Raw genomic sequence first — 57,468 nt, 5'->3', positions numbered from 1 at the left:
ATGATAGCCACTATAAAAGTCGCGAAAAGCTCGCCTGGGAATTCGCCAAAATTCTTAATCAGGAAGCCAGAGAATTAGAGGCTGCGGGTGTTGATATTATCCAGTTCGATGAGCCTGCATTTAACGTTTTCTTTGATGAGGTGAATGACTGGGGCATTGCCGCTTTAGAAAGGGCCATTGAAGGACTCAAATGCGAAACGGCTGTACATATTTGTTATGGCTATGGCATCAAAGCCAATACCGACTGGAAAAAGACGTTGGGAACAGAGTGGCGACAATATGAAGAAGTCTTCCCAAAACTGCAAAAGTCAAATATCGATATAATCTCACTGGAATGCCACAACTCTCGTGTTCCAATGGATTTAATTGAACTTATTCGTGGCAAAAAAGTGATGGTTGGAGCCATTGATGTGGCAACCAATACCATTGAGACAGCAGAAGACGTCGCCAATACAATCCGCCAGGCACTTCAGTTTGTCGATGCGGATAAGCTCTATCCTTCTACCAACTGCGGCATGACGCCTTTATCTCGTCAGGTAGCAAGAGGCAAGCTGAATGCGTTAAGCGCAGGCGCAGAAATTGTCCGCAGAGAAATTCTGGCTAAATAACCTCGATAAATAGCCGATCTCCTGAAGGAAACTCAGTCCGGGTTGAGCGATCAGAACAATCGCCAACTATCTCAGAGCACCAACCGGACTGAGTGATGACGAGCAGGGCACAATCGCTGATTAAGCATCGTCTTTTTTAGTCATCTGAAAATAAAAGTATCTTTCCTCTGAAGCGCAGACTGCTACCCCCACGTTCACAAACTCTTCAGTTCCCGGCGAAGCAGAAAATCTCACATTGCTGTATAAGCCAATCTGCTCTCATATGCTGCTGCTCCAAAAATCATCGTCTGTTGCCACCGGAAGGCGTTTTTACAGTAACTCGTGTCGCTGACAGCGGATTTCCGTGGTCAAATTTACGACGAGAAATTTCACCATCAAACTGCTTTTCATCAAATCAAAAGAGGAGCAATATAGCACCTGGTGCTACACTATAACCTGACAGGATGTCGACATAATGCGTGTGTTCAAGACAAAATGGTTTACCAGGGCGGCAAAATCGCATGCCATCAGAGATAGCGAACTATGTCAGGCCATAATGAATGTGATTGAAGGCAAAGGAGATGATCTCGGTGGCGGGGTATACAAAAAGCGCCTTAACCATAATCGGGACCGCTCAATCATTCTGGCGAAAGGCGGGACACGCTGGATATACGCTTTTCTGTTTGTCAAACAGGACATGGCGAACATTGATTCTCAGGAACTCTCTGGATTCCGTGAACTGGCAAAGCATTACGCTGCTCTCTCAGATCAGAACATTGCAGCACTCATGAAGATTAAAGAACTGGTGGAGATTTGCCATGACTGCAAAAACTAAATTCAAAAGTCCTGCATTTGAAGCTATCCATAGTGCAGCTTCCGGGATGTTTAAAGCGGGTGTTATCCCTCAGGAAACCATGCGGAACTTCGATGCAACCTGCATCGAAAATGTGGAGGAGCTACAACCATCTGAAATAAAAAAATTACGAGAAAAATTCAACGTGAGTCAGCCGGTTTTTGCCCGTTATCTGAATACCAGTGTTTCGACAATTCAGAAATGGGAAACGGGGATGAAGCGCCCCAGTGGGATGTCTTTGAAACTGCTCTCTGTGGTGCAAAAACATGGGCTGGAAGTACTCATTTAAGCAGGCAAGTATGCATGGACCAGATCCATCCGATAAGCATCCAGTGGGGCGATAGCTTCTATCGCGCAAAACAATTGGAGTAAGTTCCGGGAGGCATTCAGCATAAATATAAAAGGGTCTATTATGATTATTATTTGTTGTTTCACCTGCAGAATCAATCTGGCCAGAATGAGTCTGCTGTTAGTTTAAGTAAATGGCGTAAACGTTGCGCTTCCTTCGGCGGTGAATGTCCAAAGAAACGTTTAAACTCCCGATTAAACTTTAATCAGCCTTAGCAAGGTCTCACCCAGCTCATCTTTAAGCGCTGCGGATTGTAATGTTACTGAGCGGGTCACTTTTTCCTCTTCCTCCGATAAAGAATCCCGGCAATTATCGTCAGGTTGAGCGATATGGAAAGCGCCAGCAAAGGGTTTTCCGGAGACGCAATGGTATTGCTGGTAAGCAGATCCATCCACTGCTTTTAAAACTGGGTGAGAATAAGTTTGATGTGATCTTTCTGGTCGCAGGGATATTTGGCCCCTTACATCAGTCGGTCCAGCACGCCACTGATGACGAGTTCCAGCAGATAATGTTGACTAATACCTTTGGGCCGGTGCGCGTGGCGCGCAGTTTGCTGCCTTTGCTGAAGCCAGAAGCCACGCTGGCGTTTATCACGTCACATCGGGCCAGTATTGCCTTCATACCCAGCAGGGAATTTTTCTGGATATAGCGAGTGCAGGCCACACGGTATTGTCTATTCATCGGGATGGGTTGCAACTGCGATGGGGACGCTGGACGGCACCGTGGCTGCTACCTGAACTCTTCTTTCAATAACCCAAAAACCCAGTCATCTTGCCAACTGCCATGCAGGAAATAGTTTTGCCTTAGCGTGCCCTCCTGCTGAAATCCGACCTTGAGTAATGTCCTGCGGGAGGCTTCATTTCCTGCAGTAACGGTTGCTGTTAACTTGCGATACCCCAGGGTATGGAAAGCGAAACGGGCAATATCTTTCAGCGATTCACTGCCAAAACCCTTCCCATGAAATTCGGCAGCGAGGATAAAACCTACTTCTGCGATGCCGTCACCACGATCAATAAAGCCGGTTACACCAATCGGTAAATCAGTGTCCTTCTGGCTCATCACCAGGCACAGCCAGTGTTCGCTGCCTTTATGCCAGGGTTGCAAACGTTTCTCGAAAGACTGGGTTCTGATCTCCTCATCCGTGCGTGAATCACTAATAAAATGCATTACATCACGGTCCTGGTTTAATACCCGGAAAAATGACCAGTCAGTATGTTCGAGGCAACGATAATCAAGCCTGACAGAAGAAATATGCTGCATGAGTTATTTCCTTATTTCACTTTAACTTCCGTTAAGACGAACGGTTGGTACCGAACGGAATTTCATCAATACTAATTAATACGTCGCAATGTTTGCAACGTCTGCTTCTGGCACAGGGCTGTTGTAGCAACCCTGGCGGCCTCAGACTTCAATGGACTTGAATCATCTACTTTGATACGTGCTTTCCAGGGTATCTATGAAAAATACGGTTGTACCGCCTGGTCGATAGCTGTTGAGATGAACCGATGCGGGACTGGAACAGATAGTCGGAATCGCGAAAATGAGTAATTTTTATCCATGATATAAAACACGTTGATACTTTCAAGATAATGACCGTTACCTATTTACCTTTAAAGTTTTAATTGGTTTATGTTCCGGATAAATAAAAAACATTGTCAATACTAATGCCAATACATATAGGGGAAGGGTAATTTCCATAGCAACGTGCATACCCTGTATGGAGAATGCTTGGTTACCTACCAAACTGCCCAGGATTGCAACCCCCATAACACTCCCACTTTGACGGGCAGCACTGATCATCCCTGAAACAATACCCTCATGGCCAGGTGGCGCGGATGACATACCTGTTGCAACAGTCGCAGGTGCTGTAGAGGAGTTGCCAAATCCTATCAGTAGCATTGGGATTATTACCGCTATGTATGTGCTGGCAGAGTTTGTAAACCCTAACCAGGTCAGACCTATTAACGATATACCTAACCCAACCGCAATCGGTATAACAGGTCCCGTCCTGGCCGTAATTCTCCCACAATAAAATGCGGTTAATGCCATAACGATTGCCTGCGGTAGTAAGGCAAAGCCTGTTGCTATTGTTGAGTACTGTTTAAATTGCTGGAAGTACAAGCTAATAACAAATAGTTGCCCATAAAAGCCAAAGTTTATTATCAAACCAATAATTGTTACAGCAGTAAACTTTCGAATACGAAAAATGCCCTTAGGGATCATTGGCGATTTTGAAACATGCTCAATAAGTAAAAATATCACCAATACGATAAAAAACAAAATGGCAGATAACTCCACTTGTGTCGATGCCCAACCAGTTGACCCGGCAGCTATAAAGGTGTACGCAATTGAACCGAGAGCGATGGCGATAAAAATCTGTGAAATAGGATTCATTTTACGATGTACTAATTTCATCTCTGGAACATATCGCTTTGCCATAAACAGCCCTACGGCTCCAAACGGAATATTCAAATAAAATGCCGATGGCCAGCCAAAATTTGCAATCAGAATGGCCCCTATGACAGGGCCGGCTGCAATCGCTACCCCCCCGACGCCAGCCCAAACACCATATGCTTTTGCTCGTTCTGAGGGGTCGATATATATTCCCTGCAATAGGGTTAATGAGTTAGCGACCAAAAGAGCAGCACCGATACCCTGGAGTATTCGTGAAAAGACCAAAAAGGGTAATGATCCTGCTTCTCCGCATAAAAAAGAAGAAATTGTAAACAGAAACAAGCCAAAGCAAAAAATCTTCCTGGGACCCATTCGATCCCCAAAAGATCCGGAGCTTAGCAAAAATGCTGCGAAGGAAACCGTATATGCCGCGATTGTTAATTGAAGCCCACTTAATCCTATACCCAGATCAGACTTCAAGCTAACCAGTGCCACATTCACAACGGTTGCATCTAAAGTAACCAAAAAGAATCCCATTGAAACTATTATTAATACAAAAATACGGTTTGAACTCTCTCTCATAATTTCCCTTTCTTTTATGCAGTGATTTATTGCAAGACTGGGTTGCTTATATTTTTATTCACATCAAGATCCACTCATCATGCTGTTCGAGATAGCGGGCAGCAAATACTGTGCGTTTCCGCCAGGCAAGAGTGAAATCGGTCAATGTCATAGCCCCCATGCCATGACACTATCTTTTGATCTCTGGTCTGAAAAATGATTTTTTGACACGGTAGCTTGATCAAATGTTATTGTTGTCTTCTTGCTCTCCCCTTTACTGGAATAGTTTTCATGAGAAGGATACTCCCAGGTACCTCTGCACTTATTGCATTTGAAGCCAGTGCCCGACATAACAGTTTTTCCCGGGCAGCATCGGAACTTTTTGTCTCAGAAGGGGCTGTAAGTCGCCAGATTTCGCGATTAGAGGCACAACTCGGAAAGACACTCTTCCTGCGTCTCGGAAACCGTGTTGAATTATCCAGACAGGGTTTACGCTACGCGTCCGAGGTGCGAGAGCTTCTTGGAAGGCTTGAACAGGAAAGCCTGCGCGTGATAGCACAGCCTGAGGATGGTGGCATTTTGGAGTTAGCTGTCGTCCCAACTTTTGCCAGCCGTTGGCTGATTCCTCGTCTGGAACGATTTCAAAAACTGAACCCTAATATCATTCTGAATCTTTCAGAGAGAACAAAACCATTCCCCATGTCCGGTAGTGGATTCGATGCTGTTGTGCATTTCAATCACGCTGCCTGGGTTGGACATGATGTACGGCCATTATTCGAAGAAATTTTAATTCCAGTCTGTCGGCCGGGGCTTATTGACAGGCAAGCAAATGACCTTTCTACATTGGTACTACTCCACAAACGTAATACTCCGAATGCCTGGCGTGATTATGCAAGCTCCAGCAATCTTGCCATCGAAAACGCCGTTGCTGGCCCCAGATTTGATCTTTATTCAATGCTAATAGATGCTGCTATTGCAGGTCTGGGGGTAGCCCTGGTACCTAAGGTGTATGTGGAAGCAGAACTGTCCTCCGGATCATTGCTCATGCCCTGGTCTCATCATGAGACAGGGAACACCGTTGTCGTTGTGACAATGAATGATGCAGGCGATGATCCTAACCGGGAAGCCCTTGTCCAGTGGTTGGTGGCTGAAGCTGAATCATTTTCAAGTATAGATAGCACTGACTTGCTCCCGACTGACTAACATAGCAATGTCGGGTTCTGGTATGACGTTGCCTTGCAGGATCCTGATACCTCTATGAGAGAAAAGCTGAAGTTTTGCCTGCGTGAAAAGTACGTGCAGGCAAGGCGCAACAACGCAGACTGAGTAATTTTTTCTATCCGGTGGTAAGGTAAAAATTCCTTAAATCATCCGGATAAGTAAAAAATGACCCACTTAGCCATACAGGAATGGAATAAGCATGACTATCTGATAAGCACAGACGCAGAAAAGCTAAATGTGCAGGCTGTTCATCAGTATTTAACCCGGTCAACGTGGGCTAAAGGCATCGATCTTGAAACCGTCACGGCTTCAATCCAGAACAGCCTTAACTTTGGTCTTTATCATAAAAATTCCCAGATTGGTTTTGCCCGTCTGATAACGGATTACGCGACTTTCGCTTATCTTTGCGATGTATACGTGCTGGAAGAGTACCAGGGCGATGGGCTGGGAAAATGGGTTATGGAATGTATTCATAACCATCCGCTTTTTGTAAAGCTACGCAGGATCATGTTGTTCACAACCACAGCGCCCTGGCTGTATGAAAAGTTTGGCTATGAACCGGTCAATCGGGAAAATTATGCGTGGGCAATTACCCGGCCAGACATTTACAGCCATAAAAAAAATCATAACTGACCAGCGTTGTCAGTCTGATGTGGATAGCGTGGCTTTGCTGGCGCACCGGTTGCAAATACGCTTCACTCTGCGCTATTCGATTATGCCAACCCGGATGCATAAAAATCACCATATAACCGGCATTCCAGCCGGGCTGCATCCACTTCAAGACAGAGAGAAACGTCTTCGTCAAACCCGCGCTGACGAAGCTCGCGCGCTGATGAACACTCGCGAAGCAGCAGCAGATTTTGCTTCTGGTGAAATTGCCAGGCAGCGACCGCCGCTTGTGCTTCTGGTGAACAATTACCGTCCCCCATCGCAGCGATAATGCCGCCAGCGGCTACGTAATCCTCAATCGAGGGTCGCAGGCTGCCATCAGGCCACTGCTCTCCACAGGGAATGACCAGGACACGTTTAAAGCGACGACATGCTTTCGCCGTTGCAGACAGATTCCTGAAACAACCGCTAAAAACCGCAACCCCTGCATCCCGCGCCCGGAATGAAACTGCCGAGCCGTTAGGGGACGGAAGTACCAGCCTTTCGCCATCGCTGATGTTTCGGATCGACGCTGGCGACAGGCTGTAACCTTTACCGCTGAATCTCCGGTCCGGGCTGGCTGTCATCGCCCCGATTTTCTTACCATATTCAATCGCGGATGCGTCTTTCCACGGATACGGCCAGATACGGGCGCCATTATCAATTGCCAGACTGACACAGGTAGAGAATGACATAACGTCAACGATGACAGCGCAGTCGGCTTCCCCGGCCAGATAATTTACGGCAGCTAAGCCCCACTCAAGGCGAATCTCAAATCAGTCCTGACTGCACCATTGCATGACGTTTCTCCGTTACAGGTTGCCGTTGGCGCAAATTTAACATGGCTGTGTACCGACGCATCTTTGAGATCCCAAAAAAACCATGCCTGCTTAGGGTATCTGGCCGTCCATGATCGGGTTTCCAGCGAGCGCGATGAGCGGGAAACGGACGTAACGGTGACAGATCCGGCCAGGAAATGTTAAAGGTGTTGAATCAGGCTATCCCGCCAGGTAATCCTGCATCGTCAGAGTTAATTTACATTTACGTAAGGGGAAAGCATGAAGTTTTATTGCAGCAAGGAATTTACTGGCTCTAAAGCCTGGGAATCTTTACCTGTTGCCAGTTTCGATAATATCAGCGTAAAACTTCACTGGACTGATCAACCGTACAAATGGCATATCAACGATGGACATGAAGTTTTTGCTGTTATGGATGGTTGCGTAGAGATGCTCTATAAAGAAAATGGACAGGTTAAAAGCAAGATTCTGAATACAGGTGATATTTTCTATGCCAGTGAAGGGACAGAACACGTTGCCCATCCACAAGGAGCCGCTCGCGTCCTGGTTATCGAAAAAGAGGGATCTGTTTAGATTCATTTATCACACCATCCGGGCTGAAAGAATGGGGTTCCTGTTTGCATTCGCGGCGCACATGGCGCGGATCGGCTTCTGCAATGATGGCATCATCTGCCAGAATTCCACCTTTGCCGTAATTAACGGCAAAGTAATAGCATCAGCTTATAAAAATGCCGACGTGACTGTCGGCAAAAATCATGTTTTCAAATAAACTCATCACGAATCAGTGATAATGCCAAAATCAGGCAGATGTATCTTCAGACTATGTTGTTACTTCTTATTGACCCTGGTGATGGCCGTTATTTCCTTATGTCGCTACCAGTTCCGCTGGATAAATTCGGTTAGCCAATGGAGGGTTTTTATCCTGATGGGCAAAATGCCTTTAAATTTCGCAGTCATTTATATGTCTGACAAAAAACAAAGTAAATCGAATTAAAAATAACCCCTATGAATTCTCATAGGGGTTAAGAGTAATAATTATCGGTGATAAGAAATAAAATACTATAGAACAATATGATAGGGCATAAATTCATGGAATCCATTTTGGTAGCAGAAAAAAACGAGCTGATCACGAGTGTCAACTCCGAATTTTTCTTTAAGATTCTTTAAGTGAAAATCATGGGAAGATGTGGAAATACCAGCAAGCTCAGATATCTTCTGACGCGAAAATCCCTTAAGCAGGAAAAACAATACCTTTGATTCCGTGATAGTCAGGTCGAAACCGGAATAGTTACAAACTTTCATGTTAGAAGCGGTTCCTGCCAGGTTGCCAAACTCAACTGAGCCATTAAAGACGAGTGCTGTCGCGATCGTGCCTGCGGGTATACCACTTTTTGAGTAAATGACTTTTTTACTTGTGAATAAACATGTTTTAACAACCCCGCACAGCGGTTCAATAACATTATATTCTAAGCCGGCCAGGATATCTTTTTCATGGTTGATGTAAATTTTTTTGTTTTCAGCCCATGGCATTTCTTCGTCGCTCAGGCCGGGGAGGGATTTCGGTGCATATCCTGAGTAGTTGCTGAATACCAAATTAGAAGCAATGAATTCATGGTTTGAATTTTTCACCAGCATGATACCGGCATTCCAGTGAATGATCGGGTGATCACAAAACCATTCAAAAAAGAGTTCATTGACTTGAGGTTTCAACGAATGATCTCTACTATTAATATTAGTCACATCGAACCTCCTAAATTCAGAAAAGGATTTTCTGATAAATATTCTCTTTGGAAATATTTTCAGGATTTCAGCTACAATGGACGGTAAATTTCATGAAGAACAAAGAGAAAAAACTGAAAACATTCCATCTCCCCCAACAAAAAGGAAAATTGTCTGACTACTGGGTCGCTATTTGTGAGGGCGACGTGGAAGGCGCAGAAACAGAGAAGGAAGCCATAAAGAAAATCCTCAATAAGCGAAAAGACTTACACTGAATATTGTGATGGAAAACTATTTCTGGCAGTTAACAGGAAGTTGGCCATTATATAACAGAAGAATACGGACAGGTTTACTGGCCAATGACCAATATGGTAATTCTGGCGTGTTAGTGGCTTCCTTCCTGGAAATGACTAGTTTTGCTGCTTTGTTGGCGCAATTTTCAGGTCCCGAACACAGACTGACTGAGGGAGTTCATATGAAAATATGATGCTATCAATAACATCTTTAGCGGAAATCACACCGCCTATGCTCTCTTTCCAGTCAATATAATCCTTTTTTACAACGTCATCACTGATATGGCTGATAAGCTCAGTTTCGGCAGCACCCGGAGAAATAGTGATAACCCTGACATTATCAGGGGCCACTTCCCAGCGCACACTGTCTGATAAACCATGCACGGCGAACTTAGTCGCACAATATGCCGCATGATATTGGTAGGTCTTCTGCCCCGCCAGAGAGGATATGTTGATTATTGTACCGGTTTTTCGTTTCCGCATTGAGGGTAATACGGCCTGCATACCATTTATTACGCCTTTAATATTTGTATCGATCATTTTTTCCCATTCGTTATGATCCTGAAATTCCAGTTCTCCCAGCAGCATAACTCCTGCATTATTTATAATGCAGTCTACATACCCAAACATCTCTTCAGCTTCACGGACAGCCCGAAAAACCTGGTCACGGCAGGTGACATCGACTTCAAAGCACAGAGCATTTTTAAGATTCATTGCGTGCAATTTGTCTATTCTGCGGGCTAATAAAGCGAGAAAATAACCTCTGTTGCTGAGTTCTCTGGCAACCTCAGCCCCAAATCCGGAACTGGCACCCGTTATAACAACCAGCTTATTCCTCATATAATATGACTCCATTTTCCATAATATTTCTCCGCAACATCAGGATGAGATCGGAGTCTTCCTTTCATATAGTTAAGGCCAACATCTCTGAGAAGCGGGTTGTCTGGATCGGTTTCTATAAAAGATGAATCTGAGGCCAACTCATTCGGCAGGTTAAAAACGGGCACCACAGAATCAAGGCTGGCACCTAAGAAATAGGCAACTGAAAGACGGTCATTTTTTCCTTCCGGAGCCAGAACCCGATGCACCGTTGCTTTCAGATACCCATTGGTCGCTAATTCCAGCAATTCTCCCAGATTGACAACAAAGATGTTTTCAACAGGTAAAACATCAACCCACTGACCATCGTTAGTCTTCACCTGCAAACCTTTATTCTCATCCTGTAAAATTAATGTCAGGAGACCGGAATCTTTATGTGCGCCAACGCCCTGAGTATTTTCTGCTGATTCACAACGTGGGTATCTGATGAGTTTAATATGTTCGTTTGGCGTCTCACCATAGATATCATCAAAGGAAGTTTCCGGTAAGCCCAAACCTGATGCGAGGCTTCTGAGCAATTTTAACGATATGCTGGTCATGATACTGTTATAGGCGAGAAGCGTTTTTTTCATCTCCGGTAGCGATTCCGGCCATTGGTTATAACCATGCAGACCCATCCAGATGGGGTCTTCTTCCGTCAGTTTGTGTGGTTCTCTTTCAGCGCCTATATCAAATTGTTCTCGCCAGTCTGCTTTCCCGTTGGTCTTTTCATTTCCTGCTCTGTTATATCCTCTGAAATGAGGGGAGTTAATCATGGAAATCGAGAGTTTTTCATGTTCCGGTAACAGGAAAAACTGCCTGGATAATTCCTGAACTTCTTTCAGAAAAGCAGGAGATACACCATGTTCATCGAGGTAGAAAAAGCCGACTTCATGCGCAGCTTGCTTCAGTTCGCAAATAAAAGTTTCTCTGTCACTCGTGCTTCCGTCTAACAGGGATAATTTTAAGAGGGGTATTGCTGCCATTGTGAATCTCTCCGTTTTGATATTCATCACTCAGCCAGAAAATCTTTTGCTTATCGCGTATAGCCGAGTCAGCAGAGATTTAAGATCTTATTTCCACAATTACCACAAGGTAACTATCTGGACCAAAGTATAGTTTAGTGATTGTGAGATTGATCTCATTTTGAGTGGGGACCGCTGTAATGTTTATCACGGCCAGAGGGGGCGGAAAACCCGCAGGTGTGTTCCGGCTCATTTCGCTTCTGAGCCTGACTAAAGGCTTGCAAATGTCATCGGGTCACAATGTGGGAAAGAGTAATATGCCATGAGGTACGGGACGTCTTATCAGGCACGGGTCGAGATGTGAAAAACCGCCTGATGGCGGCTGAGCTATGTTTTGGTAAGGACGATAATTATATGGCTTTAACTATCGCCATGACGAAAACATCCCATCCTTTTTCACCGACAGTTTGTATGGCTGTAGCTTCAAGGCGCTCGTCTTCTGAAATCATCTGAATAAACTCTCTCAGACCCCGCACGTTAGGATCGTTACTATCAGAATCAATTACACGGCCGCCGCGCACCGAGTTATCCCCCACGATTACAGTACCTTGCTTCGAGAGTTTGATTGCCCACTCCAGATAGCGTGGGTTATTCACTTTGTCGGCATCGATAAAAATGAGGTCAAAGGGGGACGAAAGCGTGGGTAAGACATCAAGTGCGGCACCAACATAAAGCTCAACCCGATCAGCCAGTCCGGAATTGTTAATATTCTGGCGGGCAACCTCTGCATGGAGCGCATTAAATTCAATGGTGGTTATATTTCCAAGTGGGGGCAAAGCTTCAGCCATCCAGATTGTGCTGTAACCTCCAAGCGTTCCTATTTCAAGAACACGGACAGCGCGTGTCATTTGCACGAAGAGCGCCAGCATTTTTCCCTGTAATGCAGAGACATCGTGCGTGGGTAATCCTCGCTCTGCGTTATTATCGAGTGCGAATTGCAACGCTGGTCCTTCAGGGGCGAGCTTTTCGGCGAACCAGGCATCGACCTGCGCCCATTTATCAGCGTCTCGGGAAGGATAATCAGGGGTTCGCATACGGGTCTACTCTCCTTTAGTGGTCTTATAAGCAGTTTAGATCCCATTTGTTACAGCCGCTGGCACGTTAATTCCTGCCTGAAGATTAAAGAATGTCCATTTTGACAGGCAGCCACCCGTAAAACGTCAGAGTCCTTCCTCAATGAGCATCAGGATCATGAATCCCGCAAAGAACATCGCGGTTCCAAGTGGTGTATCCCGGTCGCCCTGGTGCGCTTCAACCAGCAGCTCTTCCGTTACCAGATAAAGCAGAGCCACCAGACCAAATGAAAGGAAATAGGTCAACCAGAACTCGCCCAGATGAGCAACGGGCGTACCCACCATGGCTCCAATCGGCAAAAGCAGCGCGATACCTGCCACGGCAAGAAGCACCTTGATCTTGCTGCCAAGCATCGAACTCAAATCACCCACTATCGACAGACCCAGAAAGAGGATTTCAAGCGTCAGTGCCAGAGTCAGCATTATGCCGGTTTTCACACCTGCCGCGAAACTTATCCCCAATACCAAGCCGTCAATAAAGATGTCGATACTGATGGCTACCAACATGCCTGACTTACTCGCTGCCTTCTCACCGTAATGCTGAATAAGCATCATCAGAATAACACCGGTCACACCACCTGCCAGCACTGCCATCATCGAGTGCTGTTTAAGGCCTGGGAGCACTTCGGTAGCCGCTGCGGAGAAGATAACACCAGCGGTAAAATGGTGTATCAGGCTCATGGTTTTTTCGCCGGGCTGACGGAGAAGTGCAGCACCGGCACCTGTTATCGCGGCGCTGACAGGGAGGAGGGTGTAAAGCAGCGTTAAAAACATGTGGCGATCCTTTGTATAAGAGTAAATTGCCTGACAGGAAAGGAAGATCACGATGTCAGTTAGCAAAAGAAAGGCGCAGATTAATCGCGCCTGACATCAATTCCTCTCAGGCACCTGGCGTCCTGAAAGAGGTGCTGGGATGATGCTTAGTTAAGCAAGCCCAGATGCTCAACGAGGATCGCGCTGCCAATCCCGATCAGCACCACGCCGCCGAGAATCTCCGCCCATTTGCCGATCTTCGCGCCAAGGAACCGACCAAGCAGCATACCGCTGGACGCCATCAGAGTCGTAGCCGCGCCGATCGCCAGCGCAGTTACCACGATGTTTACCTGCAGGAATGCGAGTCCTACGCCCACGGCCATGGCATCGAGGCTGGTCGCAACGGCGGTTGTGACCAGGAGCCAGAAACCATGGCGGCGCGGAGCCGCTTCCTGTCCGTCAGACTCTTTGCGGATGCCCTCAACGATCATACGACCACCCAGCACGAACAGGAGAGTGAACGCGACCCAGTGATCCCAGTTCATGATGAACTGGCTGGCCGCAAGCCCGATGCCCCAGCCGATAACGGGAGTAATGGCTTCGATTACGCCGAAGATCAGGCCTGTGCGCACTACCTCTTTAAAAGATGGGCGCTGTAATGAGGCACCTTTACCCATGGCGGCGGCAAAGGCGTCCATCGACATGCCAAAGGCCAGAATGATCACAGCATAGAAGCTCATAACTGATTCCCGGATAGGCTCTCGAAGCGGGGAGGAGAGCGTTGCGTTTTTAAGAGGCCGCTATCCTGCCATAAATAATTAAATAAAAAACCTTAAAATTCAACAAGGTATAGTAATGGCTAAGTTTGATAGCCAGGGCTATAGATGCCGATAAATTAACCTGAATGGAGTGTTTGCATTGGCAGATGAAAGGTGGATGCAGGCAATCTCTTAATATTCACATAGTAATTGGCTGGTAAGGTGAGCGAAAACATCCCAATGGGATCAAGTCAATGTTAAATACGCGTGATCACAAATATATTAAACGTCCGCTTCTGGCACAAAGCCGCCTGTTGAAAGGGGAGAAGTCCGCTATGAGCGAACAGCGGAAGTTATACCATTATCGTTGAGTTGCTTGTCTAATGACATGTATGCTTTCTGCCCACTCCAATTTTGAGGGACACATATGCTACCTGAGTGAGGCCTTCGACATGAGTAAAATGATCTCAAGACTGAATAACGAGAGGGCCTGAGGGATAAAATTCACAGGCAATCTCTGCTTCAGGCAAAAAATTCACCTGAACCCTTAATTAGCTATGAGCGAACAGTTGAAGTAGGAAATTCTTAATTTGACAGGATATTTGTTGAGTAAAATGTTGCATTGCCTTTACCCAGCTTTGATTTTTAAGCAAAACAATCAGAATTAAAACTATCGTTAAACAAACCATTTTAATGAACCCTCATCCTTTTTTATAAACCACAAATGCACGATTGAATATTAGTAACTTGCTTTTTAGCTGAAAAATTCATATTGCAAGCTCATGTACCGCACGCAACAGGGGCCTGTTCTTTTCAAAACTTCGTTGGATGTACTATTTTGAACAGACCCAACACTGGCTTGTTTCAGTTATATTTAACTCTGTATCAGCGTTACTTTCATTCAAGGTAATCAATTTACTAACAAAATAAGCATGAATATTCATCAAGTTATCCTGATGAAATTAAAATTAGCGATTTAATTCAACCGTAGGTTTGGTTTTCTAATGTATCAATACTTTTTTCCGCCTTCCCCGGCGTTACCGATATCCATTTTTTTAAAGCAGTTGCGTATTCATTGCAGGCATTGCTCAACTCTTCATAGCTCAACTTCCCTGCACGGTATGTGATAAATGGTTCATGCAGGATCAGACCGCATCGATTTGCCGTAGCACGCAATGGAGCAAGTAACTCAATCATAGTAAACAGGTTACGCCCACCTGATGTATAAGCATCCGCGGTATTTCCAGCGGTTGCTGCAATCATCAACGGCGTTCCTTCCAGAAGCTTCCCTTCCTTTTCGTATTCCATGTAAAACATGCGGGTAAACACCACGTCCTGCCAGAATTTCATCAGTGACGGCGTTGAATACCATTGCAGCGGAAATTGAAGCACTATTCGGTCTGCGGCAAGGAGTCGCTGGGCTTCATGTGCGCTACTTGCGGAAAAGTCGAGGCCGTTAGGATAGAGCTTATACATATCAACAATCTCTACACCGGGAATCGTTGCGGCAGCCTGAATGAGTGGCAGATTCGTCGTTGAGCGTTCAAGTTGAGAATGAAAAATGAGAATTACTGTTCGTGTCATGGGCTACTCCTCTGGTTGATTGCTAAACGATGCCTTTTACTGATAAATTACTCCAATCTATTTTTCATCTTATCTATTATTCGTTTTATGAATATAAGAAATGTTGATCTCAATCTTCTCGTTGTGCTCGATGCCTTGCTTGATGAAATGCATGTAAGCCGCGCTGCCACACGACTATGCCTCTCACAACCCGCAGTTTCCGCAGCGTTGCAGCGATGCCGCCTGCTTTTCAATGATGATTTATTGTTGAGAGGAAGAGGAACTATGCGGCTCACACCCAAAGCGCAGTCTCTACGCGCACCGCTCAAATCAGCATTAAATAGCGTTTCAAAACTGATAAACCCTCCTGAGCTTAAGCTTGAGGAAATTAGTCAGGTCGTGCGGATCATTATGGCTGATTATCCCGCTTTTTTTATTGTCGCGCGCTTACAGTGTGAATTACAGGTCAGCGCCCCCGGAATAAGTCTGGTTATTCAGCAGTGGAATGGACCCGATCAAACGAAAGCTGCTTTACTGAACGGCTCAACAGATTTGGCCGTTGCAGTCATTCCCGGTAGCTCGGATGAAATCATCAGGAAAGAACTGCTGAACGAGCATTACGTTATCGTTATGCGTAATAAACACCCGGCCATTAGTGGTTTCGATCTCAATAAATGGTTAGCTTACCCTCATATACTTGTATCGGGTCGGGGAGAAACGCATAGCTCCGTGGATGATGAACTTCGTGCATTAGGTATGCGCCGCAAGATTGGTCTTGTTGTTCCTGGCTTCAGCTTAATCCCCGATGTTTTAGCTGGTTCCGATATGGTTGCGCTTGTACCATCCCGCGTAGCGCATGAGTTCAGGAATATCACTGTACTTCCTCTCCCATTGACATTTGCAGGTTTTAATCTACAGCTTGCAATTCATCAGCGCCGGGAAAGTGATATCGCCTTAAAGCATATAAGTTATCAGATTGAAAATATGCTTAGTTAATTACTCGTTTACGAAAAGGCCTTTAAAAGCAAGGTCGATTGGCTTTGTATTTTCGATTTATTTTCACCTGACCTTTTTAAATAATCTCTTTCATCTGATTATAAATCTCAAAGCTTAATAATCCTGACTTTAGCAAAAAAAAGTAAAAATGGAGGGAGTTACCTTATTCTGCTCGAATCATACTAACAACGTCCGCTTCTGGCACATAGCTGCCGTAGTAATGTCCTAAAGAGCACTTTCGCGCAACCAGCAGGCAGTCGGGATTCATTGTGCCAACTGAACTCGTTGTAGCGATCTAATACCGCCTTAGGTTGTTAAGGATATATTGCTCAATTCCTGATGCATGAAATCAATGAGTGCTCTTGTTTTAGCGGGCAAGTAACGCCGGTCTGAATAAAGTGCGAACAATTGCAATGGGGCTGCCGATTGTTCAAACCCCACCTCGATTAACCGTCCATCGCTGATGTAGGGCTGGCAGGCTTGTCTCGACAGAATGGCAAAACCGACACCGGCTACCGCGGCTCGTCCTGCCATCTCTCCGCTGTTTACCCGATAATGCCCTTTAACCTTAATCGTCTCGAATGCCCCTTTTTTATTGACAAACTGCCACGCAGCACCTTTCAAAGCACTTACCGTTGTAATACAGGGTAAATCTTCAAATTGCTGGATATGAGAAGGGGTGCCATAACGCTGAATGACGGAGGGGGCTGCAACAATGGTGCAAGGGATAGTCACCAGATGACGGGCGATGTAGTCACTGTCATCCATCTGACCACGGGTAACGATAACCGCTAAATCCAGGTCATCTCGCAGGGATTCTAAACCTGACAAATTGGTGACACAGCTGATCTCCAGATCCGGATACTGACAGGCGAAATCGGCAATAACAGAGCCCAGCAATGCAGGACCTATTTCATTGGGAATACAGATACGTAATGGGCCATTCAGTTGCATTTGCCGCAACGTTAATTCTGTTTCCGTTTGCTCAAGCGCCTCCAGTAATGGTTTCGCTCGGGTATAGAGTAGGTGCCCTGCCTGGGTGAGTTTCATATGTCGGGTGCTTCGCTCAATGAGCTGAAGATTCAGTTTTTCTTCTAACTGAGAAATACACCGACTGACATTTGATGTCGGCATTTCAAGGCGTTTCGCTGCCCCAACAAAACTTTCTCGTTCAACCACAGCAATGAAGACTTTCAGCGTATTAAAATCAAGAGCCGGACGCATCAACTATCCCATATATGATAATAATTAATGCCATTTTTACCATATAATTAACACCATTGATATCAGTTAAGATCAGGATATCTTTCATCCATAGGTTGCTTGCTATGTCACTGGTCTCACAGACGTTTAATCACAAAGCCCTTATACGGATAGCGATTGTAATGGCTTTTATCCAGTTCACTAATGCGCTGGAGTATATGGCGTTAACGCCTGTTTTTGCTTTTATGGCCGACGGGTTTTCGGTTCCGGTATCATTTTCCGGCTATGTCTCAGGCATGTACACGCTGGGTGCGGTCCTTTCTGGAATTGCTGCTTTTTACTGGATAGGTCGGTTTAATAAAAAACAATTCTTGAACAGGAATATGGTGTTGCTGGGAGCACTCACATTTTTGTGCACAATCACTACTCATTTTGGCACTCTTCTGGCACTACGATTTTGCGCTGGATTGGTTGGTGGCACGACAATGGGTGTGGGGATGAGTATTTTGATAAATTATGCCCCGGCAAACCTGCGTGGAAAAATGCTGGCAACGGTGATTGCGTCATTTTCTATGGTCAGTATATTCGGAATTCCCACGATATTATTTTTTTGCACACACTATGGTTGGCATATTGCGCTGTGGTTAATCAGTTTACTTTGCCTGGTATCTTTACCGTTGATAGTCTTTATCGTTCCCAAAGATACGGCCCCATCAGGCGCGCAGGCTAACCTGTCTATTGATACTCAAACCTTACTTTTCGCTTCCAGCACTGCACTGGTACAATTTAGTCCAATGCTGATAATTCCCATTTTGACGCCATTAATGACGCAGTATATGGGAGCACACCAAAACCTATTGCCCCTGTTGTTCTTAAGTGGAGGGGTTGCAGGTTATTTGTCTACAAAAATAACAGGTGTGCTGACATCACGTTTATCTGCTCTGATGTTGGCAACCGTTTCAACGCTGTTCTTTGTAGCAAGCCTGCTGATTCCTGCGCTGGGCTATCATAATGCAGTTCTGTTTGTGACCTTATTTCTTGCAGCCTCATACAGCCGACTTGTTTCCGCTTCGTCGGTTGCTGTCCAGTATCCTGAGGATGAACAACGAGCCAGTTTTTCTTCACTACAGACAGCAATGATGTACCTGATAACAACTCTCGCATTCTTTCTGTCGTCCTTATTACTCCCTGACCAGGGAATGACAGCACAAAATATACACAGACTGTTGATTGTCAGTGCATTAGCCGCATCGGCATTTCCCGTAATGGTGATAATACTCCAAAAGAAACTGGCTAAACGTACCAGCCAGTCTGCGCACCTTATCATTGATTAGCATCACCTGAGGGATATCGGCCGACGTGTTAATACCGGGAAAATCTGACTGATGACGGCCGGTTCTGCACGAAGATGAATGAACGCGACTTACTGTTCATCAGACCTGAATTTTGGTTCTGGTAATACTGGCGGGGTCGAATCCTGATAGCGAAGCCAGTTTTTCCAGAGATCATGTATTTGAAGCTGGGTAAGCTCAAGGGTACGGGATAGTGCGCCCACGCCAGCACCTGAACCGCCATCAAAAGCGATTACAGTAGACTCTGATGATTTATTGATCAGTGTATCCCAGGCCCCGTTTTCTGCCTGAAATGCTGCCAGTAATTTTTGTGAGTAGGCCGGGTTATCTTTATTTGAAGTCTTAATAAAGTCTTCTGCTGCTGTCAGATATTTGTTTTTGACCCACTTAACCTCAGCAAGTTTTTTGCCAAAACATTCACTGATGTCGATCGTCGTTTCCTGTGGCATACCGGCACAGGTGATGTTGAAAGTCTCAGTACCTTCAGCCAAATCACTTCCGGGCTGGTTCATATCATCTGCTGAGTAAGCCAGAAGCGGCATTGCTGAAAAAATGCATATAATCAATGATTTAATAGTTCTATGTTTCATTTTAAAGACCAGTGACCCCTTGTTGTCAGAGTCAGCAGAATACACCGGGCAACGATGAGTCAGGAATTAACTTCTGCATTCGCTATGGAGATGGCGGCCTGAAAGCTGCAATATCGCATCCCCGTGACGGGCTGGCTCTGCCTCAACGGAACGTTTCATTTCACTGCAAAACGCTTCCAAATGTTACACTGCGTCGTTAGGATTAATTTGAAAAATTATTTTCCGGGATAGGGATAGTTATGAAAAAAGCGGCGCTGATTATCGCGATGGCTCTGTTATTAAGCGGATGCGATAAACCAAAAATTGATACCTCCAGTGATGAGAGTATGAAGACATCTATACAGAAGGTCAGGGAGTCACTGCCTGAAAACAGGCGTGCGGAGTTTGATGATGCGCTTAAGGTCGTGGTGTTCAGCCATCTCAACATGCGAGACCTGATGCAGGCAGGGATGACACAGAATACCGCCTCCATTGAAGATCAGATGAAAACAGATCTCTCCGGCAAAACGGGTGAGGATATTATCTCTTACGCAGATACCATTAAAAAGGAACGGATCGTCAAAGAGAAAGAGCAGGCGCTCCAGGAAATCAGCGAGTTAGAGGCCAGGCAGAAAGCGGCAGAAGCCAGCCTCAGGCAGCTTGAGGCATTTAAGGTGACGCGGTCGCGTTTCTACTTCGAGAAGCAGAAGTATGGGCAGGACAAGCCAATCATCGACCTGAGTGTTGAGAATGGCACGACAAGAGCCGTCTCCCGCGCCTATTTCAAAGGGGTTATCGCCAGTCCGGGCAGGGAAGTGCCGTGGTTCTCCGGCACCTTCAACTACCAGATAGCCGGTGGCCTTGAGCCGGGTGAAAAGGCGGACTGGAGCCTTGCCCCCAATATGTTCTCTGACTGGGGTAAGGTGAACGCTCCGGCGGACGCCGTGTTCACCGTGACCGTGGTGCGTATTGACGACGCTCAGGGAAATCCAATCTTTGGTGATGCAACGTTCTCGGATCGCGATGCAGGACGGCTCGCTGAACTCAAATCGAAATATCCCGCCGGTTCCGGGCAGTGACCTGCCACTCAGCCTGCCTGTTGCGGGCTGAGTTACCGTATAAGGAGATACTACAGATGATCGATAGCCATCATTATTTAGCGCAGCTTCAGTCTTTATCAAATAAAACCCTTAAAACAAAGAAAATAAGCAATAAAAATATTTCTGAAATGCGCGATCTTATTACTGCGGTTATAAATAATCCGACTTCACTCAAGTCATTCTATCGCACGGAGCAAATTCACTGTGTCATTAACAGTGCAAACTATATTGCATGTTTCGGTAAATATAAAAATAAGGCCATTAAAATAAGGAGAATAAACGAGCTTTACGAATTGATTAATGAAAGTGTTCGACAGGGGAAACTTCCGGATAGAGCGTCAGATTATCCTGATTATAGAGAGAAGGATATATCATCAAAAACAAAGATAATATCGAGGGGAATTGGGGAGAAAACAGCGTTAAATGAAGAGATAATGAGGTCGCTTTTGCAGGCTTTCGGTGCTGTTACGGATGCAATCGAAATGATTAATGTCAACAGGGACCACGCAATTCACATTATCGAACATATCGTTGGTTTCAGGCTAAACAAGATTTATAAAGAAAATGAATTAATTTTGGATGTGCTTGATAAATTCATGCAGTTAAAGAAATTAATGGCTGGCTCCATTGAAAGGAAAGGGAGGAATATAACCATTTATGAAAATAACGATAAAGTAAAAGCGCTGGCGTGTGTTATGAATAACGATTTTTACAGGAGGGTTTTTATTGGAACTAAATTTTGTTCATTAACGAGTGTGATGAAAATAGATACTATCTTACATGAGTTCACTCATTTGCTTGGGAGCTGTGATTTTTTGTATTTACCCACTCCGGATAGTTCTTTTACAGACGGGGTAATGGCCATGAGGATATTAACTCACCACTCAGAGAGCGCGTTTAATAACCTCACCGTTGATTATTTGCATGAACGAGAACGCCCGATATTCAGAATATGGTCAGGAATGGCAACGATTGAGGAGGCTGTTGAAAAATTCCGTTCGGATGATGATTTCAGAGCGACAATCACGTTTAACAATGCTGATACCTTAGCGTTAATGGTTATAGCATTACATTATGAGTTTATAAACTTTAAGGAAAAAACTTTTGCAGTTGTCAGTCCGACAAACAGCGCCGTCTCGACCGCTATAAACTCCAGAGTATCTGGAACGCCCGTCCAGTCATCTTCTTAAGGATAGATCCGTCGGGGTTTGCGAAACCCTGCCAGTGCGCCCGGCACAACCAGGGTTAAGTACGGTGTTGAAGATATAATTACTTTTTTCTTTTCCACGGGTTAATCCCGGAAGGGGATGCTGGCGGGGTATATTTATCATTTTTTTCCGGCCGATTACCCATTGCCCACGTATAGAGCTTTTCGATTGACGAAAACTCTTTGCCCGTTAATGCATAATCATTGGATGTCGCATAAACCGATGCTCTGAAGTCACCTTTTTCGCCATCCTTTTTTCTCTCGCCAAAAAGCCACGTCAGATATCGGCGGAAAGTGGCGATATCCACGCCAGCAGAATTGCTACCCGCTTCATCTGCTAATATTTCGTAATTAAGATCTAAAGCCTGTCCATTTATTTCTTTCGCACCGTCACACTGGGGCAGGGTTTCCGGGTTACAGACTGCATTGGCGTAAACATCAAATCTGGCATATAAATCATCGTTCTTACGTCCCCACATGATAAAATGACAGTTTTCATGGATCGCCATCATATTGGTATCCTGATTGAGTCCGCAGCATAAGGTGCAGGCTGACGCTTTCTTTATTTCATCTTTTATACTTGATTTTTGAGATTTAAATTCAATGATAAAGAATTTATCAAAGGTCGAAAACATCGTGTCTGCATTAACGAACTGATCCTGTCCATTTAATGAGAACTTAATATCGGGGTTGGTATAATTAACGCAGGCACTTCTGAATTTCTTATCGAAAATATCTTTAACACTATCCTCTCTGCCAGCCATGAATCCATCCTTTTATATAATCTTCGTCTGCCAATACCATCGTGAAGCACATAATATTGACCTCCCTGCAAGAGGTTGTTGTTACATTTCAACGTGCTGATGGATTACTTTATCGCGATTTTCCTTCTTTGCAAGATAGCGTGCAACCCCGCGAAGAACTGAATCGGCCATCGTTTTCGTCGTCAGCCTCTTATTGCGGAGCCTGTGCATTCAGGCACAGGCTCCCTGAGCTTAGGTTGTCAGTTTGCAGAGCGCAGTACAGACCTGTCTGCGCACTCAGAAGCCAATATTCACCCGTACCATAATCATCTGGGAACGGGTCTGTTGTTCATCCAGACCCAGCGTGCCCTGATACGCAATACCTGGCGTGATGTCGTGCGGCAGCAGGAAATCGATACCCACTCCCAGCGCCAGCGTCTGTTTGCTCTGCTCATACAACGACATACTCCAGGTATCGTTGCCCACATCCGCATAGCCCACCCGCGCGCTACCGTTTTCGTTCATCAGCTGTGAATACTCCAGACGGCTTTGCAGCTTCACAAAACCCCAGCTGGTCGGCAGGCTGCGCTCGCCGCGCAGACCGGCGGTGGTGACCACCTGCGCGAACGTCTGCGGGGCAAACGCCAGGTTAAACGCTCCCGCGTCCGATTCCGCGTAGCTATCCAGCCAGGTGCGGTAATACTGCACGCGCGCATACGGAGAGATCAGAGTGTCGACCGTGCGGAACTCGTAGCCGGAGGTCAGCGAGCTGAACACCTGGCGCCCGGAACGGCTGCCGCGGGCAAAGGCGTCTGATTCGCTGACGTAACGCTTGCTGTCGAAATCGAGGCGGCTGTAACCCAGCAGGCCGTCGATAAAGAACGCGTCCGGGTGCCAGCTGCCATACAGGGCGCTGCTGAGCGAGCGGCCATTGTCACGGGTACCTGAATCGCCCACGTCGCTGACATCGCGGCCAAAGCCAAGTCCCATCCCGGCGGTCAAGGTCGGGGTGAAGCGATAATCGGCACCGGTGGTGATGCCGACCAGCGTATGGCTGAAGCGCACGCTGTCGTCTTTGTCGCTGCCAAAATCGATATAGCCGCCGGTCCAGTACGACAGACGATCGCCCGCATTGCGGCTGGCGAACGGCGAAGCCGGAGGAGGCTGCTGCTGATCGTGATCCTGCTGATATTTACGCTGCTGCTGCCAGGCGCTGGCCCACAGATCTTTATCCGCGTCGCGCTCTGGGCGGCCGGACGGCATGGTGAAGTGGATGCCGTTGTGATCGGAAGGCAGGTTCGCCCCGCTGTGCAGCTGCTCCAGACGGTCATTGAAGTTACGTATCTGGGCACGGGCAAAGTTCTGCGCTGCCTGCACCTGCGCGCTGATCAGGCCAATCACGTCCGCATCCGTGGCAGGATTCGGGCGGGCGGCGATGGTCAGCGTGACCTGCGCGGGCTGGGTGGTGCCGGATGCGCTGGTCAGCGCATAACGCAGGACAACGGTGCCGCTTGCCTGCGTGGCAGCGGTGAACAGCAGCTGATACGTGGATCCGGATGAGGTGATGGAGGCGGTGCCGACGCTGCCCGCCGGTTGATCCAGCAGATGCGCGTCGGTGAAGGGGCCACCGCTCGCGCCTGCCACCAGATTCACCTTCACCGACTGTCCGGCGTACAGCGAGGCGCTGTGGTCAGCGGCTACCGGTGCGGCGGCGTTGATCATCAGCGAATAGGCGGTCTGCATGGTCACGCCACTGGCGTCGGTCGCCGTCAGGGTAAATGAAGCGGCACCTGCCGCCACCGGCGTACCGCGCAGTTCACCGCTGGCGAACGTCAGCCCCTGCGGCAGTGCGCCGCTCAGCTGCCAGCGGTAAGGCGAGGTACCGCCTGACACGCTGAAGTTCTGATCGTAAACCTGGCCAGCCGTGCCCTCCGGCAGCGCGCCGCTGGCCGGGGCCATCACCAGCGTGGGGGCCGTCACCGTCAGAGAGACGGTCGCCTCCTGCGAAGTACCAAAGGCGTTGGTGGCGCTGTAGGTAAAGCTGTCGGTTCCGGCGTAACCGCTCACCGGGGTGTAGCGGATGCTGGTGCCTGTCACCAGCGCGGTGCCATGTCTGGCCTGACGGATCACCGCCACGCTGGTGGCAGAACCCGCAATGGCGAGGGTGATGGTGTTGTCGGTACTGCCCGCATTGATATTTGCCGTGACGGCAGCGGCAACCGGCGCGCTGCCGCCCGCCGCCACATTCAGGCTATAGCTGACCGTTCCGCTGGCATGGTTGCTGTCGGTCGCCGTCACCTGGAAGCTATAGCTGCCTGCGAGGGTAGGTGTGCCCGATAACACCCCGCTGCCACTGTTGAGCGTAATGCCCGCAGGCAGGCTGCTGGCGCTGTAGCTGTAGGGTGAGGTGCCGCCAGACGCGGTTACTGTCTGAGTCCAGGCGCTGCCCGTCGTCGCGGCAGGCAGTGCGCCCCCCGCAGGTGAGAATGTCAGTGCGGTTGCGTTAATGGTCAGCGAGACCGTGGCGCTGGCCGAGCTTCCTGTGCTGTTTGTCGCATGGTAGGTGAAGCTGTCGCTGCCGGCATAGCCGGGCGTCGGGGTATAGGTAATCGCCGTGCCGGAGGCGGTGGCGGTACCGTGCGCAGGTGCGCTGGCGACGCTGACCGAGGTGGCGGTGCCGCCCGAGAGTGCCAGCGGAATAGCGTTATTGCTGCTGTTGGCGCTGACGGTGGCCGTGACAGCACCGGCCACCGGCAACGGTTCGTCGACGTTCAGCGAGTAGCTCACGGTTCCGGTGGTGCTGTTGCTGTCCGTCGCGGTGATCTGAAAGCTAAAGCTGCCTGTCGTGGCAGGCGTTCCTGATAGCTGACCGGTAACACTGTTGAGCGTAATGCCCGCAGGCAGAGCACTGGCAATGTAACTGTAAGGCGACGTGCCGCCAGACGCGGTTACCGTCTGAGTCCAGGCGCTGCCCGTCGTGGCGTCAGGCAGTGCGCCCCCCGCAGGCGAGAATGTCAGTGCGGTTGGGCTAATGGTCAGCGCGACCGTAGCACTGGCAGAGTTTCCTGCGCTGTTTGTCGCATAGTAGGTGAAGCTGTCGCTGCCGACATAGCCGGGAATTGGCGTATAGGTAATAGTCGTGCCGGAGGCGGTGGCGGTTCCGTGCGCAGGTGCGCTGGCGACGCTGACCGAGGTAGCGGCGCCGCCAGAGAGTACCAGCGGAATAGCGTTATTGCTGCTGTTGGCGCTGACGATGGCGGTGACAGCACCGGCCACCGGCGCGGGTTCGGTCACAATTAGCGTGTAGCCAACGGTACTGGCGGCATGATTGCTGTCTGTCGCGGTGACCTGAAAAGTAAAGCTGCCTGTCGTGACAGGTATTCCTGACAGCACACCCGTGGTGGTGTTGAGTGTGATACCTGCGGGCAGACCGGTCGCGCCCCATGTGTAGGGCGCGGTGCCGCCGGAAGCGGTCAGCGGCTGTGACCAGGGGTTATTGCGTGTCGCGCCGGGAAGCGCGCCGGCTGCCGGGGCGAAGGTCAATACTGGCGCGGTGACGGATAACGTGACCGTGGCATTTCCAGAGGCTCCCGCGCTGTTTGTCGCATTGTAGGTAAAGCTATCGCTCCCGGAATAGCCGGCAGTCGGCGTATAGGTAATCGTGGTACCTGAAGCCGTTGCGGTGCCATGTGTCGGCTGGGATGCCACCGCAACCGATGTGGCTGCACCACCCGTGATTGACAGCGCGATCGCATTGTTCGAGCTGTTCGCGGCAACCGTGGCGGTGGCATCGTTCGCGACCGGAAGATCCTGCGCACGCGTTACGGTGATTGTGTAAGACTTGGTGGTGGTACCGTCCTGGGCGATCACCACCACCGGAATGCTCGTTGCCGCACCTGAAGCCAGGCTGACCGGGGAGGACGCGGAGCCAGAAGTCACCGATGCGCCGTTAACGGTGACAGTCGCGCCGGTATCCGTAGTAAAGGGGGTAACGGTGGTCGAGGACACGTTGCTCGCAACCGAGGCGGTATAATTCGTCGTCCCTGAGTTGAACAGCGGTGAGAGCGATCCAGCTGAGAGTGACAGGCTGCTGAGCGTTGCATCACTGGATGCGCTCGTAGCGCCGGTGCAGCTAAAAACAACGTTACTGATTTCACCATATGTCGTGGCCAGGCGAAGACGAAGCCCATTGCTGGCCAGGCTGCCTGCCGCCAGGCTCATGGTGACGGTATGCGGTGAGGTACTGGTGGATTGGGCCGCATTATAGGTCTGGGTATTGGCGTAGCTGTAAGCTGTCATACTGAAGGCATCAGCGTACATCACATCGCCACCCGATCCGCTGCCGCTGTCGGTAAAGCTGACGCTCAGGGCGTCGCTGGCATCAAAGTTGGTTCCGGGATACACATTCGACGTGTATGACAGTGATGTCGAACCTGAAAGCGCATTGACTGCCGAACACCCGCTCGACAATGCATACGCGGATGTGACAGAGATTGTGAACAGAACGAGAAAAGTAAAAACGAAACTGGCCGCGCGCTGCAGCCTGAAGTCGTAACGCACCATCATCCACCCAGATTGGTTTAGTATTATTAAATAAGATTTATCCGAATTGTGGACGTTAGCATGACTGTGCGGTGAGCGATAGCGAGATTTGCAGCGGAATTTGCTTCTTTTTCATGCCATTGCAGGGCATTGATAACCGCCTGTAAAGACATAAACCAGGCTGATTTTATAAATTATTTTTACTGATGTTTTAACGACTTAAAAAAATTCTCGATAAGCACACCTATGGTATCAAGTGCCAGGGCGCGCGGCTGGTGTGCCGGATTCATATCAGGGCGATGAGGTCAGCGTCCGGGTTTATGTGCTGTTGATCCTCGTTATCTTTCCTGCCTGCGGGTCTCTTCACTACGCAGAAACAGGCGTGAGCGGTGATTTGCCGGGCACCTAAGCCTGATAATTCTCTTTCAGTTTTTTTGAATTCTTTCAGCAAAACGATCAGCTTTTACTCGCCGGTCGGCAGGTCTATTCTCTCTCACATCGGGGCACAACGCTCCACCACTTAAAAAAATCTCTGAGGAAATGACCATGAAATCTATCAAAACTTTCGTTGCAGTTGCGGCTCTGTCACTGGTTTCTTTCGGCAGCTTTGCACAAAGCATTAGCGCTTCCGCCTCTACGCTGGACGGAGCAGAAGCCAAAATCGCGGCTCAGGCAAAACAGGCTGGCGCATCCTACAAAATCACCGGTGCACGCGTAGATAACGGCGCTTATCTGTCAGCTGAACTGACCAAATAAGTATGGTCGCATAAGGAAGTGCCAAATCAGGCTGCCCATCGGGTGGCCTTTTTTGTTGGTGGGTTCCGCGCTTAATGTCTGAGATCTGGCATGAAGGTGAAAGCGATTACTGCTCGTACAGTGAAGAGTGGGTTTTCAGCTGGAAGAGAGAAGGGTGGTTCGCATCCGGGCAGGCATCTGTCAGCCAGCCGCATCGGTTAAATACGGCTTCAAGACCGGCAATATTACCGGTGAGTTTTGCCATCAGCGGGGCAATCTGCATACCGTCATCATTAAATGACGCATTCAGCGAAGAGTGTGAAAAGTAGATTGCGTCTAAATGGGTGTTTATATCGATCGCATTGCGCCCGGACCATTCCCTGTCATTCAGCCGTCGGAATACCCAGCGCATTTCTTTGGCGGTTTCAACGGCGAAGGTCAGCCTGAACAGATCGTTTTGATCAGCCAGTTTCCCGGTACAGGAGAGCCAGAGATAATCGAGCTTATGTCGCAGTTTCGCGTTTGTCCCGAATGTCCGTCCCTGCTTTAGCAGCCAGTTGATATCCGTTGCCACTTCACGGGAAAAGCGGTGCTGTTTTAACGCGGTGGCGAGCCAGCGTGTCAGGAAGATATTCTCCTGTGATTCCGAGTTTACCAATCCGTCCTGTCTGGCAAGGCCCAGCGCAATCAGAGCACACCATGCCAGATGGCCGGTTTTATCTGTCAGTACTGAAGTGTCCATCTTTTACGTCTCCATGTAATAGGCCGCTGCTCCGTCTGGTCTTAGTGAAGTATATTGTCGCAAAAATGTAAACAGAATGTTTAATTGTATTTTTGGCGATGCGCGAAATAAAATAATTTCCTGCTAACGAAGGGTGTTAAAGAAAATTCTTAAATTCTGATTATAAATTATAAATATAATAATAAGTTGGATTTTAATTATTAACAATATTTAATAGTCAAAAAATAATGATCGAAACTGTTTAAATTGATCGCCTGAAATCAAAAAATGAATAATTTTTAACGATGGCGAATGGGGTAACAGGCATATAAGCCAGTGGCTGACTCGTTCGAAGCCCGGTGCCGCCTGAACGAATTTGTCGGGAGTGAGATGACTGATTTGGCGGTAATCGTCGGAACCAGGCCAGACTGGTTACTGGCAGCGGGTTGGTGTTGATCACATTCCACCAAAAGTCAAAACAGCCGGTGAATGGTGGCAGTGAAGCACAGGCTAAAGCGGGTGTAACATTGCTCGAAGTTTATGGGATACCGCATATGTCAGGCCCGGTGAGATATTGTCACTCTGCATTAGACATACCGATCAACGCACCGGCGGATCTGGGTCGCCCCCAGAGAACCGCACGGGCGTTTTCTGTATTGTGACCAGGCACTGAATGATTCTATGTGGTTGACGTTTCTTCGTCAGCCATTATTCCTCCAGTTGCATCCCCAACCCCTCTTTTTTTCTTGCTTTTATCCGTGCATGAGATTCATTGATAAATTTATTCACTTCGCTATTAGAGGGAGGGTTGAGATGCATATGAAGTAATCTCTCCTGAATGACATAGGCGTCTCTGATCACCTGGGCCTTATTATGACCTTCGTACCAGTCGGCACTTTCAATCCCCGGCCATCCCCGGTCTATACGTTCACTTACCTGACCAATTAAAAATCCTGTGGTGATTGGATTATCCGATTTTGCCGCGTTACATCCACGGCATACTGCCAGTAAATTGGCATCCGAATTATTTATTTCGTAGTTTTGTCCTTTCAACCTGGCGTCTATATGATCTATCTGAAATGCCATGTCTTGGTAAACGCCAAGGCAATAAAAACAGACTTTCCCTGTCCATCTGCCCACCTCAGTCATGACCTGATGTGTTGCCAGGGTATCGATTACCTGAAAAGCTCTGAATGGTGCATTGGCGCCCGGTGCCCTCCAGCTACGGATTTGTTTTTCACCGTCATTCAATAGCGGATTTACTAAGATCCCCTGAGACAATGGCTTATGCATCCATCTGGCAAGATAGTCGAAGAGGACTGCGTCGCCATGTGGTAAGTATACTGACATGATCTCACGGGCTAACCGTGTCTTTCTCTCGAAGTCAGAAAAATTTGTCAGGTAGCGGCGATGGAAGTTATCTGCCTCTTCCATTTTCAGCATTTCCGGGAAATCATCGCCCTTGGCATTATTGCAATCATTGCAGCAAATCAATAGGTTATCCGTATGGTGTAAATACTCTTCAAGCTTTGAATAGATGATGGTATTTAGAGGCAGATTGTCTTTGTCCTTATAAAGCTGGTAGCGCATATAAATTTGCTTGGGAATAATATGATCAACCTGCGTTGCATGACGCCCGGTATATTCAAGGCACCATGGGCAGACAATAACGCTCACTTCTGCCTTAATGGTCACCTCGGGTAACGTACTTAAGAAAAAATCCCTTACTGAGTTCACAAAACCATTCGTTTTTCTGTCTCTCATGCAATCTGCTGGAAAGGGTTGCAGGTCTGCCTGTTCATACTTATATCTGTCAGTGTTTTGTTCGTATCGCATATTACTCCCGGATTACGATAGTCGATCAGCGCCAGCGCGTTACATTCCGCGCTGGCTCTCGAAGAGAAATGACGCTTTAGCGCCAGACAGGTAACGGGCGAACGTTATCCGGTAATCCGGCGTAAAATTTTTGGTCTGAGCGTTCTCGCCGCAACGTCATAATCCAGGGCGATCCCTCGAATCTTGGTCTTATACACCGCCTCCGAATCCGTGCCTGAGGGGACTTTGATTTCATTTATATCCAGTACCCGTGCGCTTTCGCTGACGCCGGAAAGTCCAATCCAGGGGCCGTTATTAACCAGCTGGTATTCAAAGGCGAGGTGTTTCTGCGGGCTATCGTGAACCCGCAGCCTGACAGCATAGATAGGTTCCTCGGGCAGGATCAGGAAACGGTCGTCTACGCGGACCTCACCCTCGTCCCGCAGATAGTCCCGATCCACCTTCGGGTCATTAGGTTCGTCATCCCAGACTTCTGTCGCGCTACCGTTCTGTCTCTGTACGGTTATCTTCATTTTCAGACGGTGATATTCACCATCAACAAACGTACGACCTTTTCCACGTTCTTCGAGTACAAACTCAATCCCGGTCAGGTAGCCGTCGACTTTCAGTTCCCGTTTATCCACGGTTTTCAACTTCTTGCAAATCTGCGCCTTGCCTGTAGGTATGCTTGTGCCGAAGCCCGCGGGCAGGGTCCCTGCCGCCACTTCCTGATACCTGAGGAACTTCGCGTTCTCGGCGTTCAGGCCAACGGGCTGGCCTGACTCACCTGGATTAGTGGCGGCGAAGATATAAAACTTATTAGCCGGCACATCGCCCGTATAGAACATGTCATCCGTATCGCATCTCAGCACTTCTGCTGACAGGCTGTTGCCTTGCGCGATGATGCGCTTTTGCGCATTCAGGGTCAGATAGACATCGGAAGATTGCGAAGGGTTGCTGCTACCAATACGGAGCGCAGAGGTGATTGTTCCGTCCTTTTTTCGATTCCACAGCTGGTGACGCCCACCGATGTCGGGTTGCAGGAGCACTCTGCGTTGTTCCGATCGCCCAAAGCTGTAATCAGCGTCTTCACATCCCTCCACCGACAGTACCAGACCGCCTGGATGGACCAATTTGCCATAGCACTCATAAGCGTCGATGCTTGCCAGGTCTTCCGGCGTCGCTTCATCAATACGCCACAGACAGGCTCCTGACTGAACGCTCTGCCGCAGACGAAACTCAGGTTTCCCATTTAACGGCAGGGTGAGTACGTAATCATTGCCGTACGCAGCATTGTGTAGCTCACCACGACCGGTGAAAGCCCATTTCTGGTAAGGGGAAGAACCCAGCTCACAAAGGCCAAGTGGTAATGACTCTTTTGCTGGCAGGCTTTTCTCTTTCGGAGGTTCGCTGGCACCTTTTGCCGTTTCGCTCTTTTCTGCCGCAACCGGTGACGGTTCAAGGACTGTCAGGGCAAATTCCACCGATTTTTTTTGTCCCGGAAATCCGCTCTTTACCGAAACAGCGCTGACAAGATGCCCTTCCGGCGTGACGCGCCAGAGGAGCTGACGCGTCCAGTCGAACAGCCTGGCTGACAGTTCCGGGGACTGTGGTGTCTCTCCTCGGATTGAGAGGCAATGCTGGCTGGCAGCATTTTTAATCACCACATAATCAGGTCTTGCGAGGTGACCGACTTCGGTGACATAGGCACCATAGAAGAGGAAATAGGCGTTGCACTCGCCCGTCAGATGCGATGTCGTGTTCCTGGCCGCATATTTCTTTAACGTATCCCATACCCGTGTTTTCAGACCTTTACTCAGTACATCAATACTTGGAATAAGTTTTTCACGTTGCACTGCTGCCCATCGCTGGTATTCATATAGCGATTCCGCCCAGCGTCCGGCCTGTTCCACAACGGTGCCCTCGCCGCCAACGGCATGAATGGTGTACGTCTGTGTTTCATCGACAGTTTTGTTACGTGAATCGGTCTGTTTTCCATAATCAGCAGCCACACCGGCTTCAACTGATGCTGTCCATGTTTCCACACCGACCTTGATTTTGGCCGCGAAGCTTGTTGTCATCGAGGCGTCCTGTTCGGTGCCGGTCAGCACCTTCACATCGGTGGCGAACAAGCGGCCACCCACCAGCGTCTGGGTCGAGACAAAATGACCAAAACTTCCCAGCACCGCTACCAATGCCGAAAAGCAGGCTTCGATGCTGCCGTTTGTCAGGGCCTGCTCACAGGCATATTCAAATTCATCGCTGGCGCAGGGCTCAGATTCATCAAACGAGAGTTCAACTTTGGGCAGGAAAAAGTTAGCTGTTGTGTAGATGGTTTGTCCCTTGACGCCGCCATTCTCTGATTCTGCATTGTGATAGGCGCCAGAGACGCCGACGCCGACAGTGGCTGCGGTACCCGCCACCACGTTCAGAGATGTTGAGATATTGGTTACGCCGTTTTTTTGCACCTGATGAAGGGATTCAGATGAGGTGTAGTAATTCTCGAAATAGCCTGAGAAGTTTGGCTTGCGATAAAGAAGGGTGGCAATTTTGCACGACCCGGGTTTTGCGGAGTCATGTCGCTTCAGGACTTCCCTGAATCCACTTTCGACCGGATTAGAGAGACTGTGGTCTATGATCAGGCCTTTATAGAATCCAATCCTGTCGAGCAGGTCTTCCCGCTGTGCGAGGTTAAGGTCAAAGAAATCCGTGGCGCTCTGTAGTTGCGCGTCGTTTTTGAATAACCGGACGAGTTCCTTCTGGGCAAATTGTTGTTTTTCCAGACTAAGACGCTCAAACGTTTCGACCAGCGGTTTGTTGATCTCCGGTGCAGAAACCCGGACGGCATTAAGCAGCTGTGAACGCCTGTCTTTAGCTTCTTTTTCGCGCTGCTCAACAGACTGCTTTTTACTGGCAATTTCTGTTTTCAGCTCTCTTTTCGACAATTCAATGGCTTCGTCTTCCGGCGATTTCTCCTTAGCAGGAGCAGCACGCGCCACGGGAGTCTCCTTCAGTCCAAGCTCTTCCTTCATACGTAACAAACCCTCTCGGGCCTCCTGCTGATCTTTCTCAATCTGTGTCAGGGGTTGCTTGCTATCCTGGGTCATAAGCCCGGCTTCTCCATGGTTGGGTAAATATTCCCCGGAGCCTGTGCGCTAAGGCAAAGACGTCCGTGGTGCTGTGAGTGTTCTGAAACGGCCAGGGGGCGGCGGCCGGGAATTTTATTCACCAGAGGCACGATACAGGGAGGCGCGCACCGTGCAGCTTGCCCGCCGTACATCCATTCGCAAACGCAGAGATGGATGAAACAGAGATTGCGGATAGAACGAGAAAAGTAAGAACGAAACTGGCGGCTCTTCGCTGCCTGAAGTCGTAACGTACCATCATTCACCTGAGGGATTGTGAAATAAAACTAATCATATCTGAAGAGGTTAACATGGGTGTATTGGGGGTGATAAGAAGATTTACGCCACGATTTACCGCTATTTCAGGTTATTGAGGAATCGGGATGTCAGTTTACCGGACAATGGGTTCCATTTTTTATTAATTGTATTTACTTATTTTTTTGGCCAGTGACAGCTTTTGGCACTGCTGCAAATCACCCGAACATCCGGATAGCAGTGATGGGATAAAAAGCAGCGGGGGAGAAAATGGCGTTGTATATGGATACGGGGTTATCCGCTGGAGAGTACAGAGAATCTGGACGAATGGGTGGCCATAGTTATGAATGCCGGAGCATCGGGCGCCTCTCTGAAGGTTCCTGTTTACTTCCGCTTCCTGGACCAGACAGACTCGCCGTTTCCCGGCTGTGCCGCGCGATAAATGACGCTATTTTTATATTCAAATATTTTGAATTTTTTCAGCAAAACGATCAGCTTTTAATCGCCGGTCGACAGGTCTATTCTTTCTCACATCGGGGCAAAACGCTCCACCACTTAAAAAAATCTCTGAGGAAATGACCATGAAATCTATCAAAACTTTCGTTGCAGTTGCGGCTCTGTCACTGGTTTCATTCGGCAGCTTTGCACAAAGCATTAGCGCTTCCGCCTCTACGCTGGACGGTGCAGAAGCCAAAATTGCGGCTCAGGCAAAACAGGCTGGCGCATCCTACAAAATCACCGGTGCGCGTGTAGATAACGGTGCTTATCTGTCAGCTGAACTGACCAAATAAGTATGGTCGCATAAGGAAGTGCCAAATCAGGCTGCCCATCGGGTGGCCTTTTTTGTTGGTGTGTCCCGCGCGGGTAATCTCTGAGATCTGACATAAAGGTGAAAGGTATTACTGATTGTTAAGGGGATATCGCATATGTCAGCCCGAGTGAGATTGTCACTCAGCATCAGACATACCGTTCAGGGCGTTTATAGATAGCGTTTTTTGCGGATCTACGCTTCATTTGCAGACACTGAATACTCACTCTTCTGAAGACGCTCCCAAAGTCTGTCGAGCAATACGGAAGCACCCTCAGCAGTATTCAGAGTAAAACATCCCGTCTGATGCTGTTGCCACCAGGATTCACACTCCAGTCTTTCAAGTTCCGCATTGCGCGGGACCAGTAGCAAAGAAAGTATCGGCCGCTTTTGCTGTAATCGCAGGCTATCGTGATAGATATGCGCGGATGTCATCTCTTCAAGAATACGTTTCCCCCGGGAGGTGTATTTACTGTCCAGGCAGATAAACTGTGTTATGCCCGCTCGCGTCACTTCCAGAACAAGGTCAGGCCTGCGCATCGAGCTGACAGAGTAGGGCATGTCGTCATTCTTTAATTGTCGCCTTAACACCGCAGGGAAGGCCTTTTGGCTATGCAGTTTGATAGCCAGGCCATTCTGATTGGCCCGAAGTGTGAGTCTTCCTGAATGTTGCGATAGTTGCCAATGCAGACCCGGAAATTTTCGTTTTAATCCTTCTGCTAACGCGACAAAACACCAGGCCTCATAAACATCCCAGCTGGGTATCAGATAATGATTTTCATCGCTGGCCAGGCCGGATATGCCCTCGCGAAGTATTCTTACGCCCATGCGCCAGGTCAGCTGATAGTGAGGATGTCCTGCAATAGCGTCAAAATCCAGGCCATATGATTGGTCTGAACGCGTAGCTGAAAAAGGCATCTGTTCGACGGTGTTACGCAGTAACCTTCTCACACTGTGCAGATAGTCAATTCTCCTGCCCAGCCGGTCAGCCACGCTGGTGCGGGTATCCGATGTCTCGTTGATTTCATCTCGGTTAATGTGCTTCAGCGCCGTAAGGACCTGCGTTACCCGGCGATCAATCAGCTGTAGCTGGTACTTCAGTTGGCGGTTAGCCGGGGTGTCCCAGGTGATATCAGCATGTGTTGCCTGTACCTGGAATTGATGAATATCGGTAATGCAGTGCCGTGGCTGCGCAGAGCCTCCGGCCAGTAGATCAGCATATCGACCAAGCTGCTGTACTACGGATGGTGTCAGTTGTTTCAGCCTGCCGAGGGGGGACTGTTTTGTCTGCTGCTGGTATCCGTAAACCGGCTGATGAAGAACCGCTTTCAGCCCCTGTTGGTATCGCTGGAAAAACTGCTTTATTCGCGCGTACCGCAGCCAGACGCTTGCATAGCGTGAAATGCCTCCCAGCTGATGTTGCGCGGGTTCACTGCCTGCAAGCCTTGAGCTGTCAAACGCAATGATATCCCGGAGGAATTGCTGATAGGCCTCTTTGCCACTTTTCAACGGGTCATTACTGACGTCTGCTCGCCAGCTAACAGTAGTAACCTTATCGTCCAGCACAAGCTCGAGGTCAACTTCACCGGCATAGAAGCCAGGTTGCCAGAGCCAGTAACCCGCCACTTTTTGCAGACAGGCATCATCAGCATAAAGCTGAGCACCCTGCAATTCCGGGGGGCATTCGATCAGATATCTGCGCAACTCCGAGAATCCTGTCACTGGCTGATTGACCTGATCCAGAACCGCACAGTGTTCTGAGTACCTGTTTTCTTCCGGCCAGACCCTTAGCTTCATATCAGCGCCAGAACCTCATCATGCCTGCGTTTTCTAAATCGGCGGCTAACGAGGCTAATTTGCTCATGCAGCGCTTCAGGCCGAATTGCTCACAGGCCGAATGGCTTGCTCTAAGCAGGTTTCGCAGGCGCTCGCTGTCTGAACCGCGCAGCTTGGGCAGAATGCGCGCGTAGATAACATCGTCCAGGGCATTATCCATTTTGAAAGACGCAGACTGACGCGCGAGAGAAAGATAACTCAGAACGTCCTCAATGGTACGCCAGCCAAAGTGCAACCGTTCAGGCTGCAGGTGCCTCATCAATGTATCTAAAACGTTGCGGACATGGGTCTGTTCATCATCGCTCAAACCACAGGTTTTCCAGCCAGGGAAGGCGCTCAGGTCGATATCCCAGAACTCCATCGTCCATGCTCTGTCCAGAACTTTATCGGACAGGCCGTGGGTGGTCTCATCCATGTTCAGTGTTCCGATGAAAGCCACATTGGCGGGATAACGCATTCTCGCTGGAACACCGTCGAACATGTCATCTTCACTGTGAAGCATTAATGGTGCTCCTGACTCCATTGCAGACAGGAAAGGCGCAAAGTAATGCTCCGGATGCGAGAGATTCATCTCATCGAGAATGACCACAAACGGTCTGTCTGGTGTATTTGCCGCTTCAAGCAGAAAGTTTAACAACGGGGTACGAGTGTAGCTCTCAGGGCGCAGGGGATTGATATAGCCTAAAAGGGCCGAGGGATCGTACCAGCCGGGCAGCACGGGCTGTATGAAATAGGACTTCTCATCCTCGGCAAAGGAGGAGCCAGCATGATGCGAAGTCAGTGCCTGCGCGTACCGCAGCGCAAGCTGTGTTTTGCCTGATCCCGAGAGACCGGCAAGTATTGCAAAGTGTCGTTGTTTGTTCGCCCACAACCCAAGGTGAAGCTGCTCTACCTGGTCTCTCTGAAAAGCGCTGTCCCTGACGACAGCGTTAATGACTGCATTCATATCCAGCGCATGAGCGTTAAATTCAGCAGCAATCCCTTCAGCTTCCAGGTCTGTTTCAATAACCGGCGCCTGTGGCAGAAACTCGGGTTGCCAGGTAATCCGGCTGGACCACACTTTGCCTTCATCGGTCAGGCTATATGCTTTCCGGTCATCCTTCTCCACTAAACCCAGCTGAATCAGCCAGCTGAGTATCGAACGCGGTACCGTCTCAGATGTCCACCCCGCATGAACCTGCCGGAGTAGTGCCAGCAGTTGCGAAAAGCTTTTACTCTCGTCATGCATCGCGCGTAAAACATGATCCACGCCGAGAATATGGGTGATCATGACAGGAATAAGCTCCTGCGGGTCCTGCGTTCGGAGAAAAGCTGCTCCGCGTGAGGACAGGGAGAACAAATCCCGGTCTTTTTCAATGACGAAAAATTCATTGCTGAGGATGCTGATGATTGTGCTCAGGGTGCTGTTTTTTGAGTCGGGAAATTCTTCCTGAAGGAAATCGATCAAATCATTGCGAGTTTTTGGCGTTTCCAGAAAATAAAGCACGCTTTTTATTGTGCTGATACCGCCTGTTAATGATGTCAGCCCCTTACGACGCTGCTCTGCCGGTCTGTGCTGCAAAGTAATGTCACCGGATTCGCCTAACTCTTCTGATTGTTCCTGGTTTTCACTCTGCTGTATTTTTCTCAAGGCTAACCAGGGCAAGGTCATGCGCGTTGCCACAGCCCTCATCTCATCGCCCACTTCCCCCAGCAGGCTGTTCATCCGGTCTGTTATCGATAGCTGCAATCTGACAGCGGTGTAGTCAGTCGTACCAAACCAAATCCGGGCAATGTCATAGGCTGGGGTAAAACTACTCAGACTGGTTATCCTGCGCGGCCAGAGAGCAGCCAAAACGCGCATGGTCTTTAAGTAGGGCGTTGCCGTCGTAAACGGCCTGATGCGCTGTAGTAACTCCTGGTAAAAATTCTCCAGCCAGAACGCACAGGCTTCGGGGTCTTTGTTATCCAGGGATTCCAGGGATTGTTCCGCCACCCAGCGGCGGAACGAGTCATCAGCAATGGCATTGCTGACATCAATCGCCCCCTGCGCAGCGTTGCTGATCGGGTTTAAGTTCCAAAGACGTTGCTGAAACTCGACAGACGAACGCGTCTCAAGATCAGCCTTACTGACATCAACAATAAACTGGTGGAGATTGGTCAGCCACACCGGGCTTTCAGCCCAGGGGTCAATGGTATTGAGGAGTTTTTTTAAGTTATCGGGATTGGTGTAATCAGTGCGCATGATGATGTCCTTGCTGTGAGCAATCAATGCGTGTCAGCCATCGGCTCTAAAATACAAAAACATGTTTATATCATTGCGTGCGGAATAATGCAGGCCTGAGGAGACGATATGGCACGACAGAATGAGATCGACAGGGTTTGAATGAGGATCAAGCCCGAAAAATCGGCCTGTACTGATATTGAAAAGCCACAGGTATCGCGCGTGGTCAATCCGGGCGGCATTCTCTCAGGCGGCATGTATCCGGCCGAAACGGCTGATTCCGCTTAATTTACCACCACCAGGGGGAAGCATAAGCGGTAGCTCAGCCTTCAACACCGGGTGTGGCTGAAGGGCCGGTGGTTTTCTGCATTCAAACAAAAGCAGCTGCCGCATTGCGTAAACTGCGGGGGTTGACTCCGGTCACAGTAACGGGGCCAGGCCCAGTGAATTAATGTAGGGTCCCAGCTTATCTCTTGTGAGGCTGCGCGCTAACGCCAGATAAGGGGCTGATTTGTCCAGCATAATAAGCAGGTCATTAAGATCATCAGCAGGATCTTTTCCTTCCTCAATATCCCGGATAATACGTCTGATGGTTGATTTGATAAATATAGCTCTCTCCGCACGGGACTTAAGAAGTTCCACGCGTGTCAATCCGCATATTTCTATCGTTGACTCTCCCTGCAGGCTGGGGAGACCATTTATCTGAACCGGCTCGATGCTGCCGTTTTCCAGTAATCTGATGTGCTGCTCTGGGTCTGTTAAACAGGGATTAATTAAAAGTGGTTGTTCAGACTTAATACTGCGCGGGCCTTTTGCGCGTGACGCTTCATTTTCCAGTGGGAAGAAGCAGCCTTTGCCGGTCAGACTCCATGTCACACCATCTTCAGCCAGCTGATTTCTGAGTTGATTACAGTCAACACAGGAGATGAGGAGGTTGTTCCAGCTCGCTGCCAGCCAGTAATAGCCCTCAATTTTATGTACGGCTTTACCGACTTTGATATGCACTTTACCTTTAGGCCGGTAGTGTTCAACGTCTCCGGCTCCATTTAGTCTGGAATCACAAAAGGCACACTTTAGATTAAATATGTCATTAAGCGCTTTTTTGACATACAGGTTTGAATAGACTTTGAAACTGAGTGTTTCACCGTTTCGGTATTTTACGCGATTGCGACGTAGCTCCTTCGCCGCATCTTTTCGTAATTCAGCGGGTTCGGAACCATCCGGGCGGTTTATTTTAATCATGATGCTTCTCCACCCTGTTATCTATTTCATTCATGATGCGACGAAGTTTAGAAATTGTTCCTTCCGATAACTCTCTGGCGCTCACTGATGACTGATAAGGGATGGCGGTTGCTGATTCCATGTCTATCAGCTTGAGTGCCAAACGTTCACGCCGTGTCTCGCCGAGATAATCTTCATCTGTCAGTTCGCGGATCAGTTCATCCAGGCGAGTTTCCTGTTCTGCATCTCGTGATGTAACGGACAGCAGATCTTCATATTCCTTAATTCTCTCTTCCTGAGAAGGATCGACCGTACTGCGCAGGCCAAAATGTTCAGATTTGAGTAGTTGCTCAACGTGGAATCTGTCGACCGGAGGTAGGTCTTCTAAGGCGTAAACTCGCCTGGACTTGTCGCGTCGCAGCACCGCAACTTCCCCTTCCTGCAACCCTCTGAGGCAGAGAGGGTCGTGCGTGCTGTAGATAAATTGAATGTTCGGGAAGGCATTGCGTAAGGCGGTAACATGCTGAAGGCGCCAGGCAGGATGGAAGTGATTTCCTAACTCATCAATCAATACAATTCCCTGGGCAGATTCCATGGAATCATAGACATCATAGAGGATCTTCATCATGTCAACGGCGATGCCGAGCATACCCTGATAGCCATCACTCAGTTCGCTGAATTCGCGATAGGGATCGTTGCATATTGAGATCCTGACCTCATTATCACGGCCAATTTGCAATTCAAGCTGTTGATCTGCTGGCAGCAGGTTGTTCAGAACCGAATTGATGTCAGCAACCCGGCTCTCATCCTGTTCAAGTAACCACGCCTTAGGGTCTGTCAGTGGCAGGAAAGGGTCAAAAAGGTTATCTATTTTGGCAAACGCTTCCCCGGACTTGCTTTTCCGGTTTTTTGACGGCAGAAGACGGGTGGCGCCATAGGCCAGAAGAAGCGATTGAGGCCTCTCATGGCTGAGTGCAATGGGTTTGTTTCTGGTTAAGGTCATCACATATTCTGACCTGTCAGCACAGGTCACCTTAACCTCTCCGCTATAGGCGCGTTCCGGGAGAAAACGGTTACTGGTAAGTTTTAACTTACGCAGATAATTTTTACCGCTGAGAGTCATGGCGATCGCGCGAAGGACGGTACTTTTCCCAACCCCATTTTCACCCAGCAGGGCAAAACAGGGAATTCTGCTGGCATTGGGCGCGCTCAGATCCAGGCTCAGTTTCTCAACAGGACCGAAATTGATGATGGAAATCTTTTCTATATAGCGAGCCTGCGCGCGATATTTTTCTTTATCCTCTTCACTGGCGCTTTCAGTTGAAAAATCGGAAAGCGAAGTTTCATAACTTTCCTGCTGCCTGATCAGTTGTTCATTATCAGCCGGCATACGTTCAGTCAGAGATTTGCCAGAAAGTAACTGTCGCCAGACGAGAGAATAGGGCGATCTGCCCGCCGCATTCTCAGCCCGGGTTATGGATGTGGTTTCCTGAAATTTTTGAATTTCCAGTTGGCGGGCGAGGACCAGCGCTTCTCTGTTCAGGATCAGCGTCTCAATTGTTGTGAGTCCTCGCTCGGTCAATCCAATCAGTCTGCCATCGGGCGCTATGGCAAGATGTTCATCCGGATCATCATGGCAGGGGTCAAGTAGCAGCGGTTGTTCAAAAGCCATGACCCTGTCATAGCCCCAGCCTTCCGGAGCAGACTCTCCCTTTAACGGGAAGCGCGCGCTTTTATTCCGGTTGCATACCGGGCAGGCTAAATAGAGGTTTCTCCAGTCGGCAGATAAATACCATTAACGATGAGAATGTCTTCCTTCTCTATCCAATACCGTGCCTTTGGGCCTGAATTGTTCAATCTCACCTTCACTTGATAATCCGAGCTGTGATTCACAATAGCAACATTTGTATTCAAATAGCCGCCTCAGTAGGTCAACTAAATGAGGATAATCGTGTCTGCCCAATAATTTTGAATACGGCATGAGGGGAGACTGCCGAAGTCGGACGATTTCCCTGGTCTGATTTGTCTCAGCATCCTCAAGTGCCAGGTAGGGGAGTAAGAATGAAGGACACGCAGGGCGGAGGACCAGTCTCATTAAAAATCCTTTTTAAGTTGCTGCCGTCATATTCAGGCGGACTACTGAAGTAGATGCGAATGCGAATTGATGATTTCTATCGCAGCCTGAGATGAGCGTCCAGAAATTCTTCATTCTCACAGCAAAAAACGCACTAACCGAATGACGCAGAATGGCTTCCTTTGCCTGAAATTTTCACCCCGCGCACCTTGATTGACGGCGTTGAAGTTCTGCCTACCGTTGCATGCTGAAACAGATGACGGTCAGTAGGGTTATGGGTAAGGTTAAAGGCCATTAAACCGTCAGAGGGATTTTTCATGGGTAGATTTCACGGAAAACGGGTACTGATTACCGGCGGCACCAGTGGAATGGGACTGTCCGGCGCGCTGCGAATTGCAAGAGAAGGTGGCCAGGTCGCCATTACAGGGCTGAATGAAGAACGGCTTGAGCGCGCCCGTAACATGTTACCGGCATCGACCCTTATCCTGCAAAACGATGCCGCGAGTGAAGCGGACATTGTCGGGCTTGAGGCAGCCATCCGCCGCTGGGGCGCCATTGACGGATTATGGCTGAATGCCGGCTATGCCGAGGTAGGTGCACCGGAGTCCGTTACCGCAGACGCATTCAATCGCATCATGAACGCCAACGTTCGCGGCCCCATGCTGCAACTGGCGGCGCTCGAAAAATTCCTTAATCCCGGCGCTTCAGTTCTCGTCACCTCCTCATCCTCCGTGTATGAAGGTGCCGCAATGACCAGTCTGTATGCGGCAAGCAAGGGTGCGGTTATCGCCATGGTAAAAAGCTGGGCCTCTGCACTTGCCGCACGTCAAATCCGCGCCAACACACTGGTACCCGGCCCGATAAATACCAACTTCAGACACTTTATGCCGGATGAGGCGCGGCAGGCATTTGAGGATTTTGTGGTCAGTCAGGTTCCACTCGGCCGGGCCGGTACGGCAGAAGAAGCTGCGGCCGTTGCGCTTTTCCTGCTTTCCGATGAGGCAACCTACGTCACCGGCAGCCAGTATGCTGTTGATGGTGGGCTGGTGCATTACTGATCCTGTTGTATCTCGATGCCGCTTTGCGACGCTGACTGGCGCGGATTCCCGCCAGGCAAATTTATGCGGGAGCCAGAAGCGAAAAAGGCCGCCCCTGAGGGCGACCTTTTCCGGCACTTCCTTTTGCGACCATCCGTTATTTATACAGTTCTGCGGTCATGTGAACACGGTTATTGGTGTTCGCTTCGGTAATTTTGTACTGATCGCCCTGCTGTGCTGCCTGAGCGGCGATTTTCGCTTCCGCACCGTCCAGCGTTGAAGAGGTCACGGAGATGCTCTGAGCGAAGCTGCCGAATGACATCAGGGAAAGAGCGGCAACAGCGGCGATAGACATAGCTTTGATAGTTTTCATGGTCTTAATCCTTAATTTGTATGGTTAGAAGGTTGTGCGCCTTCGATGGAAGTAATAATAACCATAGTTATCGTTTCTTAATTGATAATTAGTGCGATAACTGTGATCGTGCTAATTATTACTTCATTTAGTCAGTTCAGCCGACAGGTAAGCGCCGTTATCTACGCGTGCGCCGGTAATTTTGTAAGATGCACCTGCCTGTTTGGCCTGCGCCGCGATTTTGGCTTCGGCGCCATCCAGCGTTGAGGCGGAAGCGGTGATGCTTTGTGCGAAGCTGCCGAAAGAAACCAGGGTCAGAGCCGCAACTGCAACGAAAGTTTTGATAGATTTCATGGTCATTTCCTCAGAGATTTTTTTAAGTGGTGAGGCGTTCTGCCTCGATAGGAAAGAGAATAGACCTGTCGGCGGATGAGTAAAAGCTGAGCGTTTTGCTGTAATAAGTCAAAATATTTGAATATGAAGATAGCGCGATTTATCGCGCTGCGACGGATGCCTGCGCTGGCTGACTGTGGGTGCCTGCGTACAGCCAGTAATATCAATATACTGTCAGGGGTGTAATTCTCCGTATTTATAGGAAGCCGTTGCGCCGCCATCAATCAGAAAATCGCTACCAGTAATATAAGTACCATTAGGGCCAAACAGAAATTCTGCCATTGCGCCAATTTCATCTGGCGTACCACCGCGACCCGCCGGAGATTTATCAAGCATATTTCGGTAAAATGCGCCTCTTTCTGCACTGTTAAGTTCGTCATAGGCTAGGGGTGTAAAGATAATACCGGCGCTGATGCAGTTAATTCGGGCACCTCGTTTCCCCCACTTCACCGCTTCAGACATAACGCGAAGTGCATTACAACGCTTGGATATCTGATAAGCATATAAGCTGTCGTCAATTCCTTTCACTAAAGGTATTTCAAGCAACTCTTCAGGTGGTAACGTTGCCAGATCATCCGCCTGAGCCTGAGTCAGGGCGTCTACGGCTAAACGATGGCTGGATTGCGAACCTATCATCACGCAAGAACCTCCAGGCGCGACAACTTTGCCAAATTCTTCAAAAAGCACGGCGCTGCCAAATAAATCAACGCGGATAAGATCCTGTGCTTTTGCCTGTGAAGGCGACAGTCCTGCTGTATGAATAATTCCTTTAACTTCGCCTAATTCACAAGCTAATTTCACCAGCTGCTGTATAGACTGGCGTGAACTGACATCAACGGTTGTGGTGCTAACCTCAAAACCAGCACGAGAAAGCGCTTTTTCAGCGATTAGCGCATTTTCTGCTTTAATATCGGCCAGAAGAATATGTTTTCCGATACTAACCCGTCGCACAATTGCCTGTGCAATTGAACCGCTGCCAATGGCAACAATAATGTCTTTCATAAATTACCTCATGCATTATTTATAACCCTGACCATAATGGTCTGTTTTCAATTTATGCAGGGTAGCATATAAGGAAGAGGCGCATTAATAAGGTATAACACTGGCCCTTATGAATTACATTCATAAAATGTGATTATGGCTTTCTTCCCCTGGCATCGCATGGGGCCAGGGAATCGTGCATCAGTGAGATTTATCTCCTAAGGTACGTTCTCGTTCCATTGGCCCTCAAACCCCGACGATGTTTCTGATAGGTTAAGTTATAAAGTATTTAGTTAGTTACAACAAACAAATCACTTTCTGGTAAAATCCAGCGCCAGAACCCGCCATTGTGCCCCTCTGGATTTAACACCTGCGCAGAACATCTGTATCGAGCCAGTTGCAACCGGGTCCCATGTCATCCTGAAATTCCGAGTGCCCATTGGCAAGCCGCCCCGCGCGGGCCGAAGGCCCGTTGGTGTTGAGTCGCGATAAATGTTTGTTGTAACTAAGCCGCTAACCTTTCCTGTCCGTTACGGACAGAAAAGGATAAGCCCCCGGAAATCACTGATTATGTGTCGCAAACGCCACAAAATCAGCTCACCGGGGCGATGGGCTTAGCGGTGAGTTTATCATTGCTGACCGTCCGCACGGCTTAGCAGGCGATTCCCCAAGTTGCGCATGGCGCATCAGGAACGTAAAAACCCGCCTGAATCAGCGGGCTTTAATCACGGATGGCTCCCATAACTCCAGTGGGGTTCAACCCGGCTTCAGGGAACCTGCACCTGAACGATCTCGCCGTGCTGGCTGCCGTCGCCTTTGGCTATCACTAGGTAGCGACGCTCATCCGCGTGACGGGCATCGACTATCTGCCGTATCGGTCCAACCGCGTTCACGATGGCTGCGCCCGCAGGATTGGTCATAAAACGGGTCAGCGGCTCCAGTTCGCCCTTACCGTCGGCTGCTGAGGAGAGTGCCAGCAGATAGGTCTGTTTTGGTTCGAGTCCGGTGGCCGACGCCTGAAGAACCTGTGTGATCCCCTGCTCAAACAGCGAAACGGTTGTCGCCGGCTGAGCATCGCGGGCGGCAGTGACTGAATGGAGGCGAAGATGCGTCGCCTGGCCTGCCACGCCCAGCGGCTGTAATCCCTGCATCCCGTCACCTTCCGCAACCGCTCCAGGTACATAGGCCACGGCCTGCGGTGCCTGCCCGATCGGAATCGTCGCGATGACTTTATAGGTTGCCGTGTCGATAGCCGCGAGCGCATCGGCATTTTCAAGCCCCACGTAAATACGCTTGCCGTCACCGGATGGCCACAGGCCGTGCGGAAGGTTTCCAACCGGGATAGAGGCAACCTGCGCGAAGTTATCCGTGCGGTACACGTTCACCCTGTTGAGTCCACCCACGGTGACCCAGGCGAAACTGCCGTGCGCGTTTTGCACAATGTTGACGTGATTGGTGATAGGACCGGCATCCAGCGTTTTAATCACATCAAAAGGCGGTTTAGCGTTAAAGACCTGCACTTTCCCGGTATCTTTAAGGGTAAACCACACCTGTTTTCCGTCCGGGGATGCCGCGATATTCGGGCAGAACGGACTGGCCTGCTTCACTGTTCCCACAATTTTGTGCGTCCGGACGTCAATCACCACGGTTTCCGGGTTGAAAGAGGAGCAGACGTAACCGTACTGCCCGTCAGGCGAGAAAATCTGCATTCCAGGGCCGCCGGGGACCTTGATACGCAGCTTCTCTTCTCCGCTGCTGGCGTCAAGCACGGCAACATAGTCTTCACCGCGCACCGTGACCCAAACCTCTTTCCCGTCCGGGGTGAAGAAGGCCTCATGCGGAGATCGCCCTACGTAGGTGACATGCCTGACAGCATTGGTGGCGGTGTCAATAAAGCTCACGGAGTTTGAGCCAATCGAGACAACAACCAGCGTTTTGCGGTCTGGTGAAAAACCCATGCCGTGCACCAGCACCTGGCCTTTATACAGCGGACTCAGGTTAGCGGGCTGAGGATCACCGAGCCGGATGACGCCGAGCAGCTTATTACTGGCCGGATCGGTCACAGAAACCGTATTCGAGAACTGCTCAGCGGCATAGACGCGGTCGTGGTGGCTGAAAGGAATATCGGGGGCAGAAGCCGCGAACGGTGCCTGACCGGCAAACACGGGCAAAGCAGAGAGCGCGACAGCGGCGGCAAGCGCTGTACGGTAGAGCTTTTTCATTTCAGTTAATCCTGTCAAAAAGGGAATGTGCACGGATGCCTGAACGGATTATCAGCGGGCGACACTGGCCGCTGGCGCAACCTGATCGGGGGCGGCCAGTGCGGGAGGCAGCGGTTTACCCAGCGCCTGATACATCGCGGTGATCTCCTGCTGCTGGGTGACAATGATCTCCTGCGCGATACGCCTGAGCTGTGGGTTTGTGCCGTAGCGTAATTCCGCGATGGCCATATCGATGGCGCCCTGATGGTGAGGGGTCATCATCGCCAGAAAATCCTCGTCGATGTTGCCTGACGGCGTGACATCCATGGCTGCCATCATCTTATCCATCGCGGTCTGGTTCTCCTGCATAAACGCGGTTTCAGGCGCGCTACGCATGGCGGACGGAGAGGCGTGTTCGTCAGCCTTTGCGTCTGCCATAAATAACAGCATCAGGCAGGGATAAATTAATGCAGATAGTTTCAGGCGCATACATACCTTCATTCAGCAATAAATATAAAAAGGATATGGGATATCGGTTGCTATGCCTTATCAATAAAAGGATTTACAACCTCATTAATCCATGAGGTTGTAAGGCGTTATGCGTTACGACTTAATAAATGCAAGGAGATCATTATTCAGCTGATTCTGGTGGGTTGCCGCCAGACCGTGCGAAGCTCCAGGGTAAATTTTTAATTCAGCATTGGGGATAATATCCGCCGACAATATACCTGAGTGGCTGATGGGAACAATTTGATCATCATCGCCATGAACGATCAGCGCCGGAACGGTAATTTTTTTCAGGTCTTCCGTGTAATCCACTTCAGAAAACTCTTTGATACAGGCGTACTGACCAACAATCGAACCCGCCATTCCCTGGTTCCAGAAACTGAGACGCAGACCTTCATTGATCTCAACGCCATCGCGGTTCATGCCAAAGAAAGGAATCGCCAGATTGAGGTAAAAGTCGGAGCGGTTCTCCAGTACCCCTTTGCGGATATTATCAAACACGCTGATATCCGTTCCTTCTGGCCACTGCGCCGTTGAAACCATGATGGGCGGAACGGCGCCAACCAGAACCGCTTTCGCCACGCGGGCGACGCCGTGGCGCCCGATATAGTGCGCCACTTCACCGCCGCCGGTTGAGTGGCCAACCAGCACCGCATTGGTAATGTCCAGCTCATCCAGAAGGGCGGCAAGGTCATCCGCGTAGGTGTCCATATCATTACCATAAGCAGGCTGATCTGAGCGGCCGTGACCGCGACGGTCGTGAGCAATCACCCGATAACCCTGCTGGAGCAGAAAGAGCATCTGCCCATCCCAAGCATCTGAACTGAGAGGCCATCCGTGCGAGAAAATAATCGGCTGTGCACGCTTGTCACCCCAGTCTTTATAAAAAATCCGGGTCGTGTCAGGTGTGGTAATAAAGCTCATGTTTATTTCTCCATTAATAATGTGCAGGTTATTTTTCCTGACTTGTCCGCAATAAATTCCGACATCCATTTAACACAGATATCGGTAATATTATTGCCGCAAGATTATGCCGCCGATGCGCTTGCAGGATAGCGTCGGGACAGTGACTGAAATTGATTAATGCCAGGTCAGTTAAATTTGCGCCAGACCGCCGTCCACATATATTTCAGCGGCGTTAATAAAGCTCGCATCATCCGACGCCAGGAAGGCCACGGTTTTGCCAATTTCCTCCGGTTCGCCGAGACGTCCCAACGGTACGCCCGCAGCCAGCGCGTCAAACAATCCCTGACGGTGCTCGTCCGGGACCAGCCCGCCAAGACCTGGCGTACGGATCGGCCCTGGGCTGACGACATTGACGCGGATACCGCGATCCTTCAGATCCAGCGCCCAGGAGCGGGCCAGGTTACGCACCGCGGCCTTACTTGCGCTGTATACGCTGAAGCTGGCAGTGCCTTTGGCCGCAGCGGTGGAGCCGGTCAGAATGATGGATGCGCCATTGGTCAGCAGCGGCAGTGCCTTCTGCACGGTGAACAGTACGCCCCGTACGTTTGTGCCGAAGATACGATCGAAGTGTTCTTCAGTGATGGCTCCCAGCGGCATCATGTCGCCGCCGCCGGCATTGGCGAAAAGGATATCCAGCTTGCCTGACTCGCTCGCGATGGTCGAAAACACCGTATCGAGGTCCGATAAAACAGAGGCATCGGCCCGAATGCCGGTGGCGGAGGGGCCGATTAAGGCCACTGCGGCATCAAGTTCTGTCTGGCGGCGGCCGGTGATATACACCTTCGCCCCCTGTGCCGCCAGTTCCTGGGCTGACGCGAGGCCAATCCCTGAACTGCCACCTGTGACTAACGCTACCTTATCCGAAAGTTTTTTACTCATGGTGCATTTCCTTAGTTAAAGTATGAATATGCTAATTGAGTCATCGACTTACAGCGGAAACCAGGCTGTTAAGACCGGTTAGCACTGTAACGTTATTAATCAGTGCAGAAAAACGCAGGAATTTGAAAAACACTCTTCACATGTGTGAATAATTGAAAATTGCTACCGGGAATACGCCGATTATGGACAGATTTTCAGCCCTTAAAGCCTTCACGCGGATTGTTGAAGCGGGCAGTTTTACCCGTGCCGCGGACTCGCTGAACATGCCCAATGCCACCCTCACGAAAACCATTCAGCAGCTTGAGTCCCATCTGGGCGTTTGCCTGCTACAGCGCACCACGCGGCGCATCACCGTGACGCCAGAAGGGCGGGAATACTATGAAAAAGCCCTGCGTATTCTTAAGGATCTTGACGAGATCGATGCATCATTTAAGGTTTCCCGGAATAAACCAAAAGGTCATCTGCGTATTGCGATAGGGGGATCAACCGCCCGTGACGTCCTGATACCGCTGCTGTCTGATTTTATGAGCGCCTACCCGGACATCCGCATTGACCTGGAAGTGGCGGATAAACCCTCAGACCTTATCAGCGGCAACATTGACTGCGCCGTCAGAGGAGGGCCGATGGAAGACTCGACACTGATCGCCCGTAAAATCGGTGAAGCGGCGATGATCACCTGCGCCACGCCCGGTTATCTTAAGCTCTACGGCATTCCCGCCTATCCCGAAGAGCTGAAAAACGGCCACCGGCTCATCAGCTACCTCTCGCCTGTCAGCGGTCGGGCGTTTCCGTTCCGGTTCGAACACAACGGCACCAATACGGAGATCAAGACCGAGCACCATCTCGGTGTAAATGAGAGCAACGCGCATATCGCGGCCGGTGAAGCTGGCCTGGGCATTGTGCAGACATTTACCTATTCCCTGAGAAAGGAGCTGGCAACCGGGACGCTGGTGGAAATACTCGGCAAATGGCGCCCGGCGTCTTATCCCTTTCACATTGTTTATGCGCAGAACCGCCATGTCCCGCCCCGGCTGCGCGTCTTTATTGAATGGCTCGTCGGGGCATTTCCGGCAGCCGTGCAGGAGTAGCGGGCAGACTCACCCGCCAGCCGCTTGCATCATTTACTGAGAAAAACCCGGGCGCTCGACAGCTTACCGTCACTGAGCGTAAAGACATCTTCTCCGCGCACCAGATACGGATTCTCCTGCGGGCCATAGCCCCAGGTGACACGGGCAATGCCGTGATTCCACTCTACCGGTGCCGGCGTGAAGATAAAGCCGGGATGCAGTGACTGAACTTTATTGATGGCGGAATTGACGCCCGCCACACCGGCTGACAGACCGTCGTAATCGGCGACAAAAAAGTCGGGCGTATAGACCGCGGCGAAACCCGTTGTCCGTTCAGCCGCATCGGTATTGTTCCAGATGGCAAAATGACGATCGATAAGCTGTTGCAGACCCGCCGGGGCGACCTGGGTAGTGGTGATGTTCATTGTTATGCTCTCCGTGTTGGGGTTGTTGTGGCGATGAGAGAAGCATATCGACGCCCGCGCATTTTCAAAATAGAATGATTTGAAACTCATCATTGCAGAATTGAAATGACAAAATTCCCCGATTTTGAAGGACTCGCGATGTTTGCGAAGGTGGCAGAGGAAGGTTCTTTTGCCGCCGCAGCCAGGGTGATGGGCGTATCCGTCCCGACCGTGTCGCGCGCCGTGGCGCGGCTTGAGGAGCGCCTGGGCGGCAGGCTGTTCAACCGCACCTCCCGCCAGCTTGCCCTGACGGAGTTTGGTCAGAGCATGGCCGCAAAGGCCTCGGAAATGTACCGCCAGGCCGAAGAAGTTGAAAGCGAGGCTCATGAGCTTGCCGTGCAGCCGCGCGGCCAGGTGCGCTTAGCGGTCCCCATGTCATTTGGGTTGCGCTGGGTGGCGCCCCTGCTGCCTGAACTTATCCGTCAGTTCCCGGAACTCAGTGTGGATCTGCATCTGTCAGATGCGTCAGTTGACCTGATAGCGGAAGGCTTTGATGCCGCATTACGTATTGCGTCTCTGCCGGATTCCTCGCTGGTGGCGCGCAGGCTGTGCGCGGTAACGCAATATCTGGTGGCCGCGCCGTCTTATCTCGCTGAGCACGGTGTGCCGCAACATCCGCGCGAGTTGTCTGCCCGGCAGTGCTTTAGCTATGCCTATCGGGCGCGAAGCCAGGTATGGCGGTTTACCCACAGTGCCGGCGGCCAGGAAGATATCGTGCCGAACGGTCCGCTGCGGGTCACAAACTCCGATGCGCTGTTGCCCCCTCTGCTGGCGGGGCTGGGGATTGCTGAACTGCCGGAGTTTATTGCCGCAGAGTATCTGAAAGATGGGCGCCTTGTGCATCTGCTCGATGAGTGGTCAATGACGCAGGGCGGCCTGTACTTTGTTACCCCCACCTCGCGCAGTCGTCCGTTAAAGGTGAAGGTATTATCCGATTTCTTTGCGAAGCATCTCAGTGAGCCTGAATGGCGCTGGCCAGCCTGACATATCCCTCATCATTTCATTAGTGAAATGATGAGTTTCATTCTTTGCTGTTTTGATTGTTCCTGACTTTCTTTATTGTTGTTTCACGCCGCCGACAGGGGCCAGCACCGACAACGACAGGAGCACTCTTACCATGAAAACAGCCGTGCAGTTACTTCAGAACTACCTCGACAGCATCCAGAATCCGAAGGCCGCCGCGTCTCTTTTTGCCGCAGACGGCGTGCTGGAATTGCCCTATCTGCAAACGCTGGGTCTGCCACATCGCGTACAGGGACCGGCTGAAATCGAGGCCTTTATCGCCGGATTGTTGACCAAGGTGCCGGATTTTCGCTTCCGCAATATCCAGTTTTTTATCGATACCCCAACCCAGGCTTTCGGCGAATACAGCGTCGAAGCGGGCATAACCGGTACGGATCGGGTGTATAAGCAGACCTATGCCGGACGGCTGGTGGCGGAAGAGGGAAAAATAAAACTGCTGCGGGAATCACTGGATACGCTGGCCGCGTGGCGCGCGTTTAATGGCGATCAGCCAGCCTGATCCCAGGACGATAAAGCCTTTCAACCTTGACTGACATTAACAGCAGATATCTGGAGAAAAAAATGACGCTGAATACAACTGATGCCCGCATCTCCTCTGCGGGCGATCACGACAAAACCCAAAGCACCGCTATCATCGTCAGCGCTTACTATCGCGTGCATCCGGACGATCGCCAGACGTTTATCGATGCCGTAAAACCTGAGATGCAGGCCGCGCAAAAACTACCCGGCTGCGTTTTTTATGCCTTTTCTCAGGACCTGGTTAACCCGGACGCCTTCCATCTGTCCGAAGGCTGGGCGGACATCGACGCTTATGAGCGTCATGAGCACTCAGACACATTTTTAAAAGCGCTGGCGACCGTAGTTCAACAGGTGCACATCCTCAATCGTGAGGGCATCCGTTATGACGTGGCCAAACAGCATATTGATGACCCGCGCGGCAAGGTTTTATCCTGAGAGTAGGGGGCGATCGGCAGATTAGTTGGCTGTTAAAACGATCATATCGGACGAATAGCATAACGACCATTAAGGTCGTTAAGCCTGACCCACGCTTAGCGTAGCCACTTCCCCGGCACGGCATTCCGCGTCCTCGTGTTACCTCAGATCGTCGATCGGCTTCAGCGGTTGCAGCACGATATCAGCAATTGCCGATTCTCCGACTTTAAAGGCAACCTGATATTCCGCATCGCCCACCAGGCTCCTGAACGCGGATCGGCGTGGATATTGAACCAGTACCACGGCATCCCATTGCTGCCCGGTGGTGAGCACCGGCAGCCCATCACCGCCGAACAGGATTTTCGCACCAACCCGGTCCAGAATCGGCTTAGCCATTTGCAAATACTGGAGATATCTTTCCCGGCCACCGTCAGGTTCAAAGCGGAGAAGATTTAACATTACAACGCCGGCATCGTTTTCTTCGCTAAGGAAGGCCTCGACGGCGGCCGGTGACAATGAAATCATTTTTCTTTCCTCTAACATGGCGCCCGGAGTGAGTGCCCGGGTCAAGGGTAACCTGTCGCTGTGTCAGAAACTGGCAGCAGCGAACGCCAGTCTCTATCCTGCAACTGCCAGCGGGTAATGATCGACTGGCGTCGCCCAGGGTAGCACTCGTCCGAAATTGCTTTCACCTGCACACGATCGACACGGAAATGACGGAAGGCCGATCGGTGTTCGCACCAGGCCGCCAGTACACTCACATCGTCGAAATAGACGATGACGAGAGGCCAGATCGTGCGATCAGATAACGAGCCGTGTGCGTCTTCATAGCTGATCGTAACTTTGCGTTGCCGACGGATAGCATCCCGCAACAAAGCGGCCTGTGGAGGGGCCAGCGGCGCAGACGTTGAGGCCGCAGTGACGAGAGCGGGTGGCTCATGACTCATCGCAGTTCCGTTGCTTATGGCGGCAAAGATTTTTGCCAAAGCGCTATCACTGCTTTTTGCCAGAGCGGGATCAGCCCGCTGCCGCACCCAATTCAGCCCCAGGACTAGCGCGTCCAGTTCGTCCTGTGAAAACGCGAATTCGGGAAGAAAAAACCTTCTCTCAGGCAATAGCCAATCCCCGCTTGCCCCTCAAGTGGCGCCCCCAGCGCACGCAGGGTGTCAATGTCCCTTTATACGCTTCGCTGCGAGATGCCCAGCTCACGCGCCAGCTGGAGAGCCGTGGCAGGGGTTCTGCGCACGCGCAGGATACTGATGAGTTCAAACAGACGGCTGGTCCTCGACATATAGTGAATTTTCCCCGATGAAGATGACGAACTAAGGTGCAGAAATCCCGGCGTTGCTTACATCGAACTGATACCTGCCAGTATTCAGCCCCCCACGCGCCTGTTTATGGGCGATGCCAGATGATCCTATGAATAACATCCTGATGATTTAAGTAGAAATTACAATTGTAATGTCAGATTATTCCGTAACACGGAACGCATCGCGTTCATCAGCTGATATCAATTCAGTACATCACTGAAGTGTTCGGGAGTTGCTCTGCACAGGGACGGCCGACATTCAGGGGGAGGTCGAAATAGCAGTGAAAGAGTATGGTCCGTCATTCCTGGGACGACATCTGACGGGTTCATTTAACTGGCACCTGCACCTTAATGATTTCGAGCTGGTACTGACCACCAAAGACCGCACCTGTCGGGTTCGGATCGACGATAAGCGGTCTTATCACATCCAGTCCGGCCTGTTCTGGACAGATATCACCTTCTACCCCGGACAGGACCAGAAGGTAAAAATCGATGGTCTGCCCAACACACACGCCGCGGCCCTGACACAGGTTCTGGATGCTGCACTGGTGGAAAAACGCCTCAACGATGACGTGACGTTTCTTCGCAACGTGCAGCTGACACTGAATCCATGGCTGGAGCATAAAAGCCTCCAGGAGCAAACCTGCATTCAGCAGCGGCGCTGGTTCACCCATGAAATGCAGGCGGGCGTCATGGCACAGCGCCCGCCACTGGATATCGATGCGATTCGGACGTGCCTGAACAAACCCGGCGTGAAAGCACGTCTGAAGTTAATGGCCTTTGTACTGGAACACTCCCTCTCCGAATGGGAAAAAGACCACGCTCCCGCGTGGGCGGCATTGAATGTCTCTCATACTGAGCGGGAACTGCTGGCCTGCAAGGATCTGTTCGACCGGGTCGAGAAAAATCCCCTGACCGAGGAGCAGGCCAGGGCCGTGATTTGCTTCGACAACCGCGTGCAGGTGGTGGCGGCGGCTGGCTCTGGCAAGACGTCAACCATGGTCGCTAAAGCGGCTTACGCCATACATCGCGGCTTCGTCTCTCCCAAACGCATCGTTATGCTGGCCTTCAACAAGCAGGCGGCAACCGAACTGAGTGAGCGCGCAGAGAAATCTTTCGCACGGCTGGGAATGCAGGGCGTGCAGGTGACAGCCTCCACCTTTCACGCATTGGGACTGAGTATCATTGGCAAGGCTACCGGCAACAAACCGGATATCCCGGACTGGGCCACCGATGCCGCGCGCGGTTTTCACAAACTGACTGACCTCATCGATCAGCTGAAGGATCGCTCTCCCGCTTTTCGCGAGACATGGGATCTCTTCCGGTTTGTTTACAGCAAAGATCTGCCCGCTTATGGCAGCCTGGGGGCGATGGATGCCTGGGATAGCCAGGGAAACGCCCGGTTGCGCACGGCAAATGGCGAAACGGTCAAGAGCCAGGAAGAGGCCATGCTTGCAAACTGGCTGTTCTATAACGGCGTTGAATACCGCTACGAAGATCGCTACCGGTATCAGACATCCGACGAAGACTATCGTCAGTACCGGCCGGATTTCTACTACCCTGAGCTGGATCTCTACCACGAACATTTTGCGCTCGACGCGCAGGGTATCCCGCCAGCTCATTTCGAGGGTTATCTGGACGGCGTCCACTGGAAGCGACAGCTGCATCGTGACAAAGGGACGTCATTGTTTGAAACCACATCGCATGGTTTACGAAACGGCAATGATTTCAGGCGGCTGGAGAACGAACTGACCGCTCGCGGCGCAGTGATGGACCCAAACCCGGACCGGGAGATCCCGGCGGATGGACAAAAACCCATGGAGTCACCGGAGCTGGCAGGACTGGTGCGGACCTTTATCAGTCACGCGAAAAGTAACTGTTTAACGGTTGCCGCGCTACATCAGCGGCTGGCTGAGATGCCTGAGTCCATCTTCAAATTGCGCTACCGTATGTTCCTCGACATTGCATCGCCTATCCTGGAAGCCTGGGATGCCGCCTTACGCGCCGAGGGTGGGATTGATTTTGAGGACATGCTCAATCTTGCCGCGGGTTATCTTGAGAGTGGCCGTTATGAGGCGCCGTATGAACTGGTGATGGCCGACGAGTTTCAGGATGCGTCCCAGGCCCGCGCCCGGTTGTGCCGGGCACTGGTGCGGCAGCCGAATCGATTCCTGTTCGCCGTCGGTGATGACTGGCAATCAATTAACCGCTTTGCGGGTGCGGACGTGTCGGTGATGACTGGCTTTACACAATGGTTTGGTCACGGCCAGTTGCTAAAACTGGAGCAAACGTTCCGCTGCCCGCAGGCGTTATGCGATATATCCAGTGCGTTTATATCCAAAAACCCGGCGCAGATTACCAAATCGGTTCGCTCAGTAACCCCATCCCAGGGCCAGGTACTTCAGACGTTCCAGGTGGACAATAAAGAGAAGCTGGCCGATGCGATCGATCAGTTTGTCATGAACCTGGCCGAAGGTGTCTGCAATGGCAGCATTGCGCCCGGACGTGACGGCAAAGTATCGGTTTTCGTGCTGGGGCGCTACAACGCCGATCGCCAGTACGTCCCGGAGAGGAAGCATAGATTCGAACGCTGGGTGAATGTGTCGTTTTTAACCATACACCGGTCAAAAGGGGCAGAGGCAGACTACGTCATTCTGCCGGAAATGCTCAGCGTCCATCGCGGACGTAGCTTCCCTAATACCCGCACCGACGATCCCGTTCTGGCTCTGGCGATGCCCCATGGGGACAAATTTCCGCTGGGAGAAGAGCGACGCCTGTTCTACGTGGCGCTGACCCGCGCCCGGCGCAGCGTGGCGATGTTCACGGTCCGTGGGAAATATTCCAGTTTCCTGAGTGAGCTGGAAAAAGAGGGAAGCCTGGTGATTACGGATACTGACGGAAAAACCATTGAGGAAGAGAGCTGCCCGGCCTGTAAACAAGGTGTGCTGGTATTACGCACCGGGCCGTACGGGGAATTCCGCGCCTGCTCCAATTATCCCGTCTGTGAATTCAAACCCGCAAAGCGAAGCCAGTCGCGGGCATTATCCGCAACGGCGTTCTCGTTTCGCAATAACCGGCATTAAAACCGCAGACGAACCTGCGTGACCGGCCTGGTGTTTCTCCAGGCCGTCTTTATCCGTGGGTACGTATGGCGCCATTACTCGTAAACAAAGGTCACGCCGATAATCGACTGCACATTGCCTGCCGTAACCTGGCCACCCGTGTGAATATAGTTGGCGGTTAAGCCCAGACTCACCGCGGAAGGACCGACGTTGCCTAAGGATACCGTGGTATTGGCGGGAACGATGTTGCCGTTACGGGCCAGCACAACACCAATCCCCTGAGCCGGGGAAGCCGATGCCGTATTGGTAAAAATCGTTTTGTCCGCGTTCACTGTCG

Annotated in this window: 52 protein-coding genes and 1 pseudogene (2 of these 53 running past the window's edge); 20 read left to right on the top strand and 33 right to left on the bottom strand. The window is 50.1% G+C overall.

Going from position 1 to position 57,468, the window contains the following annotated elements:
• Positions 1-608: the 3' portion of a methionine synthase gene (locus AC6I8V_RS26705; protein ID WP_497847117.1), read on the top strand. 424 nt of this gene lie to the left of the window's left edge; 608 of the gene's 1,032 nt are visible here — the last part of the coding sequence; its start codon lies beyond the left edge, outside the window; its stop codon occupies positions 606-608.
• A 120-nt stretch (positions 609-728) separates the two neighbouring features.
• Here AC6I8V_RS26705 and AC6I8V_RS26700 read toward each other — a convergent pair whose 3' ends face one another.
• Positions 729-842, bottom strand: a complete 114-nt coding sequence (locus AC6I8V_RS26700; RefSeq protein WP_497847116.1) for a DUF3037 domain-containing protein — start codon at positions 840-842, stop codon at positions 729-731.
• Positions 843-1,062: 220 nt separating this feature from the next.
• Here AC6I8V_RS26700 and AC6I8V_RS26695 point away from each other — a divergent pair, with 220 nt between their 5' ends.
• The 3 genes from AC6I8V_RS26695 to AC6I8V_RS26685 all read left to right on the top strand — a co-directional run bounded on the left by AC6I8V_RS26695 (position 1,063) and on the right by AC6I8V_RS26685 (position 2,438).
• Positions 1,063-1,422, top strand: a complete 360-nt coding sequence (locus tag AC6I8V_RS26695) for a type II toxin-antitoxin system RelE/ParE family toxin (protein ID WP_497847115.1) — start codon at positions 1,063-1,065, stop codon at positions 1,420-1,422.
• On the top strand, positions 1,406-1,729 hold the full coding sequence (locus AC6I8V_RS26690; RefSeq protein ID WP_497847114.1) for a helix-turn-helix domain-containing protein: 324 nt from the start codon (positions 1,406-1,408) through the stop codon (positions 1,727-1,729). The genes AC6I8V_RS26695 and AC6I8V_RS26690 overlap by 17 nt, the downstream gene beginning before the upstream one ends.
• Positions 1,730-2,045: 316 nt before the next feature.
• Positions 2,046-2,438, top strand: coding sequence for an SDR family oxidoreductase (locus AC6I8V_RS26685; RefSeq protein ID WP_497847113.1), 393 nt, complete (start codon positions 2,046-2,048; stop codon positions 2,436-2,438).
• Between the two features lie 80 nt (positions 2,439-2,518).
• Here the strand turns inward: AC6I8V_RS26685 and AC6I8V_RS26680 are convergent, their stop codons facing one another.
• On the bottom strand, positions 2,519-3,049 hold the full coding sequence (locus tag AC6I8V_RS26680) for a GNAT family N-acetyltransferase (protein WP_497847112.1): 531 nt from the start codon (positions 3,047-3,049) through the stop codon (positions 2,519-2,521).
• Positions 3,050-3,385: 336 nt separating this feature from the next.
• Entirely contained in the window at positions 3,386-4,765 is a 1,380-nt protein-coding gene (locus tag AC6I8V_RS26675) for an MFS transporter (protein WP_497847111.1), read from the bottom strand.
• Positions 4,766-5,035: 270 nt separating this feature from the next.
• Here AC6I8V_RS26675 and AC6I8V_RS26670 point away from each other — a divergent pair, with 270 nt between their 5' ends.
• Positions 5,036-5,947, top strand: a complete 912-nt coding sequence (locus tag AC6I8V_RS26670) for a LysR substrate-binding domain-containing protein (RefSeq protein ID WP_497847110.1) — start codon at positions 5,036-5,038, stop codon at positions 5,945-5,947.
• Positions 5,948-6,130: 183 nt separating this feature from the next.
• The gene (locus AC6I8V_RS26665; protein ID WP_497847109.1) at positions 6,131-6,598 is read left to right on the top strand and encodes a GNAT family N-acetyltransferase; all 468 of its coding nucleotides are present in this window, start codon (positions 6,131-6,133) and stop codon (positions 6,596-6,598) included.
• An 80-nt stretch (positions 6,599-6,678) separates the two neighbouring features.
• On the opposite strand, the gene AC6I8V_RS26660 is transcribed toward AC6I8V_RS26665, so the two are convergent.
• Positions 6,679-7,383, bottom strand: coding sequence for a 2-phosphosulfolactate phosphatase (locus AC6I8V_RS26660; RefSeq protein WP_497847207.1), 705 nt, complete (start codon positions 7,381-7,383; stop codon positions 6,679-6,681).
• A gap of 288 nt (positions 7,384-7,671) precedes the next feature.
• Between AC6I8V_RS26660 and AC6I8V_RS26655 the strand changes: the two genes are divergently transcribed.
• Positions 7,672-7,983 carry a cupin gene (locus AC6I8V_RS26655; RefSeq protein WP_497847108.1) on the top strand — a complete coding sequence of 104 codons (312 nt, stop codon included), beginning with the start codon at positions 7,672-7,674 and terminating at the stop codon, positions 7,981-7,983.
• 486 nt (positions 7,984-8,469) lie between these two features.
• Here the strand turns inward: AC6I8V_RS26655 and AC6I8V_RS26650 are convergent, their stop codons facing one another.
• Positions 8,470-9,150 carry a helix-turn-helix transcriptional regulator gene (locus AC6I8V_RS26650; protein ID WP_497847107.1) on the bottom strand — a complete coding sequence of 227 codons (681 nt, stop codon included), beginning with the start codon at positions 9,148-9,150 and terminating at the stop codon, positions 8,470-8,472.
• A gap of 92 nt (positions 9,151-9,242) precedes the next feature.
• Here AC6I8V_RS26650 and AC6I8V_RS26645 point away from each other — a divergent pair, with 92 nt between their 5' ends.
• A complete protein-coding gene (locus AC6I8V_RS26645; protein WP_497847106.1) occupies positions 9,243-9,404 on the top strand; it encodes a hypothetical protein in 162 nt (53 codons plus the stop codon).
• A 135-nt stretch (positions 9,405-9,539) separates the two neighbouring features.
• On the opposite strand, the gene AC6I8V_RS26640 is transcribed toward AC6I8V_RS26645, so the two are convergent.
• The 6 genes from AC6I8V_RS26640 to AC6I8V_RS26615 form a co-directional block, all read right to left on the bottom strand.
• A complete protein-coding gene (locus tag AC6I8V_RS26640; protein ID WP_497847105.1) occupies positions 9,540-10,262 on the bottom strand; it encodes an SDR family oxidoreductase in 723 nt (240 codons plus the stop codon).
• Positions 10,259-11,293 (bottom strand): isopenicillin N synthase family dioxygenase, encoded by a 1,035-nt coding sequence (locus tag AC6I8V_RS26635; protein WP_497847104.1) that lies wholly within the window; start codon positions 11,291-11,293, stop codon positions 10,259-10,261. Before AC6I8V_RS26635 ends, AC6I8V_RS26640 begins: the two co-directional genes overlap by 4 nt.
• Before the next feature lie 362 nt (positions 11,294-11,655).
• On the bottom strand, positions 11,656-12,339 hold the full coding sequence (locus tag AC6I8V_RS26630) for an O-methyltransferase (RefSeq protein ID WP_497847103.1): 684 nt from the start codon (positions 12,337-12,339) through the stop codon (positions 11,656-11,658).
• A gap of 126 nt (positions 12,340-12,465) precedes the next feature.
• Entirely contained in the window at positions 12,466-13,152 is a 687-nt protein-coding gene (locus tag AC6I8V_RS26625; RefSeq protein WP_497847102.1) for a ZIP family metal transporter, read from the bottom strand.
• A gap of 146 nt (positions 13,153-13,298) precedes the next feature.
• The gene (gene mntP, locus AC6I8V_RS26620) at positions 13,299-13,871 is read right to left on the bottom strand and encodes a manganese efflux pump MntP (RefSeq protein ID WP_497847101.1); all 573 of its coding nucleotides are present in this window, start codon (positions 13,869-13,871) and stop codon (positions 13,299-13,301) included.
• Positions 13,872-14,870: 999 nt separating this feature from the next.
• Entirely contained in the window at positions 14,871-15,473 is a 603-nt protein-coding gene (locus AC6I8V_RS26615) for an NAD(P)H-dependent oxidoreductase (protein WP_497847100.1), read from the bottom strand.
• Here AC6I8V_RS26615 and AC6I8V_RS26610 point away from each other — a divergent pair.
• Positions 15,444-16,448: a LysR family transcriptional regulator gene (locus tag AC6I8V_RS26610; protein ID WP_497847099.1), complete on the top strand. Its 1,005-nt coding sequence runs from the start codon at positions 15,444-15,446 to the stop codon at positions 16,446-16,448. The two genes, AC6I8V_RS26615 and AC6I8V_RS26610, sit on opposite strands and share 30 nt — an antisense overlap.
• 306 nt (positions 16,449-16,754) lie before the next feature.
• Here the strand turns inward: AC6I8V_RS26610 and AC6I8V_RS26605 are convergent, their stop codons facing one another.
• Complete coding sequence (locus AC6I8V_RS26605; RefSeq protein WP_497847098.1) at positions 16,755-17,672, bottom strand: LysR family transcriptional regulator; 918 nt, start codon at positions 17,670-17,672, stop codon at positions 16,755-16,757.
• 104 nt (positions 17,673-17,776) lie between these two features.
• On the opposite strand from AC6I8V_RS26605, the gene AC6I8V_RS26600 reads away from it, so the two are divergent.
• Positions 17,777-18,985 (top strand): MFS transporter, encoded by a 1,209-nt coding sequence (locus AC6I8V_RS26600; protein ID WP_497847097.1) that lies wholly within the window; start codon positions 17,777-17,779, stop codon positions 18,983-18,985.
• 89 nt (positions 18,986-19,074) lie between these two features.
• Here AC6I8V_RS26600 and AC6I8V_RS26595 read toward each other — a convergent pair whose 3' ends face one another.
• Positions 19,075-19,593 carry a hypothetical protein gene (locus AC6I8V_RS26595; RefSeq protein WP_497847096.1) on the bottom strand — a complete coding sequence of 173 codons (519 nt, stop codon included), beginning with the start codon at positions 19,591-19,593 and terminating at the stop codon, positions 19,075-19,077.
• A 239-nt stretch (positions 19,594-19,832) separates the two neighbouring features.
• On the opposite strand from AC6I8V_RS26595, the gene AC6I8V_RS26590 reads away from it, so the two are divergent.
• Both AC6I8V_RS26590 and AC6I8V_RS26585 read left to right on the top strand, forming a co-directional pair.
• Positions 19,833-20,651, top strand: coding sequence for a DUF6694 family lipoprotein (locus AC6I8V_RS26590; protein ID WP_497847095.1), 819 nt, complete (start codon positions 19,833-19,835; stop codon positions 20,649-20,651).
• 56 nt (positions 20,652-20,707) lie between these two features.
• On the top strand, positions 20,708-21,862 hold the full coding sequence (locus AC6I8V_RS26585) for a hypothetical protein (RefSeq protein ID WP_497847094.1): 1,155 nt from the start codon (positions 20,708-20,710) through the stop codon (positions 21,860-21,862).
• A gap of 79 nt (positions 21,863-21,941) precedes the next feature.
• Here AC6I8V_RS26585 and AC6I8V_RS26580 read toward each other — a convergent pair whose 3' ends face one another.
• The gene (locus tag AC6I8V_RS26580; RefSeq protein ID WP_497847093.1) at positions 21,942-22,643 is read right to left on the bottom strand and encodes a hypothetical protein; all 702 of its coding nucleotides are present in this window, start codon (positions 22,641-22,643) and stop codon (positions 21,942-21,944) included.
• A 276-nt stretch (positions 22,644-22,919) separates the two neighbouring features.
• Positions 22,920-27,026, bottom strand: coding sequence for a putative Ig domain-containing protein (locus AC6I8V_RS26575; protein WP_497847092.1), 4,107 nt, complete (start codon positions 27,024-27,026; stop codon positions 22,920-22,922).
• 684 nt (positions 27,027-27,710) lie between these two features.
• Between AC6I8V_RS26575 and AC6I8V_RS26570 the strand changes: the two genes are divergently transcribed.
• Positions 27,711-27,920, top strand: coding sequence for a DUF1471 domain-containing protein (locus AC6I8V_RS26570; RefSeq protein WP_497847088.1), 210 nt, complete (start codon positions 27,711-27,713; stop codon positions 27,918-27,920).
• A gap of 106 nt (positions 27,921-28,026) precedes the next feature.
• Here the strand turns inward: AC6I8V_RS26570 and AC6I8V_RS26565 are convergent, their stop codons facing one another.
• The 3 genes from AC6I8V_RS26565 to AC6I8V_RS26555 form a co-directional block, all read right to left on the bottom strand.
• Complete coding sequence (locus AC6I8V_RS26565; protein ID WP_497847091.1) at positions 28,027-28,641, bottom strand: DUF2913 family protein; 615 nt, start codon at positions 28,639-28,641, stop codon at positions 28,027-28,029.
• Between the two features lie 687 nt (positions 28,642-29,328).
• Positions 29,329-30,456, bottom strand: coding sequence for an HNH endonuclease (locus tag AC6I8V_RS26560; RefSeq protein WP_497847090.1), 1,128 nt, complete (start codon positions 30,454-30,456; stop codon positions 29,329-29,331).
• 104 nt (positions 30,457-30,560) lie between these two features.
• Positions 30,561-33,542 (bottom strand): hypothetical protein, encoded by a 2,982-nt coding sequence (locus tag AC6I8V_RS26555; protein WP_497847089.1) that lies wholly within the window; start codon positions 33,540-33,542, stop codon positions 30,561-30,563.
• Positions 33,543-34,396: 854 nt separating this feature from the next.
• Here AC6I8V_RS26555 and AC6I8V_RS26550 point away from each other — a divergent pair.
• The gene (locus AC6I8V_RS26550; protein WP_497847088.1) at positions 34,397-34,606 is read left to right on the top strand and encodes a DUF1471 domain-containing protein; all 210 of its coding nucleotides are present in this window, start codon (positions 34,397-34,399) and stop codon (positions 34,604-34,606) included.
• Positions 34,607-34,818: 212 nt separating this feature from the next.
• Here the strand turns inward: AC6I8V_RS26550 and AC6I8V_RS26545 are convergent, their stop codons facing one another.
• The 4 genes from AC6I8V_RS26545 to AC6I8V_RS26530 form a co-directional block, all read right to left on the bottom strand.
• Positions 34,819-36,420: a DUF2357 domain-containing protein gene (locus tag AC6I8V_RS26545; RefSeq protein WP_497847087.1), complete on the bottom strand. Its 1,602-nt coding sequence runs from the start codon at positions 36,418-36,420 to the stop codon at positions 34,819-34,821.
• Position 36,421: 1 nt separating this feature from the next.
• Entirely contained in the window at positions 36,422-38,683 is a 2,262-nt protein-coding gene (locus AC6I8V_RS26540; protein ID WP_497847086.1) for an McrB family protein, read from the bottom strand.
• A gap of 399 nt (positions 38,684-39,082) precedes the next feature.
• Positions 39,083-39,904 carry an HNH endonuclease family protein gene (locus AC6I8V_RS26535; protein ID WP_497847085.1) on the bottom strand — a complete coding sequence of 274 codons (822 nt, stop codon included), beginning with the start codon at positions 39,902-39,904 and terminating at the stop codon, positions 39,083-39,085.
• Positions 39,897-41,555: an AAA family ATPase gene (locus AC6I8V_RS26530; protein ID WP_497847084.1), complete on the bottom strand. Its 1,659-nt coding sequence runs from the start codon at positions 41,553-41,555 to the stop codon at positions 39,897-39,899. The genes AC6I8V_RS26535 and AC6I8V_RS26530 overlap by 8 nt, the downstream gene beginning before the upstream one ends.
• 719 nt (positions 41,556-42,274) lie before the next feature.
• On the opposite strand from AC6I8V_RS26530, the gene AC6I8V_RS26525 reads away from it, so the two are divergent.
• The gene (locus tag AC6I8V_RS26525; protein ID WP_497847083.1) at positions 42,275-43,015 is read left to right on the top strand and encodes an SDR family oxidoreductase; all 741 of its coding nucleotides are present in this window, start codon (positions 42,275-42,277) and stop codon (positions 43,013-43,015) included.
• Between the two features lie 136 nt (positions 43,016-43,151).
• Here AC6I8V_RS26525 and AC6I8V_RS26520 read toward each other — a convergent pair whose 3' ends face one another.
• The 7 genes from AC6I8V_RS26520 to AC6I8V_RS26490 all read right to left on the bottom strand — a co-directional run bounded on the left by AC6I8V_RS26520 (position 43,152) and on the right by AC6I8V_RS26490 (position 49,273).
• Positions 43,152-43,367: a YdgH/BhsA/McbA-like domain containing protein gene (locus AC6I8V_RS26520; protein WP_497846136.1), complete on the bottom strand. Its 216-nt coding sequence runs from the start codon at positions 43,365-43,367 to the stop codon at positions 43,152-43,154.
• 123 nt (positions 43,368-43,490) lie between these two features.
• Positions 43,491-43,700 (bottom strand): DUF1471 domain-containing protein, encoded by a 210-nt coding sequence (locus tag AC6I8V_RS26515; protein WP_497846357.1) that lies wholly within the window; start codon positions 43,698-43,700, stop codon positions 43,491-43,493.
• Between the two features lie 213 nt (positions 43,701-43,913).
• On the bottom strand, positions 43,914-44,741 hold the full coding sequence (locus AC6I8V_RS26510; protein WP_497847082.1) for an SDR family oxidoreductase: 828 nt from the start codon (positions 44,739-44,741) through the stop codon (positions 43,914-43,916).
• Positions 44,742-45,487: 746 nt separating this feature from the next.
• Positions 45,488-46,942 carry a YncE family protein gene (locus tag AC6I8V_RS26505; RefSeq protein WP_497847081.1) on the bottom strand — a complete coding sequence of 485 codons (1,455 nt, stop codon included), beginning with the start codon at positions 46,940-46,942 and terminating at the stop codon, positions 45,488-45,490.
• Between the two features lie 51 nt (positions 46,943-46,993).
• Positions 46,994-47,359, bottom strand: coding sequence for a DUF305 domain-containing protein (locus AC6I8V_RS26500; RefSeq protein WP_497847080.1), 366 nt, complete (start codon positions 47,357-47,359; stop codon positions 46,994-46,996).
• Positions 47,360-47,524: 165 nt separating this feature from the next.
• A complete protein-coding gene (locus tag AC6I8V_RS26495; protein ID WP_497847079.1) occupies positions 47,525-48,352 on the bottom strand; it encodes an alpha/beta fold hydrolase in 828 nt (275 codons plus the stop codon).
• A 171-nt stretch (positions 48,353-48,523) separates the two neighbouring features.
• Positions 48,524-49,273, bottom strand: a complete 750-nt coding sequence (locus AC6I8V_RS26490) for an SDR family NAD(P)-dependent oxidoreductase (RefSeq protein ID WP_497847078.1) — start codon at positions 49,271-49,273, stop codon at positions 48,524-48,526.
• Positions 49,274-49,455: 182 nt separating this feature from the next.
• Here AC6I8V_RS26490 and AC6I8V_RS26485 point away from each other — a divergent pair, with 182 nt between their 5' ends.
• Positions 49,456-50,361, top strand: coding sequence for a LysR family transcriptional regulator (locus AC6I8V_RS26485; RefSeq protein WP_497847206.1), 906 nt, complete (start codon positions 49,456-49,458; stop codon positions 50,359-50,361).
• A 29-nt stretch (positions 50,362-50,390) separates the two neighbouring features.
• Here AC6I8V_RS26485 and AC6I8V_RS26480 read toward each other — a convergent pair whose 3' ends face one another.
• Positions 50,391-50,765 (bottom strand): nuclear transport factor 2-like protein, encoded by a 375-nt coding sequence (locus AC6I8V_RS26480; RefSeq protein ID WP_497847077.1) that lies wholly within the window; start codon positions 50,763-50,765, stop codon positions 50,391-50,393.
• 105 nt (positions 50,766-50,870) lie between these two features.
• On the opposite strand from AC6I8V_RS26480, the gene AC6I8V_RS26475 reads away from it, so the two are divergent.
• The 3 genes from AC6I8V_RS26475 (at position 50,871) to AC6I8V_RS26465 (ending at position 52,781) form a co-directional block, all read left to right on the top strand.
• Entirely contained in the window at positions 50,871-51,788 is a 918-nt protein-coding gene (locus tag AC6I8V_RS26475) for a LysR family transcriptional regulator (protein ID WP_497847076.1), read from the top strand.
• Positions 51,789-51,921: 133 nt separating this feature from the next.
• Positions 51,922-52,326, top strand: coding sequence for a nuclear transport factor 2 family protein (locus AC6I8V_RS26470; protein ID WP_497847075.1), 405 nt, complete (start codon positions 51,922-51,924; stop codon positions 52,324-52,326).
• A gap of 62 nt (positions 52,327-52,388) precedes the next feature.
• The gene (locus AC6I8V_RS26465) at positions 52,389-52,781 is read left to right on the top strand and encodes a putative quinol monooxygenase (RefSeq protein ID WP_497847074.1); all 393 of its coding nucleotides are present in this window, start codon (positions 52,389-52,391) and stop codon (positions 52,779-52,781) included.
• Positions 52,782-52,919: 138 nt separating this feature from the next.
• On the opposite strand, the gene AC6I8V_RS26460 is transcribed toward AC6I8V_RS26465, so the two are convergent.
• Both AC6I8V_RS26460 and AC6I8V_RS26455 read right to left on the bottom strand, forming a co-directional pair.
• Positions 52,920-53,285, bottom strand: coding sequence for a DUF1330 domain-containing protein (locus AC6I8V_RS26460; protein ID WP_497847073.1), 366 nt, complete (start codon positions 53,283-53,285; stop codon positions 52,920-52,922).
• Between the two features lie 41 nt (positions 53,286-53,326).
• Positions 53,327-54,051: pseudogene (locus AC6I8V_RS26455) on the bottom strand (helix-turn-helix transcriptional regulator).
• A 299-nt stretch (positions 54,052-54,350) separates the two neighbouring features.
• Between AC6I8V_RS26455 and AC6I8V_RS26450 the strand changes: the two are divergent.
• Positions 54,351-57,152 carry a UvrD-helicase domain-containing protein gene (locus AC6I8V_RS26450; protein WP_497847072.1) on the top strand — a complete coding sequence of 934 codons (2,802 nt, stop codon included), beginning with the start codon at positions 54,351-54,353 and terminating at the stop codon, positions 57,150-57,152.
• A 74-nt stretch (positions 57,153-57,226) separates the two neighbouring features.
• Here the strand turns inward: AC6I8V_RS26450 and AC6I8V_RS26445 are convergent, their stop codons facing one another.
• Positions 57,227-57,468 carry the end of a fimbrial protein gene (locus AC6I8V_RS26445; RefSeq protein WP_497847071.1) on the bottom strand. Its footprint extends 664 nt past the window's final position, so the window shows 242 of its 906 coding nt (coding positions 665-906); its start codon lies off the right edge, out of view; its stop codon occupies positions 57,227-57,229.

It is taken from the genome of Pantoea sp. X-Soil-TKNS-1207 (assembly GCF_059730485.1).
The sequence above is the reverse complement of the archived record's forward strand: the minus strand, read 5'-3'. Positions and strand labels throughout refer to the sequence as shown.

What these genes read in the sequence shown, in the direction of transcription:
- AC6I8V_RS26695 (WP_497847115.1), top strand. Translation starts at nt 1,063, where the DNA reads ATGCGTGTGTTCAAGACAAAATGGTTTACCAGGGCGGCAAAATCGCAT.
- AC6I8V_RS26605 (WP_497847098.1), bottom strand. Translation starts at nt 17,672, where the DNA reads ATGCGTCCGGCTCTTGATTTTAATACGCTGAAAGTCTTCATTGCTGTG.
- AC6I8V_RS26645 (WP_497847106.1), top strand. Translation starts at nt 9,243, where the DNA reads ATGAAGAACAAAGAGAAAAAACTGAAAACATTCCATCTCCCCCAACAA.
- AC6I8V_RS26625 (WP_497847102.1), bottom strand. Translation starts at nt 13,152, where the DNA reads ATGTTTTTAACGCTGCTTTACACCCTCCTCCCTGTCAGCGCCGCGATA.
- AC6I8V_RS26655 (WP_497847108.1), top strand. Translation starts at nt 7,672, where the DNA reads ATGAAGTTTTATTGCAGCAAGGAATTTACTGGCTCTAAAGCCTGGGAA.
- mntP (WP_497847101.1), bottom strand. Translation starts at nt 13,871, where the DNA reads ATGAGCTTCTATGCTGTGATCATTCTGGCCTTTGGCATGTCGATGGAC.
- AC6I8V_RS26615 (WP_497847100.1), bottom strand. Translation starts at nt 15,473, where the DNA reads ATGACACGAACAGTAATTCTCATTTTTCATTCTCAACTTGAACGCTCA.
- AC6I8V_RS26595 (WP_497847096.1), bottom strand. Translation starts at nt 19,593, where the DNA reads ATGAAACATAGAACTATTAAATCATTGATTATATGCATTTTTTCAGCA.
- AC6I8V_RS26510 (WP_497847082.1), bottom strand. Translation starts at nt 44,741, where the DNA reads ATGAAAGACATTATTGTTGCCATTGGCAGCGGTTCAATTGCACAGGCA.
- AC6I8V_RS26530 (WP_497847084.1), bottom strand. Translation starts at nt 41,555, where the DNA reads ATGGCTTTTGAACAACCGCTGCTACTTGACCCCTGCCATGATGATCCG.
- AC6I8V_RS26690 (WP_497847114.1), top strand. Translation starts at nt 1,406, where the DNA reads ATGACTGCAAAAACTAAATTCAAAAGTCCTGCATTTGAAGCTATCCAT.
- AC6I8V_RS26525 (WP_497847083.1), top strand. Translation starts at nt 42,275, where the DNA reads ATGGGTAGATTTCACGGAAAACGGGTACTGATTACCGGCGGCACCAGT.
- AC6I8V_RS26550 (WP_497847088.1), top strand. Translation starts at nt 34,397, where the DNA reads ATGAAATCTATCAAAACTTTCGTTGCAGTTGCGGCTCTGTCACTGGTT.
- AC6I8V_RS26505 (WP_497847081.1), bottom strand. Translation starts at nt 46,942, where the DNA reads ATGAAAAAGCTCTACCGTACAGCGCTTGCCGCCGCTGTCGCGCTCTCT.
- AC6I8V_RS26570 (WP_497847088.1), top strand. Translation starts at nt 27,711, where the DNA reads ATGAAATCTATCAAAACTTTCGTTGCAGTTGCGGCTCTGTCACTGGTT.
- AC6I8V_RS26640 (WP_497847105.1), bottom strand. Translation starts at nt 10,262, where the DNA reads ATGAGGAATAAGCTGGTTGTTATAACGGGTGCCAGTTCCGGATTTGGG.
- AC6I8V_RS26585 (WP_497847094.1), top strand. Translation starts at nt 20,708, where the DNA reads ATGATCGATAGCCATCATTATTTAGCGCAGCTTCAGTCTTTATCAAAT.
- AC6I8V_RS26565 (WP_497847091.1), bottom strand. Translation starts at nt 28,641, where the DNA reads ATGGACACTTCAGTACTGACAGATAAAACCGGCCATCTGGCATGGTGT.
- AC6I8V_RS26485 (WP_497847206.1), top strand. Translation starts at nt 49,456, where the DNA reads ATGGACAGATTTTCAGCCCTTAAAGCCTTCACGCGGATTGTTGAAGCG.
- AC6I8V_RS26540 (WP_497847086.1), bottom strand. Translation starts at nt 38,683, where the DNA reads ATGCGCACTGATTACACCAATCCCGATAACTTAAAAAAACTCCTCAAT.
- AC6I8V_RS26495 (WP_497847079.1), bottom strand. Translation starts at nt 48,352, where the DNA reads ATGAGCTTTATTACCACACCTGACACGACCCGGATTTTTTATAAAGAC.
- AC6I8V_RS26610 (WP_497847099.1), top strand. Translation starts at nt 15,444, where the DNA reads ATGAAAAATGAGAATTACTGTTCGTGTCATGGGCTACTCCTCTGGTTG.
- AC6I8V_RS26500 (WP_497847080.1), bottom strand. Translation starts at nt 47,359, where the DNA reads ATGGCAGACGCAAAGGCTGACGAACACGCCTCTCCGTCCGCCATGCGT.
- AC6I8V_RS26465 (WP_497847074.1), top strand. Translation starts at nt 52,389, where the DNA reads ATGACGCTGAATACAACTGATGCCCGCATCTCCTCTGCGGGCGATCAC.
- AC6I8V_RS26545 (WP_497847087.1), bottom strand. Translation starts at nt 36,420, where the DNA reads ATGAAGCTAAGGGTCTGGCCGGAAGAAAACAGGTACTCAGAACACTGT.
- AC6I8V_RS26680 (WP_497847112.1), bottom strand. Translation starts at nt 3,049, where the DNA reads ATGCAGCATATTTCTTCTGTCAGGCTTGATTATCGTTGCCTCGAACAT.
- AC6I8V_RS26470 (WP_497847075.1), top strand. Translation starts at nt 51,922, where the DNA reads ATGAAAACAGCCGTGCAGTTACTTCAGAACTACCTCGACAGCATCCAG.
- AC6I8V_RS26515 (WP_497846357.1), bottom strand. Translation starts at nt 43,700, where the DNA reads ATGAAATCTATCAAAACTTTCGTTGCAGTTGCGGCTCTGACCCTGGTT.
- AC6I8V_RS26520 (WP_497846136.1), bottom strand. Translation starts at nt 43,367, where the DNA reads ATGAAAACTATCAAAGCTATGTCTATCGCCGCTGTTGCCGCTCTTTCC.
- AC6I8V_RS26600 (WP_497847097.1), top strand. Translation starts at nt 17,777, where the DNA reads ATGTCACTGGTCTCACAGACGTTTAATCACAAAGCCCTTATACGGATA.
- AC6I8V_RS26560 (WP_497847090.1), bottom strand. Translation starts at nt 30,456, where the DNA reads ATGCGATACGAACAAAACACTGACAGATATAAGTATGAACAGGCAGAC.
- AC6I8V_RS26480 (WP_497847077.1), bottom strand. Translation starts at nt 50,765, where the DNA reads ATGAACATCACCACTACCCAGGTCGCCCCGGCGGGTCTGCAACAGCTT.
- AC6I8V_RS26580 (WP_497847093.1), bottom strand. Translation starts at nt 22,643, where the DNA reads ATGGCTGGCAGAGAGGATAGTGTTAAAGATATTTTCGATAAGAAATTC.
- AC6I8V_RS26535 (WP_497847085.1), bottom strand. Translation starts at nt 39,904, where the DNA reads ATGATTAAAATAAACCGCCCGGATGGTTCCGAACCCGCTGAATTACGA.
- AC6I8V_RS26630 (WP_497847103.1), bottom strand. Translation starts at nt 12,339, where the DNA reads ATGCGAACCCCTGATTATCCTTCCCGAGACGCTGATAAATGGGCGCAG.
- AC6I8V_RS26685 (WP_497847113.1), top strand. Translation starts at nt 2,046, where the DNA reads ATGTTACTGAGCGGGTCACTTTTTCCTCTTCCTCCGATAAAGAATCCC.
- AC6I8V_RS26635 (WP_497847104.1), bottom strand. Translation starts at nt 11,293, where the DNA reads ATGAATATCAAAACGGAGAGATTCACAATGGCAGCAATACCCCTCTTA.
- AC6I8V_RS26590 (WP_497847095.1), top strand. Translation starts at nt 19,833, where the DNA reads ATGAAAAAAGCGGCGCTGATTATCGCGATGGCTCTGTTATTAAGCGGA.
- AC6I8V_RS26490 (WP_497847078.1), bottom strand. Translation starts at nt 49,273, where the DNA reads ATGAGTAAAAAACTTTCGGATAAGGTAGCGTTAGTCACAGGTGGCAGT.
- AC6I8V_RS26460 (WP_497847073.1), bottom strand. Translation starts at nt 53,285, where the DNA reads ATGATTTCATTGTCACCGGCCGCCGTCGAGGCCTTCCTTAGCGAAGAA.
- AC6I8V_RS26475 (WP_497847076.1), top strand. Translation starts at nt 50,871, where the DNA reads ATGACAAAATTCCCCGATTTTGAAGGACTCGCGATGTTTGCGAAGGTG.
- AC6I8V_RS26670 (WP_497847110.1), top strand. Translation starts at nt 5,036, where the DNA reads ATGAGAAGGATACTCCCAGGTACCTCTGCACTTATTGCATTTGAAGCC.
- AC6I8V_RS26555 (WP_497847089.1), bottom strand. Translation starts at nt 33,542, where the DNA reads ATGACCCAGGATAGCAAGCAACCCCTGACACAGATTGAGAAAGATCAG.
- AC6I8V_RS26675 (WP_497847111.1), bottom strand. Translation starts at nt 4,765, where the DNA reads ATGAGAGAGAGTTCAAACCGTATTTTTGTATTAATAATAGTTTCAATG.
- AC6I8V_RS26665 (WP_497847109.1), top strand. Translation starts at nt 6,131, where the DNA reads ATGACCCACTTAGCCATACAGGAATGGAATAAGCATGACTATCTGATA.